Consider the following 56205-nt stretch of genomic DNA (forward strand, 5'->3'; position numbering starts at 1 on the left):
CCGCCTTCATGCCGCCGTTGGCGCTCCAGACCGAGAGCAGGATGCCGGTGAAGAACGTGACGCCGAGGGTCGTGTCGCCCTTGGCCGCGATGCGCTTGACCTGCTCGCCGACGATGTCGATCGCGCCGGAGGGCATCACCCCCTGGAGGCTGGCGAGGTGGTCGTTGATCGTGGCGACGTCGGCGAAGAGGCCGTAGCAGGACACCAGCGCCGCCACGGCCGGGAAGATCGCGAGCAGCACGTAGAAGGTGACGCCGGCCGCGACCGAGACCAGGCGATTCTCCTTCAGGTCGCGGAACACGCGCAGCCCGACATCCTTCCAGCCGCTTTTGGGTATCTCGGAGGGGGTGCTCGCCTGCCGGCCGCGGTCCGACTCGGTTTGCGCCACCGCCCGGGCGTCGCCGCCGGAATGCGAGGGCGAGGGCGCGCGAGGACCGTCCGGGGCCGGCGCGGGCCGGTCTCCGCCGCGCCGATACGGTAGCGCGGCGATGCCGACGAGGGTGGCGGCGAGCGCCAGCGTCCACACGGCGGAATGGCGCTCGTCCAGTCCGTCTGCGCTATGGTTTCGGTCGGTCATCAATGGTCCCGTCGCGATGGCCGTCTACGAGACGGCGCGTCGCGACGACAACCGGTGGTCGCAAGGAGTGGTTTCCTCGGACGACGGGCGAATTCTCAGGCTGCCCCGTGCTATTTCACCTGAACACTGTCCACGACCTCGCGAAATTTGGCGAGCGTGCCCTCGCGCTGGTCCTCGCGCACCACCCCGAGGGCGCGGAGATAGCCGTCCGGAGCGAAGCGGATCGTCTGGGAGACGACGACCGGCGTGTTCGTCGGCATGTCGGTGGCGCGCGCCACGATCTCGTGCCAATCGGTTCCGTTCGAGCGGTAGCTCTGCGAGCGCTCGATCACGAAATCCTTCATGGTCTGGTTGGAGTACAGCGCGGCCTTGGCGAAGCCGTCGCGCTGCTCGGCCGTCGGCGGCTGCTGCACCGCCTGAGCCAGAACCAGGATCGGCTGCTCAAGGTTGCTCATCTGGTCCTTCGGCCCCTGCGTCAGCAGCACCGAGTTGCCGGCGAGCACGCGCAGCGGGCGGAACCCCGCCGGATCGGCGATGCGGAAGGGCAGCGCGTCGACCTGCTGCGCCAGCGTCAGCGCCGGCCGGATCGTCACGCCGGTGACGAGGCTGCGCATGGTCTTCTCGGTCTCGGCATCGGGCAGCGCCTGCCCGATGATCAGGCCGGTGACGGTCGGATCGCCGACGAGCAGCAGCCACTTGCGGACCGTCGGCGTGGCGCTGCCCGGTTCGCCCGGCTGCGAGCCGGTGAACAGCATGCCGTCGGCCTCGCCGATCTTCACCGGCTCGCGGGTCTCGACGGCGAAGCCCTGGTTCTTCAGGTTGGCGTCGGTGAAGGTCTGCACGAGGTCGGCGAAGGCAGTCGCCGGCAGCTCGACCACCGAGAGCGTCGCCCCGCCCTCCTTGCGCTCGAAGCCGGAGAAGCGGCGCGAGGGCGACATGTCGGAGGGCGGCTCGAACCCGAAGCGCGAGCCCGCGGGATAGACCGGCTCGGCGGCCGACGCCGGCCCCGCATCGAAGCCGAGCACCAGGGCAAGCAGCGCGAGGGCGGACAGACGGGGGCGCAGGCGCATCGAACCAGGATCTCCACAATCCGGAATGGCGCCGGACCGGATGCGATGCGTCGGCCCGCGGCCGGGTCCTGTCAAGCGGACGCGTTCACGCGTCTGCCCGGATGCCGGACCTGCGGGCCTTGGAGCGAACTTCGAACCAGGCGCCTGTCTCCATGAGTCCGCATCAACCAGGGCCCTTCGCGTTCAAGGCGCCCTCGTCACCCGCCGCAGGGTCAGGTTGCAGCGGCCGCCCGGGGGCAGGAAGGGCGGGTCCGGGTCTTCCGCCACCGACAGCAGGTCGCCGCCCGCGACGATGCGCTCGACGCCGTGGTGGATGAGGCGGGAGGGGCCGCCGATCACCAGGGCGTCGCCGGCCGTCAGGCGGATCGAGCGGGTCAAGTCGGAGCGCTTCGGGCCGCCGTAGCGGAACACCGCCGCCGCGCCCAGCGACAGGGACACGACCGGGGCCGTCAGGTCTTCCTCGTCGCGGTCCTGGTGCAGGCCCATGCGGGCGCCCGGTGCGTAGAGGTTGATCAGGCAGGCCTCGGGCGGGCGGGGATGATCGGCGAGCGCGTCCCAGGCGGCGCGTGCGGTCGCGGGCATCGCCGGCCAGGGGTCGCCGGTCTCGGGATGATCCGGCTGGTAGCGGGATCCGGCGACGTCCGAGACCCAGCCGAGCGGGCCGGCATTCGACATCCGCACCGAGAACGGTTTTCCCGTGCGCGGCATCCGCGGCGTGAACGGCGGCGCGGCCGCCAGCACGGTCGCGATCTCGTCGGCGAGGCGCCGCCGGGCGGCCGCATCGAGCCAGCCGGGATGGTGGATCAGGCCCGGCGCGAGTTCGACCGCCACGCGCTGCGCGTCACGCGTCGTCGATGTCGCGTTCCAGCACCGTCTTCGAGGCGACGGTGGTGTCGGCCTTGAGGCGGTAGACGAGCGGCACGCCGGTGGCGATCTCCAGGCCGGCGATGGTCGTGGTGTTGAGCCGGTCGAGCACCATCACCAGGGCGCGGAGCGAGTTGCCGTGGGCGGCCACGAGCACCCGGTCGCCGGCCATCACGCGGGGCAGGATCGTCTCGATGTAGTAGGGCAGCACCCGGGCCGCGGTGTCCTTCAGGCTCTCGCCGCCGGGCGGCGGGATATCGTAGGAGCGGCGCCACTGGTGCACCTGCTCGGCCCCCCAACGCGCCTTGGCGTCTTCCTTGTTGAGGCCGGACAGGTCGCCGTAATCGCGCTCGTTCAACGCCTCCGAGCGAATCGTCTCGATCTCGGACAGGCCCATCTCGCCGAGCATCAGCTTGCAGGTCCGCTGCGCCCGCCCGAGGTTCGAGGTGAACGCCACGTCGAAGCCGTAGCCCTCGCTCTTCAGCCAGCGCCCGGCCTTGTGCGCCTCGTCGACGCCGCGCTCGGTGAGGTCCGGGTTGCGCCAGCCGGTGAAGAGGTTCTTGAGGTTCCACTCGCTCTGGCCGTGGCGAGCGAGGACGAGCAAGCGGTCCATCGGGGTCCGGTCTTTCTGGGGAGGCGCCCGATCGGGCAGGTCGCTGCGGCTCCTACCAGAGCCGGGCCGAGGCCCCAAGCGCGGGCCGACCACCCGCGCCCGTCCGTGGTCGAGCGTAGCCTTACAGGCCGAGCACGTCTGTCATGCTGTAGAGGCCCGGCGGCTTCGGATGCGCCCAGAGCGCCGCCTTCACCGCTCCGGCCGCGAACAGGCTGCGATCTTCGGCGTGGTGCGAGAGGGTGATGCGCTCGCCGGCGCCGGCGAAGATCACCGAATGATCGCCGACGACGCTGCCGCCGCGCAGCGTCGCGAAGCCGATGTCGCCGGCCCGGCGCGCGCCGGTATGGCCGTCCCGGGTCGAGACGCGGACGTCGGCGAGGTCGACGCCGCGGCCTGCCGCGGCGGCCTCCCCGAGCAGCAGGGCGGTGCCGGAGGGCGCGTCCACCTTCATGCGATGGTGCATCTCGGCGATCTCGATGTCGAATTCCGGCCCCAGGGCGGCGGCGACCCGCTGCACCAGGGCGGCGAGCAGGTTGACCCCGAGCGACATGTTGCCGGAGCGCACGATGCGGGCGTGGTAGGCGGCGGCCCAGAGCTTGGCGAGGTCGTCCTCCGACAGGCCGGTGGTGCCGACCACGTGGACGATGCGGGCCTGCGCCGCGAGCTCGGCGAACTGCACCGTCGCCGCCGGGACGGTGAAATCGAGAACGCCGTCGCTGGCCGCGAACGCCGTCAGCGGGTCGTCGGTGACGGGCACGCCGAGCGGGTGGAGGCCGGCGAGCGTCCCGGCATCGTGGCCGATCGCGTCCGAGCCTTCGCGCTCGATCGCGGCCGAGAGCGTGCAGCCCTCGGCTTCCGCCACCGCGCGGATCAGCATCCGCCCCATGCGCCCGTCGGCGCCCACCACCACCAGCCGCATCGTCTTCGCCGTCCTTCGATCCGAGTATCACGGGTATAGGCTCGGTGCCGGCCTGCCAACCCGCACCTGCCGACCCGAACGTACCTGTGCGCCGGAACACCCCCGGGTGCCATCGCGTACGGAATTCGATGCGCGATTCCGCTACGGCGTTCAGGAACGCCCATCCCGACGCCGACGCCAGGAGACCATCGCCCCGTGCCGCATGCGACCGAGCTGATCGCCATCATCGCCCTGGGCCTCGTGATCGCCTTCGTGTTCGGCATGCTGGCGCAACGCCTGCGGCTGCCGCCGCTGGTCGGCTACCTCGTGGCCGGCATCGCCATCGGGCCGTTCACGCCGGGCTTCGTCGGCGACCAGAAGCTCGCCGGCCAGCTCGCCGAGATCGGCGTCATCCTGCTGATGTTCGGCGTCGGCCTGCACTTCTCGATCAAGGACCTCATGGCGGTGCGCACGATCGCGCTGCCCGGCGCCGTGGTGCAGATCGCGGTGGCGACCGCGATGGGCGGCGGCCTGGCGCTCGCCTGGGGCTGGGGCCTCGGCGCCGGCTTGGTGTTCGGCCTCGCCCTGTCGGTGGCGAGCACGGTGGTGCTGCTGCGGGCGCTGGAGGAGCGCAACCTGCTCGACAGCGACAAGGGCCGCATCGCGGTCGGCTGGCTCATCGTCGAGGATCTCGCGATGGTCCTCGCCTTGGTGCTGCTGCCGGCGCTGGCGCCCTCGCTCGGCGGGAGCGCCGGTACGGGCGACCATGCCACGGGCAACACCCTCGCGCAGGCGCTCTCCGGCTATCTCGGCGACAGCATCTGGCTCACCCTCGGGCTGACGCTCGCCAAGGTGGGCGTCTTCACCACCCTGATGCTGGTCGCAGGCCGCCGCATGGTGCCGTGGCTGCTCGACCAGGCGGCCCGCACGGGATCGCGCGAGCTGTTCACCCTCGCCGTGCTCGCGCTCGCGCTCGGCATCGCCTTCGGCTCGGCGGAGCTGTTCGGCGTGTCCTTCGCCCTCGGCGCCTTCTTCGCCGGCATGGTGCTCGCCGAGTCCGACCTGAGCCACCAGGCCGCGGCCGATTCCCTGCCGCTGCAGGACGCGTTCGCGGTGCTGTTCTTCGTCTCGGTCGGCATGCTGTTCGACCCCGGCATCCTCGTGCGCGAGCCGCTCTCGGTGCTGGCGGTGCTCGGCGTGATCCTGCTCGGCAAGTCGATCGCCGCGGTGGCGATCGTGCTGGCGTTCAAGCATCCGGTCGGCACCGCGCTCACCATCGCCGCGAGCCTGGCGCAGATCGGCGAGTTCTCCTTCATCCTCGTCGGGCTCGGCCTGTCGCTGAAGCTGCTGCCGGAGGAGGGGCGCGACCTCATCCTCGGCGGGGCGCTGCTGTCGATCACGCTGAACCCGTTGTTCTTCGTGCTCGCCGCGCGGGTGGAGCGCTACCTCGCCGACAGGCCCGACCTCGCGCGCCGGTTCGAGCGTCGCGGCGCCGATGCGATCGCCGTCGCCGAGCCCGCCAAGCCCCATCGCGGCCACGCGATCATCGTCGGCTACGGCCGGGTCGGCAGCGGGATCGGCAAGGCGCTCGACGCCTGGGACCTGCCCTTCGTCGTGGTCGATCGCGACCGCCGGCGGGTGCTCGACCTGCGCGCCTCGGGCCTGGAGGTGGTGTTCGGCGATGCGCTGGCGCCGGGCATCCTCGCCGCCGCCGACATCGCGCAGGCCCGCCTCCTGGTGATCGCGACGCCGGATTCGCACCATGCGCGCCGGCTGGTCGAGATCGCCCGGGAGGCGAACCCGCGGATCGACACCCTGATCCGCACCCACAGCGACGCCGAGCGCCGCCGGATGGAGGAGGAGAAGGTCGGGCTGGTGCTGATGGCCGAGCGCGAGCTCGCCTTCGGCATGACCTTCTATGCCCTGCGCAGCCTCGGCCTGACCGAGGGCGAGGCCCGCCTCTTCGTCGATGCGAGCCGCGCCGACAGCCGCGCCGAGGCGCCGACGGAGGCCGAGATCGACCCATCGCCGGAACTCCGGCCGCACAAGGAGGAGCCGGCGGCGGGGTGAGCGCCGGCCGCGTCGTCCTAGGCCGTCAGCGCGCGCCCCAATTCCGCGACCCGACGCAGGTCGTCGACGAAGGTCGCGTAGGCCTCCTCCTTCGCCTCGTCCGGCAGGCGCAGCAGGTAGGAGGGGTGGACGGTGATGAAGCCCTGGAAGCGGTCGTCGAGGCGCTCGAACCGGAACGGGCCGCGGGCACGGGTGATCGGGATCTGCTTGCCCGTCAGCGCCAGCACGGCGGTCGCGCCGAGCGCGACGACGAGCTTCGGGGCGACGAAGTCCAGCTCGCGATCGAGCCACCAGCGGTAGTGGCTGACCTCGCCCGCGGTCGGCTTCTGGTGGATGCGGCGCTTGCCGCGCTCCTCGAACTTGAAGTGCTTGACGGCGTTCGTGAGGTAGCTCGCCGCGCGGTCGAGACCCGCTTCCGCCATCGCCCGCGACAGCAGCTGGCCGGCGGGCCCGACGAAGGGGCGGCCCTGCCGGTCCTCCTGGTCGCCCGGCTGCTCGCCGACGAAGGCGATGGTCGAGCCGATGCGGCCCTCGCCGAGCACGGCCTGCGTCGCGCCCGGCACCAGCGGCTCGGAACGCTTGATGATCGCGTTCAGCGCCTCGAGGGTCTTCGGCGCCTGGTCGGACATCGCCGCCACCGCCTTGGCCGGATCGCGCTTGATCGTCATCTGGGGGGGCCTTTCGATCATCTGCGTGGTTCGGGTCGCGGCCGCGCGGACGAGGCCAGGGATGGCGGCGGTCTCCGGCATGTTGTGCCAGTACTTCTTCGGCATCTCCGCCCGCATCGCCTTGAGGTTGGTACGGGCCGGGTTGAACGTGCTCTCGTAATAGTCCCGCCAGCCGGCCTCGAAGCCATCGCCCTCCGGCAGCTGCGCCTTGTCGCCCGGCGGTCCGAAGGTCAGCGCCGTGCGGTCCCAATGCGCCGAGCCGTCCGGCGTCAGGATCGTCCAGTCCATGGCGCGGAACCGGTCGACGAAGAACGGAGCCGCGGCCTCAAGGATGTGGTTGTCCGGCTCGAACCACGCGACGAAGCGTTCGCCCGTATCGGTTTCGATACGGCGAAAGCGCAGGAACGCGTGCATCTTGTGCAGGTCGCGGGCGATCGCCTTGCGCATCCCGTTGAGGCGGTGGACCAGCGGGTCGCTCGCCACCTCCGGCAGGTGGCGCTCGCCGCGAAGCACGCGCCAGACCAGGGTGTGGAGCAGCGCGTAGCGCTCGGGATCGCGGTGGGGCACCACCATCGGGATCAGCCCGGCCACGGGCTTCGGCAGCGCGACCGGCGGCGCGTCGGGCTCGTCGCTGGCGGACGTGCCGAACAAGCCGGGCGCATCGCCCGCCGACCACGTGACGCGATCGGGCGGAACCCCGTCGGCGACCAGCCGGCGCAGGGTGGCGCGGAAGCCATCGAAATCGGCACCGGGGCGCAGGTGGATCGTGCGATGCGCGCTGTCTGTCCCTCCCCCCTCTGCGGGGGAGGGTGGCCCGCGCAGCGGGTCGGGAGTGGGGAGCGGCATTTCCGGATACGGCGCTCCCCTCTCCCGACCCTCGCTGACGCGAGGCCTACCCTCCCCCGCACAGGGGAGAGGGACGAGGTCGCGCGCATCCATTAGAACAGGCTCAGCTGCTGCGCCGGCTCCACCAGACGGCTGCGCAGATCGAGCCGATCGGTGAGCCCACCCGGCGTGTAGTCGGCCGCGATCAGGAACGGGCGGGCGCGCTTCAGAGCCGAGGACAGCCGCGCCACGTCGTCGAGGCGCAGGCGCGTGTGGCGGCGCGCGCGGATGATCTTGTCGACCGCCCGCGCCCCGAGGCCGGGGACGCGCAGCAGCATCTCGCGGTCGCCGGTGTTCACGTCCACGGGGAAACGATGCCGGTTCTTCAGTGCCCAGGCGAGCTTTGGGTCGATGTCGAGGGAGAACATCCCGTCGTCGGCCGCATCGGCGACGTCGTCGGCGGAGAAGTCGTAGTACCGGATCAGCCAGTCGGCCTGGTAGAGCCGATGCTCGCGCTGGAGCGGCGGCGCCTTCAGCGGAAGGATGCCGGAGCCTTCCGGGATCGGGCTGAAGGCCGAGTAGTACACCCGCTTGAGCCCGACGCTGCCGTAGAGATGCGCGCTCTTGCGGATCAGCGCCTCGTCGGTGGTCGCGTCGGCCCCGACGATCACCTGCGTCGACTGCCCGGCCGGCGAGAAGCGCCGCCGCTCGGCCTTGGCCTCGACGATGCGCTCGGCCACCTGCGCCATCGCCCCGAGGATCGTCGCGCCGTCCTTCTCGGGGGCGAGCTTCTGCAGGCTCGCCTCGGTCGGCAGCTCGACGTTGATCGAAAGGCGGTCGGCGTAGAGGCCGGCTTCCTCGATCAGCCATGGGCTCGCCTCGGGAATCGACTTGAGGTGGATGTAGCCGCGGAACCCGTGGTCGCGCCGCAGCGACTTGGCCACCCGCGTCAGCAGCTCCATCGTGTAGTCGGGCGACTTGATGATGCCGGAGGAGAGGAACAACCCTTCGATATAGTTGCGCTTGTAGAACTCGACCGTCAGCGTCACGACATCCTGCACCGAGAAGCGCGCCCGCTCGACGTTCGAGGAGCGGCGATTGATGCAGTAGGCGCAATCGAACAGGCAGTAGTTCGTCAGCAGAATCTTCAGCAGCGAGATGCAGCGCCCGTCCGGAGTGTAGGCGTGGCAGATCCCCGATCCGGTGGTCGAGCCGAGCTCGTCCTTGCCGGCCTTGCGCTTCGGCGCGCCGGACGACGAGCACGAGGCGTCGTACTTGGCGGCATCGGCGAGGATGCGCAGTTTCTTGGCGAGCGTTTCATCCATCGAACAAACAATGAACCCGGGGAGCGTGAATACAAGGCGTCGGCCGGCGTTGCCCCCGGGCGGCGATGCCGCACCCCGCCTGCCTTTCGCGGGGCGCGGCTCCGAAGACCGATCAGCCCTGCTTGAGGGTGGCCTTCAGGGTGATCTCGCATTCCAGAACCTTCGAGATTGGGCAGCCGATCTTGGCGGCATGCGCCAGCGCGTCGAACTTGGCCTGGTCGATGCCCGGGATCGCCGCGGTCAGCGTCAGCGCGGACTTCGTCACCTTGAAGCCGGCACCGTCCTTCTCGAGCGTCACGACCGCCTCGGTGGTCATCTCGGTCGCGGCCAGCCCGGCTTCCTGCAGCTGGAACGCCAGCGCCATGGTGAAGCAGCCGGAATGCGCCGCCGCGATCAGCTCTTCCGGATTGGTCCCGGGCTTGTCCTCGAAGCGCGTGTTGAAGCCGTAGGGCTGCTGCGAGAGCACGCCGGACTGGGTCGTGATCGTGCCCTTGCCGTCCTTGCCATTGCCCTGCCAGACAGCGTGCGCCTTGCGGTTGATCATCGAAGCTCTCCAGGGTTCGCGGTGGCGCGCACGACCGTGCGCGACGTCACCGTCGATGACCGGCCAAGTGGCGCAGGCTCCGGCGAGTTCCAGGCTCAGGTCCCGTCGGGCACCTCCTCGGCGTCGACGGTGCGGCGCGCGAGATCGTAGCCGAAGCCGGCCCGCGCCAGCGCCGCCAGATCCCGGTCGCGGTGGAGAGCGCGGATGTCCGGGCGGCGGAACGGCCCGAGCCGCCGCCGCTTGGCGTAGGCGAAGGCGGCCTTCTCCTCGATCGCCGCCGAATCCGCCTCGGGCACGGCCTCGCGCTCGGCCTCCATCGCAGTCTCGACCGTATCGCGCGACAGGCCCTTGGCCGACAGCTTGGCCGAGGCGCCGCGGGAAGAGGTGCCGCGCCGGCGCAACGTCGCGAGCCGCGCGGTCGCGAAGCGCGCGTCGTCGACCAGCCCGGCGGAGACCGCCCGCGCCACCGTCGCCTCGATCATCTCGAAGAAGGCGCTCGCCTCCTCGCCGCGGGCCCGGGCGCGCTTCTCGACCCGCCGCCGCAGCGTCCGGCGCAGCATCTCCACCGAGGCGCTGTAGCGCTCGAGGTAGTGCAACGCCGCCCGCTCGAGATAGGCGGCCGTGACGGGCGGCGCGGGCCTTGCAGCGCGGGCCGCACCGGAGTCTGCAACGGTTGCGCGTTTCACGGGTTCTTCACGATCCGGACAGGTTTCGGTTTCATGGATCAGCCATGGAACCCAGGCAACGCGGCAGGATCGGTCATGGTCTCCTCCCCGCAGCATCGGCCATCCTGTTGAGACGCGAGTGGCTCCTCGTGCTGCTCGCTCTCGGGCTCGCCGCCACCGCGGCGGCGGTGGTCTACCTGTCCCGTCCGACCACGCTGACCGTAGCGGTCGGGCCACAGGACGGCCCCGAGGCCGCGCTGATGGAGGCCTACGCCAACGCCCTGTCCCGCGCCCGCGAGGACGTACGCCTGAAGGTGGTGCGCTACGCCGACGTGCGCGACAGCGCGGCCGCGCTCCAGGCCAACAAGGCCGACCTCGCGGTGGTGCGGCCGGACGTGCTGCTGCCCGAGAACGGCCTGACGCTCGCCATCCTGCACGACGAGGCCCTGATCGTCGCCGCCTCGGAGGCCGGCGAGATCGATGATTTTCCCGACCTTGCACGCCGGCGCCTCGGCATCGTCGTGCGCCACAGCGCCGACATCCCGTTCATCACCAACCTGCTGACCTTCTACGACTTCGTCCCCGCCGCCGCCGACATCCCGGACGGCGAGGAAGCCCCGCCGGGGCAGGTCGTGCTGGTTCCGCTCAAGCCGTCCGAGGTTACCGCCGCGATCGCCGAGAAGCGGGTCGAGGCGGTGGCGATCATCGCCAGCCCGACCTCGAAGGCCGCGGGCGCCATGGTCCACGCCGTCGAGATCGGCCTTCCCGACAAGAAGGTCGGCCTCGTCTCGGTGCCCGACGGCGACGCGATCCTCCAGCGCTATCCCGAGCTGCAATGCGTCACGATCCCGGCCGGAACCTTCGGCGGGCGCCCGAAGCGTCCGGCCGAGGAGGTCAAGACCGTCGGCGCCTCGTATCGCCTGATGGCGCGGGGCACCGTGAGCCGGGTTGCCGTCGCCTCCGCGACGCAGCACCTGTTCGAGTGGCGCTCGCGCCTCGCGGCGGCCGCGCCGATCGTCAGGCTGATGAAGGCGCCCGACTTCGACACCACGGTCGCCGCCACCTCGGCGCGCCTGCCCAACCACCCCGGTGCGGTGGACTACTTCGAGCGCGAGCAGCAGACGTTCCTCGACCGCTACGAGGACTACATCTACCTGCTCGCCTTCTTCGGCGGCACGATCGGCTCCGCCGTCGCCTGGCTCGGCCAGCGCCTCGCCCGCAAGCGGCGCGAGCGGGTCGACATCGTGCTCGACCGCCTGCTCGACGTGATGCGCGAGGTCCGCGCCGCGCCGACGATGGCCGAGCTCGACGCCCTGGCGATCGAGGTGGACGATCTCGTCGCCGACGTGGTGCGCTACGCCCGCGAGCGCTCGATCGACGCGCGCACGGTCAGCGCCCTGATCCTGGCGGTGGACGGGGTTCACGCGGCGATCAACGACGGCCGACGCGGGCTTTCCGCCGGGGCCGAGCATCGCCCCGGCGGCCGCACGCGGGCCGCCCGGTCGCTCGCCCTCAACCTCTCGGCCGCCGAATAGGCGAGCCCGGGACGCGGCGTCGCCCTATCCCTCGATGATCTCGCGGATGCGGCTGGCCAGCACCTCGACCGGGAACGGCTTGGTGATCATCTGCATGCCCGGGTCGAGGCCGCCGTTGCCGAAGATCGCGTTCTCGGCATAACCGGTGATGAAGAGGATCTTCAGCCCGGGCCGCACCAGCCGGGCGCGGTCGGCGAGCTGGCGCCCGTTGAGGCCGGGCAGGCCGACGTCGCTGACCATCAGGTCGATCCGCGCGCGCGATTCCGCGATGCGCAGGCCGGCCGGCCCGTCGGCGGCCTCGAGGGCGTGGTAGCCGAGCTCGCCCAGCACCTCGACGATGAGGTCGCGCACCACCGGGTCGTCCTCGACGACGAGCACCGTCTCGCCGCGCTCGGCGCGCAGGGCCGTGGCGATCCCAGGACCGGTGCCCTCGGCCGCCGCCTCGCCGCGGTAGCGCGGCAGGTAGATCTTGATCGTCGTGCCCGATCCCAGCTCCGAGTAGATCTTGGCGTGCCCCTCCGACTGCTTGGCGAAGCCGTAGATCATCGACAGGCCGAGGCCGGTGCCCTGGCCCAGCGGCTTCGTGGTGAAGAACGGGTCGAAGGCCTTGGCGGCCACGTCCGCGCTCATGCCGGTGCCGGTATCGGTTACGCAGACGCAGATGTACTGGCCCGGTTCCACCTCCGGATGCAGCCGCGCGTAGGCCCGATCGAGGTGGGTGTTGCAGGTCTCGATCACGAGGCGGCCGCCGTCCGGCATCGCGTCGCGGGCGTTGATCGCGAGGTTGAGCAGCGCGTTCTCGAGCTGGTGCGGGTCGCAGAGCGTGAGCCACAGGCCGCCGGCGGTGACGATCTCCAGGTTGACCTGCTCCGTCAGCGTCCGGCGCAGCATGTCCTCCATGCCGGCGATCAGGCCGTTGGCGTCGGTGGGCTTCGGCTCCAGCGGCTGGCGGCGGGCGAAGGCCAGCAGGCGGTGGGTCAACGCGGCGGCGCGGTTGGCCGAGGACAAAGCCGCGGTGGCGTACTTCTCGATCTGCTCGGTCCGGCCCTGCTTGATCCGGGTCTGCATCAGGTCGAGCGAGCCGACGATGCCGGTGAGCAGGTTGTTGAAGTCGTGGGCGATGCCGCCGGTGAGCTGGCCGACCGCCTCCATCTTCTGCGCCTGGCGCAGCAGCTCCTCGACCGCACGCTGCTCGGTGATGTCGCGGCCGACGATGTAGAACAGGTCGCCTTCCGGCACCGCGTTCCAGGAGATGGTGAGGCGTTCGCCGTCCTTCCGGATGACGTGGTCGACGAAGCCGTCGACGGTCTCGCCGCGGGCGAGCTGCGCGACGACCTCGGCGGTCTCGGCATGGTCGGCGGTGTCGATGATCGTGGCGAACGGCTCGCCGAGGAGTTCCTCGCGGCTCCAGCCGAGCACCCGCGTCCAGGCCGGGTTGACCGCCTTGAGGTAGCCGTCGAGCCCGGCCGTGCCCATCAGGTCGGTCGTGGTCTCCCAGAGCCGGTTGCGCTCGCGGGTGCGGGATTCGACCTCCCGCGTCAGCGCGGCCTCGATCCGCGTCCGGTCGGTGATGTCCTGCACGAAGGCGTAGAAGCCGTCGACGGCGCCGTCGCCATCCCGCCGCGGGATGTAGCGGATGTCCGCGACGCGCTCGCGCCCGTCGGGATGCGGCCACTCCATCTCGAAGCGGACATCCTCCCCGCCGAGCGCCGCGGCGAAGGCCGGCTCACGCCGCGCGAAGCCGTCCTCGTCCACGAGGTCGCGGACGGTACGGCCGATCACTTCGGAAAGCGGGCGCGAGAACCACGTCTCGTAGGCGGCGTTCGCGAAGCGGTAGGTCAGCGTCGGATCGATGAAGGCGATCAGGCTCGGGAGCGCGTCGGCCACCAGGCGAAGCTCGCGCGCAGCCGCGCGGACCGCGTCCTCGGCGTCGCGACGCTCGGTGATGTCGAAGGTCACGCCCGGGAACTGAACGGAGCGGCCGTCCGCATCGAGCACGCACTGCCCTTGCGCCGCGACCCAGCGCACGCCGTCCGGCTGGACGAGCCGGTACTCGGCCGCGAAGTCGCCGCCCGTCCGCATCGCCGCCGCGATCCGCTCCTGCACGGCGGGCAGGTCGTCGGGATGGATGCCGCCGAAGAACTCGGCGATCGGCGCGCCGGCAACGGCCCGGTCGGGATCGACGCCGTAGAGGCGGGCGAAGCGGGCATCCGCGGTGACGCGGTCGGCCGCGACGTCCCAGTCCCAGGTGCCGATGCCGTCGCCGGCCGAGAGCGCGAGGTCGAGCCGGCTGCGGCTGTCCTCGCGGTCCTTTTCCGCCAGGATCTGCGCCGTGGTCTCCCGCGTGATGCAGATCATGCCTGCGACCGCGCCGTCGTCGTCGTGGACCGGCGAGTACGAGAAGGTCCACCAGGTCCGCTCGGGCTGCCCGCGGCGGTGCATCGTCAGCGGCAGGTCGCGCACCGACACGCCTTCGCCCGCGAGCGCCCGGGCGCAGAGCGGCCCGATCTCCGGCCACAGGTCCGCCCACAGCTCCGGAAACCGCACGCCGAGCGCACGGGAGACGCGATCGCCCAGCACCTCGCGATAGGCGTCGTTGAAGAAGCTGACGAGGTCCGGCCCCCAGGCCAGGAACATCGGCACCGGGCAGGCGAGCATCGTTGCGAGCGTGGTGCGGAGCGCCACCGGCCATTCCGCCAGCGGGCCGAGCACCGAGCCGGACCAATCCTTCATCAGGATCTCGCGGCCGGTCTCGCCGCCCTCGGCGAGGAAGCGGAACTTCGGGTCCTCGATGCCGATCGTCACCGGGTCGGTCTCGGCACGGTCCGGTCGCGATCCGGACGTCGGCCGAGGCGGCGTTCCTGGCGGGCGGTGGCTGTCGAAACGTCGGTCCGGAACATCGCAGGAGGGATGTCGGCAAGTCCGATGGGTGTCAACGCGGGTCCGGCGGGTCCTGCTCTCAGGCGGCGACCCGCCCTTCGAGCGGGAAGACCTTCGCCGGGTTCATCAGCCAGTGCGGGTCGAAGACGTTGCGCACCCGCATCTGCTGCTCCAGGTCGGCCTGCGTGTACTGAAAGCGCATCAGCTCGCGCTTCTCGATGCCGACGCCGTGCTCGCCGGTCAGGCATCCGCCGACCTCGACGCAGAGCTTGAGGATCTCGTCGCCCGCGGTCTCGGCCTTCTGCAGCTCGCCGGGCTTGTTGATGTCGAACAGGATCAGCGGGTGCAGGTTGCCGTCGCCGGCATGGAACACGTTGGCGACGCGAAGCCCCTGCGCCTTGCAGATCGCGCCAATGCGCTCCAGCACCACGGAGAGCTGCCCGGTCGGGATCGTGCCGTCCATGCAGATGTAGTCGGAGATGCGCCCCGTGGCGCCGAAGGCCGACTTGCGGCCCTTCCAGATCGCGGCGGATTCGGCCTCCGACTTCGAGACCCGGATGCTCGTCGGGCGGAAATCCTGCGCGATCGCCGCGATGCGGGCGAGCATCGCCTCGCACTCGGTGTCCGAGCCCTCGACCTCGATGATCAGCATCGCCTCGGCGTCGCGCGGGTAGCCGGCCTGCGCGAAATCCTCGGTGATCAGGATCGCCTCGCGGTCCATGTACTCGATCGCAACCGGGATGATGCCGGCGGCGATGATCGCCGCGGTGCAGGCGCCGGCATCCTCGACCGACGAGAAGCCGACGAGCGCCGGGCGCGCGCCCTCGGCCGCGCGCAGGATCCGGACGGTCGCCTCGGTGACGATGCCGAGCTGCCCCTCCGAGCCGCAGATCAGCCCGAGCAGGTCGTAGCCGCCGGCATCGAGATGGTCGCCGCCGATCTCGACCACGGTGCCGTCGTTCATCACCAGCGTCACGCCCATCAGGTTGTTGGTGGTGACGCCGTACTTGAGGCAGTGCGCCCCGCCGGAATTCATCGCGATGTTGCCGGCGATGGTGCAGGCAAGCTGGCTCGACGGGTCGGGCGCGTAGAAGAAGCCCTCGTGGCCGACCGCGCCCGAGATCGCCAGGTTGGTGATCCCGCTCTGGACGCGGGCGATGCGGTTCTCGAAATCGAGGGCGAGCACCTGGGTCATCTTCCCCACGCCGAGGATGATCGCATCCTCCTGCGCGATGGCGCCGCCGGCCAGCGACGTGCCGGCGCCGCGCGGCACCACGCGGACGCCGTGGGCGTGGCAATAGGCCATCACCGCGGAGACCTCGGCGGTGGTCGAAGGCAGGACCACCGCCAGCGGCATCTTGCGGTAGGCGGTGAGCCCGTCGGTCTCGAAGGCGCGGCGCTCGTCCTCCGTGGTCACCAGGGCCTCGGGGCCGACCAGCGGCCGCAGGCCGGCGACGATCGCGTCGCGGCGGGCGACGACGCCGGCATCGGGCTCGGGGAAGCGGATGGACATGGCGAAACCTCCGGATTTCGTCGATCCGATCGTCACCGCGTCAGGCCCTTCAGCCGCCGCTCAGGAGCGTGGGCCTAGACGGGTTCCGCGGCGGTGCGGGGACCGTTTGGAGATCAGTCTATCGCACTCCCGGCGGGTCCGCACCGTCGGGCGAAGGGGCGGCTCAAAGGCGACTGAGAGGCTACTGCAACGTTTGGTCGCACCGGCACATCGGCGTGAACGGCGTTTGCACCTTCGACCTGTTCCAATCGACCAAGCTCTGCCATAAGCCTGACGGCCATAGCCGTCATAATGGAGGAAATCCCGATGCGTCATGTCATCCTCGGCGCCGCCCTTGCCCTGCTCTTGCCGATCGCCGCCCAGGCGGAAGGCGATGCGGCCGCCGGCGAGAAGGCGTTCGCACCCTGCAAGTCCTGCCACAACTTCGAGAAGAACGGCGTCGGCCCGAACCTCAAGGGCATCGTCGGCGAGAAGGCCGGCGAGGGCCGCGACGGCTACGCCTTCTCCGCGGCGCTGAAGAACTCGGGCATCACCTGGGACGAGGCGAATCTCAAGGAGTGGCTGGTCGACCCGAAGAAGAAGGTCCCCGGCACCAAGATGGTCTTCCCGGGCATCAAGGACGAGAAGAAGGTCGAGGACATCATCGCCTACCTCAAGTCCAAGACCTGAGCGATCGACGACCCGGCCATTCAGGTCAGGCCGAGGGCCGTTCCCGCTCGCGCGGGGACGGCTTTTTTTCTTTGCGGTCGCCGAGTTTCGCAGGAGTCGACATTGCCGGCCCGATCAGGCGTCGGTGCCGTCGTGCAGGCCGGTGCGGAGGGTGACGAGATGGTCGAGCAGGGCGCGGCGCCCCTCGACGTCGAGGCCGGTCATGCCGCCGGCCTGATTGGGAATGCAGGCCAGCGGCTTGCGCAGGGCCCGGCCGGAGTCGGTCAGGAAGATGCTGACCTGGCGCTCGTCCGCACGGTCGCGGGCGCGCCGGACCCGGCCCGACGCCTCGAGCCGCTTCAGCAACGGCGTGAGCGTCCCGGAATCGAGGAACAGCCGCGTCCCGATCTCCTTCACCGACAACCCTTCCTCCTCCCACAGGACGAGAAGCACGAGGTATTGCGGGTAGGTGAGGTCGTGCTGGCCCAGCAGCGTGCGATAGGCGCGGCCGAAGGCATGCGCCGCGGCGTAGACGGCGAAGCAAAGCTGGTTGTCGAGGCGCTGCGAGTCCGCGGACGCCTCCGGGACGATTGCGGGCTTCCTCGGCGCTCGCCGCTGCGAGCCTTGCCGAACGGACATGGGCTTTTCGACTCCGGTTGACGACGCTGGTCAAATCCCAGCACGAATTCGGTCAGGCGTAGGCACAGATCTGACGCAGTATCTCGGTCGGGCAATATCTTAGCCAGCACGGAGCGATTGCACAATCTATGCGATCATCCTGCGGCTTTTCGAGACGGACTACCCTTTCCAATCCTTCAGCGCGGCGAAGGGGCTGCCCGAGCGATCCGGCGGCGGCGGATTGAGAATCGGCTCGACCTGGGCGATCGCGTCGGCGAGCGAGAAGGCCGAGCCGGCGGGCAGCTTGCCGCCGGCGGCGTCCTTGTGGCCGCCGCCGCGGAACTTGCGTGCGGCATCCAGGGCGGTCTCGTCGTTCGAGCGGAACGACAGGGAGCCCGTGCGCTGGACGTTGCACACCCGCTTGGCGCCGCCGCGATCCATGATCAGGTCCGAGACGCGCTGGAAGGTGCCCGAATCGAGGCCGAACGAGAGCAGGGTCCCGTCCGAGAGGGGGCGGAACAGCACGTCCGAGCGCGCGAGCACGCGGGCGATCCGCATCCGCGTGGTCAGGTTGCGGTCGTCGTCGGCCTCCCCATCGAGGAGCCGATCGAGGACCTGCCGGCGCAGCGCGGCGACCCGGGTCTCGATCTCGGCGGGCGCCAGGCCTTCGTCGATCAGCCCCGAGACCGCGCGGAGCAGCGCCACGACGAAGCGGTCGTGCCAGGGGTGGCCGACCGGCACGAGGTTGCCGACGTTGTCCCAGAACACCTCGTCGAGCAATAGCCCGCCGGCGAAGGTCGGGCGCTCCTTCTTCCACAGGTCGAGGGCGTCCACGGCCTCGACCAGGGCGGTGAGATCCTCGCCGTCGCGCGTCGCGTAGAGGCTGCGGTTGGCGTGCGCCATCCGCGTGGCGCAGCAGGTCTCGTCGATCAGGACGACGACGTCCGGGTCGTCCAGCTCGAAGCGCTTCGGCGAGGCCGCCTCGTCCACCGGCTCGACCCCGTGCTGGCGCAGCTGGTCGATCGACGAGGCGTGATGGTCGAGGACGATCAGGCGGTGGCGGGCATCCTCGCCCCGCTTGCGGTTCATCGCGACGAAGCTCTTGAGGAACTTCACCGCCACCGGCTCGAGCCCGAGATCGGTCATGATCAGCGTCTCGGAGGCTTCCGCCTTCGACAGGCGCTTCAGCTCCTCCTCGACCACCGGGCCGACATCGGAGTAGCGGGGCACGTGGACGATCCGCGCGACGTCGACGTGGTTGCCGACGATCGCCACGGCGCCGTAGCCGTCGAGGTCGTGATGGGTGATCTGGGTGACGGTCACGGGGCGGTCCTCGGGAGCGATCTCGCCGCCTTATGCGGCACGGCGCGGCCCGGGGCGAGCCCTGCCGAGGCGTGCCTCAATGATACGGGTCGGCGGCGTCCCGAAGCCCGTCGCCCAGGAAGTTGAACGCCAGCACCGTCACCAGCACGGGCACCACCGGCAGCAGCAGCCAGGGGTAGAGCTGCACCGCCGAGAGGTTCTGGGCGTCGTTGAGCAGCACGCCCCAGCTCGTCACCGGCGGCCGAAGGCCGAGGCCGAGGAACGACAAGGCGGTCTCGCCCAGGATCATCGTCGGGATCGAGAGCGTCGCCGAGGCGATCAAGTGGCTCATGAAGTTCGGGATCAGGTGCCGGCCGATGACGCGGGCGGGCGAGGCGCCCATCAGCTCCGCCGCCTGCACGAAATCCTCCTCGCGCAGCGCCAGCAGCTTGCCGCGCACGGCGCGCGCGAGGCCCGGCCAATCGAGCAGCCCGAGGATGATGGTGATGCCGAAGAACACCCAGAGCGGGCTCCAGCTCGGCGGCAGCGCCGCCGACAGGGCGAGCCAGAGCGGGAGCTCGGGCAGCGAGCGCACCACCTCGATCAGCCGCTGCACCGCCGCGTCGACGAAGCCGCCGAAGTAGCCGGCGATGCCGCCGAGCAGGAGCCCGAGCGCGAACGAGATCGCGACGCCGACGAGGCCGATCACCAGCGAGACCCGCGCGCCGTAGATCATGCGCGAGAGCAGGTCGCGGCCGAGCCGGTCGGTGCCCAGCAGATAGAGCGTCCCGCCCTCGGACGGGCAGACGAGGTGCCGGTCGCCCCGGCTGAGCCCGAGATGGGTGTAGGCGTCGCCGCGGCAGAAGAAGCGCAGCGGCTGCGGCGTGGCGGCGTCGGTGACGTAGCCGCGGCGGAAGGTCTCCATGTCGAGCTCGGCCCGGTACGGATAGACGAACGGCCCGACGAACCGCCCCTCGTGGAACAGGTGCACCGCTTGCGGCGGCGCGAACAGGTAGTCGCCGTTGCGCCTCGCCTGCTCGTAGGGGGCCAGGAACTCGACGAAGGGCACGGCGGCGTAGAGCGCCAGGAGCACGAGCGCCGAGGCGACGGCGATGCGGTGGCCGAGGAACTTCCGGAAGATCAGCCGCCAAGCCGAGGCGTAGGCCGTGCCGGAATCACGTCCGCCGCCGGCCTCCGGATCGAACGGCGCCGGGTCGACGAAGTGAGGTGCCACGGGTGCCGTCTCGGGCACCATCAGCGTGCCCCCATGCGGATGCGCGGATCGAGCCAGACCAGGATGAGGTCCGAGATCAGCATGCCGACGAGCGTCAGCAGCGCGACGAACATCAGGATGAAGCCGGCCATGAACTGGTCCTGGCTCTTCAGCGCGTCGAGCAGCAGCGGGCCGACGGTCGGCAGGCTCAGCACCAGCGAGACGAGCACCGATCCGGAGACGAGGTGCGGCAGCAGGTTGCCGATGTCGGCGACGAACGGGTTCAGCGACATCCGGAACGGATACTTGAGCAGCGCCCGCAGCGGCGGCAGGCCCTTGGCCCGCGCGGTCACGGTGTAGGGCTTCGCGAGCTCGTCGAGCAGGTTCGCCCGCATCCGCCGGATCATCGCCGCCGTGCCGCCGAGCCCGATCACGAGCGTCGGCACCGCGAGGTGGGCCAGCAGCGACTGGACCTTCGGCCAGTCCCAGGGCTTGCCGGTGAAGGATGCGTCGTAGAGGCCGCCGATCGACAGGCCGAACCAGATGTTGGCGTAGAACAGCAGGATCAGTGCCAGCAGGAACCCGGGCACGGCGAGGCCGACATAGCCAAGCACGGTGACGACCGCGTCGCCCGCGGTATGGCGATGCGTCGCCGAGTAGATCGCGATCGGGATCGCGACCAAATGGACGAAGACCAGGGCCGCGAGGTTGACCACCAGCGTCAGCCAGAGCGCATCGCCCACCACCTCGGAAACGGGGCGATCGTACTCGAACGACCAGCCCCAATCGCCCTGCAGCAGCCCGGAGAAGCCCGCCGGGCCGGGCATCAGCCCGATCCAGATCAGGTACTGCTCGTAGACCGGCCGGTCGAGGCCGTATTGCCGGATCAGCAGCTCGGCCTTGGCGACGGACACCGCCTCGCCCATGGAGCGCAGCTCCATGATCCGGTTCGTCAGGAAGTCGCCCGGCGGCAGCTTGATGATCGCGAAGACGAGGGCGGAGATCACCAGCAGCGTCACCGCCATGGTGAGGACGCGGCGCAGCACGGCGATCGTCATAGCTGGGCCTGGCGTTCGGCCGGGCGGTCCCAGAACACCTCGTCGAGGCGCTGGACGCCGATCATCGCCGTCGGCTCGAAGGCGTACAGCGCCTTGGCCGGCAGGTTTGCGAGGTGGCTCGATGCGACCACCGGCTGCAGCGCGCCCCCGACCGTGCCGATGACCCAGGTGTTCTCGGCGTGGTTCATCAGCATCTCGCGCCAGATCGCCGCCTGCCTGCCTGCGTCGTCGGTGTCGCGCCACTGGCGGTCGAGGTCGATTAGGCGGTGGACGGCCTCGACGTCGCACGCCTCGCCACTCGCCCCGTGCGTCTCGACGTGAAGGCTCCAGCGCGGCCAGGAATAATGGTCGCTCTGCGCCGGGCTCAGCTCGGTCGGCGGCATGATCGCCGTCGGCACTGCGAGGTCGAGCCCCTGCGCCGCCACCATCACCGTCATCCCGGCCACCGAGCGACGGCGCAGGTTCGTGCGTTCCTGCGGCTTGACCACGAGCTTGATCCCGACCTCGCGCCAGAACTCGCCGATCAGCAGCAGCCCGTCGAGCACCATGGAGACCTCGCCGTCGCTCTCGACGACGAGCTCGAGCAGCCGGCCGTCCGGCATCAGGCGGATGCCGGAGGGGTCGCGCCTGTCGAGGCCGGCGGCGTCGAGCAGTCTTTCGGCCGCCGCCGGTTCGTAGCCCGCATGCAGCGTGCGCATCTCGGGCGCGTAGAGCGGGCTCTCGGGGATCAGCGTGTCGTTGCCCTCGGTGCCGAGGCCGAACAGCAGGGTGTTGTTGAGGGTGCGGCGATCGATGGCGAGCGACAGCGCGTGGCGCCAGCGCACGTCGCGGTTGAGGGCGCGCCAGCCGGGATCGAGGGTCGTCAGGTTCGGGTAGAGCGCGATCTCGGAGCCGCGCGCGAGCGGCCACAGGTTGGTGCGGTAGCCGTGCGCGCGCTCGCCCTCCTTGAGGCTCGGGATGTCGGCCATCGTCAGGCCGCGGAACATCAAGTCGGCCTCGCCGGCATTGGTCTTGGCGACGAGCAGCCCGCTCGAGGCGACGTCCATGACGATGCGGTCGAGATAGGGGAGCTGCGTGCCGGCCGTGTCGACGCGGTGGTAGTAGGGGTTGCGCTCGAACACGAAGCGCGTCGCCGGCGCGCGGGTGCGGGGCCGCCACCCCTGCAGGGTCGGGGCGTCGGGATTGTTCAGCTCGTAGTTGTCGTCCATCCGGTTGTGCAGCGCCGCCCAGCCGCGGAGCTTCTGCGCCTTGGCCGCGGCCTCAGCCTTCTCGCGCCCGACGTATCGCGGATGGACCGGCTTCAGGTAATGCGCCGGGCGGTAGATCAGCGGGTCGCGCGGCGCGGCGAGGGCCGGCAGGAAGCGCGGGTTCGGCCGATCCCAGGTGAAGCGCACGGTGACCGGATCGACGATCTCGACGGTCGGCGGCTTGCCGTCGACCAGCAGGAAATCGGGCGGGCCGCCGGGGCTCAGATCCCTGTCGTTGGCGACGTCTTCCCAGTAGTAGCGGAAATCCTCCGTGGTGAAGGGCTCGCCGTCGGACCAGCGATGGCCCTTGCGCAGGGTGAAGGTGAAGCGCCCGCCCTCGACCGCGACGGCCGCCAGCACGTCGGGCTTCAACACGAGGTCCGCATCGTAGCCGACGAGGCGTGTGTAGCCGTAGACCGAGAGGTAGCGCACGTCCCGCGCCTTGGCGATCAGGGTGCGGATCGTCCCGCCGCTGGTGCCGAGCTTGCGCGCGGCGGCGGCGGGATCGACGACGAGCGGGGTTTCGGGCGGCCCTGTCCGAGGGGTATCCGCGCGGGCGAAACGCGGAGCGGCGAAAACCGTCGAGGCAGTCGCGACGCCGATCAACAATGCACGGCGCGAAATCCCGGCATCCGATGTGCGCGCCGCCTCGGCGCGCGTCTCCCTCCCCCCCTTGCGGGAAAGGGTACCTTGCGCAGCAGGGGGGGAGGGGGAGCCCGCGCTTTCGTCGTTCCGAAGCCCGATCAAGCGGCTATTCCTCGCTTCGGCGGATGCAGCGCCACGTAGGTCAGCCGGGCCGGCGAGTAGCCGGTGGCGCGGTGCAGGTCGTCGAAGGCGTGCGCGCGGGCGATGCCGGCTGCGGCCTCGCGGGCGAGCGGGTCGTCGGCCGGCTGCTCGAAGCTGCGGCCGTTGCGCTGCCAGCGGATCGGCTCGGCCCGGTCGCGCCGAGCCTCGTCGCGCCCAGCCTCGTCACGCAAGGTCTCGATCATCGCGATGGTGGGATGCGCCGGGCCGCCATGGGCATGGATGCGATGGCCGGCGGCGTCGTCGTCGAACAGAAGGCGGGTGAGGCCCAGGCGCCTCGCCTCGATCACCCGCCGCCCCTGCGAGACGTGGTCGTCGAAGAACGCGACCGTCGTCGCCGCATCGAGCTGCGACCAGTCGGCCGTCGACCAGTCGGCGGTGCTGTAATGCGCTCTCGGGTCGCAATAATGCAGGTTCGACAGGTCCGGGTCGTGGCAATGGATCGTCGCGTCCGGGCAGGCCTGCCGGATCACCCAGGTGGTGAGCCCGCGGAAGACCCCGGACTCGATGACCGTGGCCGGCGCCAGCGCGCGCATCGCCACGTAGAGCTGGAGCGCCCCGTTGAATCCGCTGCCGCCGCGGCGCTGGCGCACCGGCGCCGTCGGGATCAGCGTCCAGAACCGCCGCACCGCCGCGGGCACGTCGAGGCCGGTCGCGATGCCCGACGCGGCGAGGTCGCGCTGCAGGCTGTCGGCCGCGGAGCCGAGCAACTGGTTGACCTCGCGCGGCGAGGTCGGGCGGTGCGACCAGTCGGGGGCGGCGGGCACGAGGTCGTAGCCGAGCCGGTCGAAGAACGGCGCCAGCACGCGGCGGCGGAGCCGTTCCAGCGTGCGGGAGGGGCGGGGCGTGCTCATGCGGCCCGCCGCGCATCGGCTGCGCCGTGGCGGACGTGGTAGCCCGGCTCGATCTCGACCATATGGCCGGCCTCGTCGGGCGCCAGCCGGTAGGGCTCCGGCCAGCACCCCGGGTCGGAATGGTCGCCGGTGACCGCCGAGAAATCGAGCGGGTGGTCGAGGCTCGGGTCGGGCACCGCGGCGAGCAGCGCGCGGGTATAGGGATGGACCGGGTTGCGGAACAGGGCGGCCTTCGGGGCCTGCCCCACGATTCGCCCCCGGCACATCACCGCGATGGTATCCGCCATGTAGTCGATCACCGCGAGGTTGTGAGAGACGATGAGGTAGGTCAGGCCGAGCGCGGCCTGCAAGTCCTTCAGCAGGTTCAGGATCTGGGCCTGCACCGAGACGTCGAGCGCCGAGACGGGCTCGTCGAGCACCAGCACCTTCGGATCGAGGGCGAGCGCCCGGGCGATGCCGATGCGCTGGCGCTGGCCGCCGGAGAAGGCGTGCGGATAGCGCCCGAGCGCGCCGGCTTCGAGGCCGACCATCGCCATCAGCGCCTCGGCCCGCGCCCGGCGCTCGCGCCCGCCGATCCCGTGGATCTCCATCGGCTCGGTGAGGATCTGGCGCACGGTCATCCGCGGATCGAGCGAGGCGTAGGGGTCCTGGAACACGAACTGCACGGCGCGGCGGTAGGCGAACAGGTCGGCGCCGGCGAGGGCGTGGACGTCGCGCGGGCCGGTGCCGTCGTCGAACAGCACGCGGCCGGCATCGGGGGCGAGCGCGCGCATCACCATCTTCGAAACGGTGGTCTTGCCCGATCCGGATTCGCCGACGAGCCCGAGCGTCCTGCCGGGCACGAGGTCGAGCGACACGTCGGAGACCGCCCGCACGACCCGCGGCGGCCCGCCGAACCGCCCCGAGCGCAGGGTGAAGACCTTCGAGACCCCTTCGATGCGCAGGATCGGCCCGTCGATCGCCGCCGGCCTGCGTGCCGGCGGGATCACCGCCTTGGCCGGGCGGATCGGCGTCAAGCGCTCGCCCGGCGCCATGTCGAAGCGCGGCACGGCGTGGAGCAGCGCCTTGAGGTAGGGGTGGCCGGGGTCGCGCATGACCGCGCCGCGCGGGCCGGACTCGACGAGGCGGCCGCGATAGAGCACCGCCACGTCGTGGGCGACGTTGGCGACGACGCCGAGGTCGTGGGTGATCAGCAGGATCGCCATGCCGGTCTCGTCCTGCAGCCGGGTCAGCAGCGCGAGGATCTGGGCCTGGGTCGTCACGTCGAGGGCCGTCGTCGGCTCGTCGGCGACGAGCAGGGCGGGCTTGAGGATCAGCGCCATCGCGATCATCGCCCGCTGGCGCAGGCCACCGGAGAGCTCGAACGGATAGGTGTGCAGCGCCCGCGCCGGATCGGGGAAGCCGACGCGGGCGAAGGCGTCCCTGGCCTGCGCGTCGGCCTCGGCCCGGGTGGCGTTGCCGTGGATGCGCAGCGCCTCGCCGACCTGGTCGCCGATGGTGTGGAGCGGCGACAGGCAGGTCATCGGCTCCTGGAAGATCATCGCGATGCCGGCGCCGCGGATCGCGCGCATCGCCGGGCCGTCGGGGGGCAGCGCGGCGATGTCGGTTGCCCCGCGGCCGGTGTCGAACAGGATGCGGCCGGCGCTGATCGTGGCCACCCGGGGCAGGATGCGCAGGATCGCCTGCGCGGTCACCGACTTGCCCGAACCGGATTCGCCGACGAGCGCCAGGGTCCGCCCGCGCATCACGTCGAGCGACAGGCCGTGCAGGGCGCGGAACGGCGCACCGTGTCCGCCAAAATCGACCTGCAGGTTCTGGATGGACAGGAGCGGGCTCAAGCGATCCTCGCAGGCGCGTCGGCCGGGCAAGTCCACCACGCCGGCACCGCCCCGTCCACCGCCGGCGGCCGGAACAGATGCCGCGGGTCGCAGAGCGTCACCGCCGGATGCCGGAACAGGATCGCGAACAGGGCGCCGAGGAAGTCCCAGATCGCTTCGTCGTGGGCGAGGTGGTGAGTAAGCAGCCCGACCGGCCGATCGTTTCTCTCCGCGATGGTCCGGCACAGGGTGTCGATCAGCCGTGCGGGATCGACGAGCGAGCGCGTGCCGCGCCAGTCGATCGGGTCGATTGCGACGTCGGCCCGCATCAGGCCGGGCACCGCCGCTCCGGGCACCGACGACAGCCCGCGATAGCCCAGCGCCGGAAGGGCGGCGGCGATTTCGGGGGCGAGGCGGTTCCACGGCGGCACGAACACCGGCAGGAGCCGGTCCGCCGGAAGCCGCCCGCGGGCGACGCGCAGGCCCTCCGCGGCGTCCGCGATCGCGAGCGGCAGGGGCCGGTCGGCGCCGAACTCCGACGGTTTGCTGCCGGGTGCGGCGTGATCGGTGTGGGCCAGTCCGTGTACGGCGAGGCTGGCGCGTGGCGCGTCGGCGAGACGCTCGCTGAGGGACGGCTCGATGCCTGCCGGGATCGCCGCGACGAGCAGCGGGGACGCGAAGGTGTCCGAGAGGTCGAGCAGGCGGTCCAGGGCGGGCGTCGCGGCGACGGCATCGTCGTCCCGCCACCAGATCGGCACGCGGCGGCCGCGCGCGCCGGACTCGTCGAGGACGGCGCGCAGGCGGTCGAGCGGGGTCTTCTCCGCACGGGCGCTCCGTTTCTTCGCGGCGAGGAGCGTTTCGACGATGGCGACCGTGCGCCGTGCGCCGTCGAGCGCGATGCCGTGGTCTGCCGGGATCGGCGCTCCGGCTGCAGACGCGATGGCGTCGAGCAGCGTCGCCGCGGAAAGTGCGTCCTCGGGCACGATCCGGGCCAGGCCGCGGGCGGCGAGGTGCTGGGCACGCAGGCTCTGCTCGGTCTCGGCGCCTGCCGCGAACGGCACCAGCACGGCGGGCGTCCGGGTGGCGAGGAGATCCACCGCGGTGTTGTAGCCGCAGGTGCTCACCGACACCGCAGCCCGCGCCAGAAGCGCGCGATAATTCGGCTGCGCCCGCGTCAGGACGCCGTCGGCCAGCCTCGCGCGCATGGCATCGATCTCGGCCTGCGCGATGCCGTGGCCGGCAAGGATGCGCCAGCCGAGGTCCGGCCTCCGCCGTGCCGCGTCCGCGGCGGCGCGGCAGAGGCCGAGCCCGGCCGCGCTCGACCCGGCCGAGACCAGGACGCCCGCGCGGGCATCCGCATCCTCGATCGGCGCCGCGTCCTCGTCGACGTAGCCGGTGTATCGCAGCTTGGCGCGCAGATCCTCGTCCACCGGCCAGGAGGCGTCGAGGGCGACGAGATCGGGGTCGCCGTGCACCAGCACCGCGTCGTAGATCCCGGCCACGCGCGCATGCGCGATGCGGATCTTCCGCGGCTTCTCCGGCGCGACGAGCACGTCGCGGATCGAGGCGAGGATCAGGGGTCGCGGGCGCCGCTCGGATGCCGCCTCGACGAGGTCGAGGAATTCGGCTTCGAGCGCTCGGCGGCCGAACGGGAACAGCTCGGTGATCACCACGTCCGGAGCCGTCTCGGCCAGCGCCTGCCGAAGCAGCGCCCGGCGTGCCGCGAGCAGGTCGGCGCCGGCCGCATGCCCGTCCACGCCAAGAAGCCGCGCGAAGGCGGTGCCGACGATGTGCAGCGGCGGCAGTTGCACGAGGCGCAGGCCGTCGAGCCGCACCATCGGCGCAGGGCCGCCGCCCGAGACCAGGGTCACCGCATGGCCCGAGGCGGCGAAGGCGCGGCCGATCGCGGCGGCGCGGGCCAAGTGACCGGCGCCGAGGAGATGCGTGACGGCGATCAGCGCCCGCATGCGCAGGCCTCCGCTCGCTCGGGCACCGATGCGGGACGCGGCGGCGCGATGCCCGCCGAGGCGGCGAGCCGCCCGCCGATCAGGTCGATGCCGGCATCGAGCGAGAAATCCCGCATCAGGCGCGCGCGGGCGGCGTCCGCGAAGCTCCGGCGCCGCACCGGATCGCCGGCGAGCCGCAGGATCGCCGCGGACAACGCCGCGGGATCGCTCTGCGCGACCAGGCATCCCTCGACGCCGTCGGTGACGAATTCCGGCGTGCCCGCGAAGGCGGTCGCGAGGATCGACAGCCCCTGCGAGGCGGCCTCCATCAGCACGTTGGGCAGGCCGTCGCGGTCGCCGGACGGCGCAGGCTTGGTCGGCAGCACGAAAAGGTCGGCCGCCCGCATCGCCGCGATCACCGCCGGTTGGGCCAGGGCGCCCCGGAAGGCGACGCGGCCGCCGAGCCCGCGCTCCGCGACGCGGGCTTTCAGGTCCTCCCGAAGCTCGCCGCCGCCGATCAGGTCGAGGCGCCAATGCAGGTCCGGCGGAAGGGCCGCGAGCGCGTCGATCAGGTCGTCGTGCCCCTTCTTGGCGACGAGCCGGCCGACGCTGAGGATCCGAATCGGATCCTGCGCATCCGTGCCGTCGCGCGGCGGCCGGAGGGGCGGCGCCGGAAAGCGGGCGAGATCGAGGCCGTGATAGGCCAGCGCGACGGAGCCGGCTTCCGCTGCCGCCCGACCCGCCGACACCGCCCGCAGGCGGCCGAGGCCGTCGCGGGTGCAGGTCACCCCCCAGGCCGCGTCGGAGAGCTTGTCGGACAGCTCGCGGTCCGGCGTCGTCCAGATGTCCTTGGCGTGCGCGGAAAAGCTCCAGCTTCGCTCCGTCAGGAGCGCGGCGTAGCGCGCGACGCTGGCCGGCGTGTGGAGGAAATGCGCGTGCAGGTGGCGGACCGCCTCGGGCAGCTCCCGCGCCAGCACCAGAGCCTGCCCGAGGCGGCGGATGCGCGAGGCCGTTGGGTCGTGCAGGAAATCCGTGGCGAATTGGAGCGCCAGCGCGACGAAGCGCCGGCGGCGGAGGCCCCAGGCCAGCCCGCGCAGGACCCGCAGGGGCGCCTCGTGCAGGTATTCGGGGAGGTAGGCCACCGGCGCCGCGATCGCGTCGTGCATCGGATGGCGGCTCGCGTCGGTCGGGCGGCGCAGCGACCAGATCGCCAGCGCGAGGCCGCGGCCCTCGAGCGCCAGGATCTCCTGCGCGATGAAGGTCTCCGACAATCGCGGATAGCCCTTCAGCACGATCGCGATGCGCGCCTCGCTCACGGCCTGTCACCGAGGGCGAGGACGGGTGCGCCAGCGTTCAGCACGCGGACGCGCTCGGCGATCCGGTCGAGGCCGCCGAGCAGGTCGGGGATCCGCGCGCGCGACGGAGGCGCCTGGTCCGGCAGGGCCCGGAGCGCCGCCGCCATGCGCATGGGGTCGCGCCCGTCCGCCTCCAGCACGGTGCGGGCGAGGCCGAGGCCTTCGGCGGCCACCGCGCGGATCTCCTGCTCGCGCCGCGGCGTGGTGCGCGGCACCAGAAGCGCTCGCTTGTCGAAGGACAGGATCTCGCAGAACGTGTTGTAGCCGCCCATCGCTACGACGCCCGACGCCTTCTCCATCAGGAGCTCGATCTCGCTGTCGAAGGTGATCGCGGAGAGCCGGCCCGGCAGCCGCGCGATCCGGCCCAGGAACGCCGCCCGGCTCTTCGAGGCGAGGAAGGGTCCGAAGGCGATCAGCGCGGGAAGCGGGATCGCGGGATCGGCCTCGTAGGCCGAGATCACCCAGTCGATCAGCCCGTCGCCGTCGCCACCGCCGCCGGGGGTGACCAGGATGAACGGCTCGGCTGCGACGCCGGGCTCGGCCCGGTCCGGTCGGGGGCGCGGCGCGGCGCGGTGGAGATAGCCGGTATAGGTCGTCCGATCCGAGAATTCCGCACCCACGGGAAGCGCCGCCAGCGGCCGGTGGATGCGCGCGAGGCCGTAGATCCAGATCTCGTCGTAGAACCGGCGGATCGCCTCCGAGGCGCCCTTGCGCTCCCATTCCGGCACGAGGCGGTCGGAATCGTCGAGGACGTCGCGCAGGCCCAGCACCACGCGGCAGCCGCGGGCGCGCAGGTGCTCCAGGGTCGGAAGCATCTCGCCGTGGAAGCCCGTCGGCTCCTTATCGACGATCACCAGGTTCGGCCGGAAGTCGCGGGCGGTGCGCAGGACGATGTCGGCGCGCCGGGCGACCGTCTCCTGCAGCGACGCCTGCGGGTCGAGCCCGGCATAGCTGCCGTCGGCGCGCTTGGTGACGCCGGGCACGCGCACGGAGGAGACGCCGCGGGCGAAGGCGAAGCGGGCGACCACCGTCGAGCCGGAGACGATCATCGCCTCGACCTCGCCGGTGCCGGCCAGCGCGTTCGCGATGGTGCGCGAGCGGCGCAGGTGCCCGAGCCCGAACGTGTCGTGGCTGTAGATCAGGACGCGGCTCGGGCGCATCACGGTCTCATCCTCGAACGCCCCCTCGCGCCGCCGCCATCCGCGCCCCGGCACGCGCAGCGCATGCAGGCGCAGCGTCGCAGCCGGTCTGCGGTCGCACAAGCCGGGCCGCCGTGACAATGCCTCGCGTGGGACGACACCGCATTCCGGAGTGACGGAGGCCCGAGGCTGTGAGTCCGCGCACGCTCGGGCTTCGCCTTTTCGTTGCACGATGACATGCGTGTGACGCGCGGGCTCGCGAGAGGGTATGGGAGCCGGAACGGGGGCCGGGGACGGGCGATGCGGGATCTGGAGCCGACGCTGTTCGGCTATATCTGGCGACATTCGAAGCGCGACCAGTTCGCGATCTGCGCCGTCGTGCTCGCATCGCTGCCGTTCTACTTCGCCTCGCTCGACCTGCCCAAGCGCATCGTCAACGACGCCATCTCCGGCAAGGCGTTCAAGGGCGGGCGCGAGACCGTCGACTTCCTCGACCTCATCATCCACTGGCCCGGCTGGCTCGGCGGCGAGCAGGAGGTGCTGTTCTCCGGCTTCGAGGTCGACCGCACCGGGCTGCTGTTCGGGCTCTCCGGGCTGTTCCTGACCCTCGTGCTGATCAACGGCGCGTTCAAGTTCTGGATCAACCTCAGCAAGGGCGTGCTCGGCGAGCGCATGCTGCGGCGCCTGCGCTTCGAGCTGTTCTCGCTGATGCTCCGCTTCACCCCGGACACGACGCGCGAGGTGAAATCGTCGGAGACGGCGACCATCATCCGCGACGAGGTCGAGCCGATCGGCGCCTTCATCGGCGACGCGATCGTGGTGCCGTGCTTCCTCGGCACGCAGGCGGCGACCGCGCTGATCTTCATCCTGATGCAGAACCTGTGGCTCGGGCTCGTCGCCGGCTCGATCGTCCTCGTGCAGATCGTGGTGATCCCGCGCCTGCGCCGCGAGATCATCCGCTTGAGCCGGAAGCGCCAGATCGCGTCGCGGAGCTTCGCCGGCCGGGTCGGCGAGGTGCTGGACGGGCTCGAGGCGGTCACGGTCAACGACACCGGGCGCTGGGAGCGTGCCGAGATCGGCGGCCGGCTGTTCAGCCTCTACGACCTGCGCCTGCGGATCTACCGGCGCAAGTTCCTGGTGAAGTACCTGAACAACCTGCTCGCGCAGGTGACGCCCTTCCTCTTCTACGCGATCGGCGGCCTGTTCGCGCTGCGCGGCGAGCTCGACATCGGCCAGCTCGTGGCCGTGCTGGCCGCCTATCGCGATCTGCCGCCGCCGCTCAAGGAGCTGATCGACTGGGACCAGCAGCGCCTTGACGTCGAGGTGAAGTACGAGACCGTCGCCGCCCACTTCGCGCCGCACCGGCTGCGGCCGTCCGAGCCGGAGGGCCAGGGTTTGGTACGGCCCCTCGGCGGCCCGCTCGAGCTGGACGGCGTCAGCCTCAAGGATCCCCTCGGCGGCCCGGCGCTCGAGCTCGGGGCCGTCAGCCTGCCGATGCCGGTGCAGGCCGCGATCCTCGCTCCCGCGGGCGGCCTCGGCCACGTGGTCGCGCGGCTCGTCGCCGGCCTGCAGGCGCCGCAGGGCGGAACGGTGCGGATCGGCGGCGCGGACGTCGCCACGCTGCCGCAGGCCCGCCGGGCCCGCGCGCTCGCCTATGCCGGGCCGGAGCCGGTTCTGTTTCCCGGCACGATCCGCGACAACCTCGCCTACGGCCTGCGCCGGCGCCCGGTGATCCGCGACGACGCCGGCAGCCCGGAGCGTGCGCGGCGCCGGCGCGCGGAGGCGCGGCGGACCGGAAACCCGGTCGAGGATGCGAGCGATCCCTGGATCGACTACGCCGCCCTGGGCCTCGCGGACGCCGCCGCCCTCGACGCGCGGATGCTCGACCTGCTGCAGCGCCTCGGGATGGGCGACGACCTCTACCGCTTCGGCCTCAGCGCCTACAGCCTGGTGCACCACGATTCCGAGCCCGGGCGTCGGGTCGTCGCCGCGCGCCGGCACCTGCAGCAGCACTTCGCGGCCGCGGGCATGGCCGACCTCGTGATCCCGTTCGATCCGCGTCGCTACAACGAGCAGGCGACGATCGCGGAGAACCTCCTGTTCGGCGTGCCGACCGTTCCGGAACTGACCGGGCGCAACCTCGCGTCCGAACCGCGCTTCCGCGCTGCCCTCGACAGGCTGTTCCTGCTCGACGACCTCGCCCGGATGGGCGTGGCGATCGCCCGGAACCTGGTCGACATCTTCCGCGACGTGCCACCGGGCCATCCGCTGTTCCGCAGGTTTTCGCTGATCGCGCCGGACGAGCTGCCGGTCTTCGAGCAGCGGCTCTCGGCCCTCGGTGCCGACGAGGCGCCGCCGGCGGCCGACAACGAGGCGTTCCTCGCCCTCGCCCTGGCCTACGTCGAGCCGCGCCAGCGGCTCGGCCTCCTCGATGCGCCTTATCGGGCGCGGCTGGTGGCGGCGCGCTACACGGTCCGCGAGGCGCTTCGACGGGAGGACGGCACCGAGGACGTCGAGCCCTACGATCCCGAGCGAATCAACCGGCACAGCTCGATCCTCGATGCGCTGCTCTTCGGGCGGATCAACACCGCGCGGATGCACGGCGAAGCCGAGATCCAACGCCAGGTCCGCCTCGTCGTGCAGGAGTTCGACCTGGAACGCCGCATCCGCCTGCGCGGGCTGGATTTCCCCGTCGGCAACCGCGGCCGCCTGCTCACCCCGCGCCAGCAGGCGCTCGTCGACCTCGCCCGCGCGATCCTGCGGCGGCCGGAGATCCTGGTGGTCGACGGAACGATCCCGCATCTCGACGGCGGCGCATCGGCCCTGATCGCGGCCGTCACCAGCGGCGGGCCGCAGATCAGCCTCGTCGCGGTCGCGGCGACGGAAGCCGAGGCGGCGCCGTTCCCGGTTCGTCTGCGCTTCGACACGACCGGTTCGGTCCGCGTCGAGACCGCGCCGGAGCCGGAGGTCTCGGTGCCGACCGCGCGTTCGGCCTGAGGCGGCGCGTGAAACGCCGGCTTTCTGCCTGGAATTTCCGTGTTGGAAACCGATTCTGCACTGTCGTCTCGACAAAATGCCGAAGAAGCGTCATGGAATACGGTACGCGTCCGCGCGTTCCTGTCCAAATCCAAGAGAATCATACGCCGCATGTTGCGCAGCCGTGTGCGACGGTCCTTTACCGTCGAGGTCAAGTCGAAGAACCGCCACTCCCTGTCCTGGCCAGATGATCCTACCCCGGCGCCCCTGAACTGGGCCGCGCTCGATCCGGCGCCCGAGACGCCGTCGCCGTTCGATACGGTCTGGCCCGACCAGGCCGCCGCCCCCGCGCCGCCGGTGCCGGCGGAGAAGCCTCGGCGAATCCTGCAGAGCCTGATCGTGGCGGAGCCCGAGCCCGAGGTGGCTGAACCCGTGATCGAGCGCGCGCTTCGGCTTCCGCGCGTGAAGCGGGTGAAGCGGGTGAAGCCTCCGCAGATGCGGTCCGAAAGCCCGCGCGCCGAAGCCGGCCGTTCGGATCAGGCACGATCCGAAATGGTGCGCCCCGATGCGATCTGGTCGTTCGCCGACATCGCGGACGCGTCCTCGGAGCCGGCCGTCGCTGCCCCGGCGATCCCGGCTCCGCCGGTGACCGCCGTCGCTCCGGTCGCCGCAGCGCCTGTCGTGATGCGCAGGCCGACGAAGTCGCGATCGACCGAACCCGCCCTCGCGCCGGGCCAGCGCTGGAAGCGGCGCCTGCCGCGCTCCTGCCGCTAGCCGACGTTCGTGCGAGCCGGGCGCCGGCTCGCTCCATGCGACGGCACCCGTCGCACGAACGTCCTGTGATCCGGGGATCCTGGTTGCGGCCAGGCGCGGGGCGTCAAGCCGCCCGGCGCACGGCGTAGCGATAGCGGCGCCCCTCCGCGTCGAGCAGCTCGCTGTCGGAGGTCTCGCGCCAGACCACGTCGTCCTCGGGCCGCGCCGCATCGGTCAGCTCGGTGCCGCGCACGATGCTGAGCGCGATGCCGAAACCGTAATTGGTCGCCGTCGCCTCGGTGATGGCCGAGCCGATGTCGGCCTCGTCCGGCAGGCAGGCGAACAGGACGCCGTCGGCGATGGCGAGCGTGTAGGTTCCCATGGCGCGCTCCGCGGTTTTCGAAGCGCCGGACCGTATGAGCTGTTTCCGGCCGTGGAAGGGCGAGGGGTGGGATGCTGCAATGCCGCGGTCGGCGGTTGCCCGCGGGAGCCGCATCGATCCCCCGAACGCAGGTGCGGAATGTCACGCCGCCGGCTTCGACCGCGCACGCGATCGTGTAGACCGTCCTCGCCCGACCCCATGATCGCCGAACGCCGCGCACGCCCATGACGGACCCGCTTCTCGACCGGCTCACCGACATCCTCGGACCCGACGGCCTCGTCGTCGGCAACGAGCTCGCGAGCCGACCCGCGAGCTGGACCCGTGCCGACGAGCCTTGCGCCGCGGCCGCGCTCGTCCGCCCCCGCAGCACCGAGCACGTCTCGGCGGTGCTCGCCGCCTGCCACGCGGCGGGGCGCGCCGTCGTCCCGCGCGGCGGCGCCACCGGCCTCGTCGACGGCATCCTCTGCGCGCCCGGGGACATCGCCCTGTCGCTCGAGCGCATGACCGGGATCGAGGCGCTCGATCCCTTGGCGATGACGATGGTGGTCCGCACCGGCACCACGCTCGAGGCGGTGCAGGCGGCAGCGGAAGTGGCGGACCTGTTCTTTCCCCTCGATCTCGGAGCCCGCGGCTCGGCGACGATCGGCGGCACGATCAGCACCAATGCCGGCGGCCTGCGGGTGCTGCGCTACGGGATGATGCGCGAGATGGTGCTCGGCCTCGAAGCGGTGCTCGCCGACGGCACGATCGTCTCGTCGATGCGGCCGCTGATCAAGAACAACACCGGGCTCGACTTGAAGCAGCTCTTCGTCGGCACGGAGGGGACGCTCGGCGTCGTCACCCGCGCGGTGCTGCGCCTGCGCCCGGCGCCGGCCGGCTACGCCACCGCGCTCGTCGCCTGCGCCGACGTGAACGCCGCCGCCGCCATTCTCGCCCGCGCGCAGCGGGCGTTCCAGGGCCGGGTGTCGTCCTTCGAGGGCATGTGGCCCGACTTCTACCGGACGATGACCGCGCCCGGCCGCTTCACCCCGCCGCTCCCCCGGGAGCACCCGTACTACGCGCTGATCGAGGTCGAGTGCGTGCCCGAGGAGGAACCGCGCTTCTTGAGCCTGCTCGAGACCCTGATGGCCGAGGCGGTCGTGCACGATGCCGTGGTCTCGGCGTCTGAGGAGCAGCGCCGCGCGCTGTGGCGCATCCGCGACCGCGTCGAGATGCTGGTCGAGGCCGGGCTCGGCCGCCCGTTCGACGTCAGCGTGCCGCTCTCGGCCATGGCCGGCTACGTCGCCGAGGCGCGCGCGCGGATCGCCGCGATCCACCTGGACGCGGCCAGCGTCGCCTACGGGCATGTCGGCGACAACAACATCCACTGGAACACCGCGCGCCTGCCGGACCCCGCCCTCGAAGCAGAGGTCGAGGCGGCGATCTACGAGCCGCTCGCCGCGCTTCAAGGCTCGGTCTCGGCCGAGCACGGCATCGGGCTGGAGAAGCGCGGCAAGCTCGGGCTCTCGCGCTCGACCGCCGAGATCGCGACGATGCGCGCGGTCAAGCGCGCGCTCGACCCGAGGAACATCCTCAATCCCGGCAAGATTCTCGCGAACCCCGCCGGGTGACGGGCCTCAGAACCCGACGCGGTCGCCGCCCTTCAGCGACAGCATCTCGCGGGCATCGTCCGGCGTCGCGATCTCGAGCCCGAGCCCTTCAATGATCCGGCGGACCTGGGCGACCTGCTCGGCGTTCGACTGCGCGAGCCGGCCCGGGCCTGCCCAGAGGCTGTCCTCGAGCCCGACGCGGACGTTGCCGCCCATCGCCGCCGCCATCGCCGCGATGTTCATCTGATTGCGCCCGGCGCCCAGCACCGACCAGCGGTACTGGTCACCGAACAGCCGATCGGCGGTACGCTTCATGTGCATCACGTCGTCCGGGTGCGAGCCGATGCCGCCCTGCAACCCGAACACGGTCTGGATGAACAGCGGCGCCTTCACCAGGCCGCGGTCGAAGAAGTATTTGAGATTGTAGAGGTGGGCGGTGTCGTAGCACTCGAACTCGAATCGTGTGTCGTTGCCGGCGCAGGTGGTGAGGATGTGCTCGATCTGCCCGAACGAGTTGCGGAAGATGATGTCCTTGTTGGCCAGATACGTCCGCTCCCATTCGTGCTCGAGATCCTTGAAGCGGTCGAGCATCCCGAACAGGCCGAAGTTCATCGAGCCGAGGTTGAGCGAGGCGATCTCCGGCTTGAAGGTCGCGGCCGGGCGCACGCGCTCCTCGATGGTCATCGTCGGCGCGCCGCCGGTGGTGATGTTCACCACGCAGCTCGAGCGCTGCTTGATGACGGGCAGGAACTTGGCGAAGGCCTCCGGCGTCTGGTCGGGCTCGCCGGTTTGCGGGTTGCGGGCGTGCAGGTGGACGATGGCCGCGCCCGCCTCCGCCGCGCCGATTGCGGCGTCGGCGATCTCCTCCGGCGTCACCGGCAGGTAGGGCGACATGCTCGGCGTATGGATCGCGCCGGTTACGGCGCAGGTGATGATGACTTTTCGCGCGCGCGCCATGGCAGCGTCCGTCCCTGTCTGTTCGCGAACCGCTCCGGGCCCTTCGCTGCGATGGTAGCGCTGCCGCCCCGTGCGGGCCAAGCCTCGCTGAGCAAGCCTCGCTGAGCAAGCCTCGCTGAGCAAGCCTCGCCGAGCCGAGCGAGGGGATCGGCCCGCACTCAAGCCGGGCGCGATCCGGCCGCCGGCCGTCTCAGCCGGCGCCAGCCCATCGCCACGCCCGAGCCCGCGATCACCGATCCGGCCGCGAGCAGCAGCAGCATGACCCCGTCCCAGGCGGGCCGGTGGCGCAGGAGGATGCCGAGATCGAGGGTGTGCAGCAGGTCGAAGCCCCAGCGCTCGACGCGGCCCGACCGGTCGAGCCGGTTCAGGATCTCGCCGGTCTCGAGATCGATGTGGAACCACGTCGCCGCCGGGTCGTCGAACACCACCCGGAGCACCGGCAGGCGCCGGGCGCGGTGGTGCGACGTCCAGTAGAAGTCCTCGTGCTCGAGCCGAGAGGTCGTCATCGATCGAGCCTCCGGGACCAGGCGGCGCGCGGCGGCGTCCAGCCGGTCGGGCGCGACCGGCGCCGTTCCGCAGCAGGCGATCTCCCGCCCGTCGCGGCAGGCGATCACCGCGAGCGGCGCACCGCCGAGCCAGGTGAACCGCACCTCCGCCGCGTCCGTGCAGGCGCGCTGGCGGATCGCGGCGCGGTCGAGCCCGGTGCGGGCGCCGGGTGCGTCGGCGTAGCGTTCGAGCATCGCCTGCGACGGGCTGGAGGAGGAGAACCAGCGGTTCGAGTTCATCGAGAGCCAGCCGCTGACGATGAAGCTCAACAGCGCGAGCCCGCCGATCAGGCCGCCGAGATGATGCCAGCGCGCGAGGCCGCGATAGGGCGTCACCGCGCCGGAGCGATAGCGTCGGGCGATCCGCATCCGCAGGAGCCCGAGCACGAACCCGGTAACGGCCCCGACCATCGCGATCCCCGAGACCCACACGATCACCGTGCGCCACAGCGCGGCCTGCGCCCGCAGCGGCGCGACGTAGAGCCAGTGCGGGACGGCGCCGAACCAGTTCCAGAACCGCTCGTGCGCCGTGGTGTCGAGCACCACGGCACCGGTCGGCTGCGAGACGTAGAGCTCGGTGCCGTCCGCATCGCCGAGCGCGATGCGGTGAAGCGGGCGCACCGCATCGTAGCGCTGGTGCACCGTCCAGATGTCGTAGGCGAGCGTGTCGCGGTAGGCCGGGCGCAGGCTGCGCGGATCGTGGCCGGCGATGGCGAGGGCCTCGTCCGGCGACGCGGGGCCGATCGCCCGGCCGTCGACCGCGGAGACGGTGCGGCGGGACCCGTCCCAACGCGCGACCCGGTAGACCGGCTCGGCCCCCCGCATCGACAGGCTCAGCGCCCGGGGAAAGCCGGGCTCGTCGGCCAATGCCGCGTCCGGCGAGACCCGCACCGCGTCCCAGGCGATCGCGGGCAGCCCGGCCCGGCGCTCGGGCTCGGTCAGCGACGGGTAGGCGACGTACATCATCACCACGCCGCTCACGAACCACGTCGCGAAGAACAGCCCCGTGACGATGCCGAGCCAGCGATGGCCGAGATGCAGCCACCGCTTCCCCGTCTTGCCGAGCTTAGCGAGCTTGGCGAGCATGCGCGCCGTGGAGGCCATCTCAGAACGCCGTCGTGAAGGCGACCTCGAACGAGCGCGGTCGCCCGAGGAGCCAGTTTGTGCCGACCCCGTCCACCGCGTTTCCGCTGATCGCGTAGACCTTGTCGAACAGGTTGAAGACGCGGAAGGACAGGCGCGAGGCCGGCGTGACCTGATGGTCGAGGCCGAGGTTGACCAGCCCGTAGGCCGGGCGTCGCGCGGTGTTGCCGAAATCGCTGAACACCTCGCCGACGTACTGGAACCCGACCCGTGCTTCCCAGGTCGGCGCGAAGGCGTAATTGAGCCAGAGGTTGGCGACCCGCTCGGGCACGTCGATCGGCCGGTTGCCGGCGTACGAAATCGTCGCGCCGTTCACGGCCTGGTCGAAGGAATCGTACTGCGCGTGCAGCAGGGCGAGGTTCGCGTCGACCCGCCAGAGCGGCGTGACCTGCAGCGAGAGCGCCGCCTCGACCCCGTAGGAGGATTGCCGGCCGACCTGCGTCGAGACGTTCGGCTGGCCCGGCACCGCCGAGATCAGGTTGTCCTTGACGATGCGGTAGCCGGCGAGCGTCCACTCGCCTCGGCCGTCCCAGAACACGCCCTTGGCGCCGAGCTCGACCTGCTCGCCGGTGGAGAGCTTGAAGCCGGCCAGCGATTGCGACAGCGTGATCAGGCTGTTCACCGGGTCCGTGGCGGTGGCGACCTGCGCATAGAGCGCGGTGTCCGGCGTCGGGTTGAACACCAGCCCGAAGCGGTAGCCGAGGCCCTGGAAGGACTTCTCGAACTGCGCGTTGCTCATCAGGTTCTCGCGCTGCAGGGTCGAGGCGTCGAACCGGACGCCGGACAGGAACGAGAGCTGGTCGGTGAGGATCAGCCGGTCCTCGGCGAAGACCGAGGCCTGGTCGGTGCTCGTCGCGTAGGCCGGGCTGGCGCGGCCGTTCAGCGGGAACGAGCCCGGGTCGTAATCCGTCAGCGGGACGCTGGTGACGAGGCCCGATCCGACGGTCGAGAAGTTGTTGATGTGCCGGAAGTCGATGTGGTTCACGTCGAAGCCGGCCAGGAACTCGTTGCGGAAGCCGAACAGCGTGCCCTTGAACGCGGCGTCGAACCGGTTCCCCAGCTGTTCCTGCTGGTGGTAGATTTCGGTGTAGTCGCTCCGGTCTACCAATCGCGTCGATCGGTTGAAGCTGTAGGTCTCGACGTCGAGCCAGTGGCGCCTGCTCTGCAGCCGGTAGGCGGTGTTGCGCACCGTGATGTCGGCGGTGGGCGTCCATTCCGTCTTGAGCTGGGTCCAGTTGTCCGCCCAGGTGATCTTGGCGTCGCGGACGTTGTAGTTCTTGAACCGGATGAAATCCGGGATGCGCCCGTGGACCAGCGGCGTGCCCCAGTAGCGCGCCGGCTCCTGATAGCCGAGGTCGTGGCTCAGGGTGAAGGCGAGGTCGGGCGTGGCCTGGAGCAGGATCGCGCCCGAGACCGCGAGGTTGCGGAAGTCGCCGTCCGGGCTGATCCAGCCGCCGGCGCGGTTGCCGCTGACGTTGAGGCGATAGGCCACCGCGTCGCCGATCGGGCCGCCGGAATCGAGGGCGAGCCGCGCGATGCCGTCCGATCCGACGCCGGCCCGCACCAGGTTGATGGACGTGAAGGTCGGCTTCTTCGTCACCACGTTGATGACGCCGCCGATCGCCCCGTCGCCGTAGAGCACGGAGGCCGGCCCGCGCAGCACCTCGATGCGCTCGACGTTCCAGGTGTCGAACGGGAAGGTCACCGTGTTGGCGCCGACGAACAGCCGCGTGCCGTCGTAGAGCTGCTGGATCGAGTTCGGCCCCGAGAACCCGCGGCTGGTGAAGGCGCCGTTGCCGTTGCCCGGCGAGGCGATGGTGGTGATGCCGGTGGCGTTCTGCGTCACGGCGTCCGCGATCGTGTCCTGGCCGCGCAGCCGCGCGGTCTCGCCGGAGATGACGTCGACGCTGCCGGGGGTCTCCAGCGGCGTGAGGCCGAGGCGGCTCGCGCCGCGGTCGGGCGTGCGCAGGTTGAGGCCGACCGGCGCGGCGCGGCTCAAGCCGACGCCGTCGCCCGCGACCGTGAGGGTGTCGAGCACGACGCTCGCCGATTCGCCGGCGACCGGCTGGGCGCCGGCATCTCGCGGCGGAGCGAGGATGACGAGCGCCGTGCCGGCGAGGAGCGGGCAGCGCATCGCGCGCCCGAGGGAACGAGCGGTTTGCAGAAGAACGAGCATGGATCGGATTCGGCTCTATCGGCGCGACGCGACGGCCTGCCCGACCCTCCATCTACATCGAATGTAACAATGTTACAATTAGGCGATCGGCCGAACGCGGCTCGGCCGCCGGCGCACGGATGCCGGGCGGCTTCCTGTGCGTCGTTCGGCGCGGGTCTCGCGGTGGGCAAGGGCATGGGAGGGACGTGCGGACGCGTGTGGTGGCACGTCACCGCGAACGAGGCCGCCCCGCATGCGCCGCGCGGGCCCATGCGTCTCGACACCCGTCGAGGCACCCCGCCCGACGCGTTTCGCGTGTGACCACGACTGACGGCAGGTCTCCTGGCTCGCGGGTCGCTGCCCCTCATCGTCTTCCCAGGCGCCGTGACCCAGTGACGTGTTGATGGAGGCTCGCCGCTTACAGTTGCGGGGGCAGCCGCGGCATTGGAAAGGCTCCTCGGAGCCTCGTCCTCACCGCGTTCCCTTTTGATCCCCGAGGGGAACCGTCCCCGCCAAGTGGCTTCCGCGGTCCCGAAGAGTCAACGGCCGGAATCACGCTCCTGTGAAGTGTGACCCGGCGGCGACAGCGACGGCGCGCACGGTGACGCTAGGTCGAGATATGCGATCCGTCCTGCGCCGACGCCTCGACGACGACGCTCGGCGGCAAGGTTCCTCCGGCGCCGCCGAGGACGGAGCCGAGGTCGCCCGGCAGGGCGGTCTCCGCGGTCAGCTCCGCCGGCTCGCCGCCGGCCGCGTGCTCGTCCGCCACCAGGGCGACCGCGCCCGGTGCGATCAGGCCGAGGCTCGCCGCGTGCCGGGCGATGGCGGTGCTGTCGGCGGCGATGACGAGGTGGCTGCCGGCGGCCGCGACGACCTGCGCCAGCGCCTCGATCTCGCGAATGCGGTCGGCGTCGCGCGACACGTTGCGGATGTAGACCGCCTTCACCCGGCCCGGATGGTCGGCGACGATCCGGCCGTAGACCTCCGGATCGTGCTGCCCGCTGTCGCCGATCAGCACGAACGGCAGGTCGCGATACAGCGACAGCATGTGGACGATCAGGGCGCGCTTGTGATCCTCCGCCCGGCGGGGGAGGGGGTGCTTCCACGACAGGCCCCATTCGCGCAGGAACAGGATCGGGCCCACCGGGATGCCGTGGATCGTGAAGAACTCCGACAGCATCTCGTACAGGCCCCACGGCGCGCGCGAGACGTAGAGCATCGGGTTGGCCTCGATGCCGTCCGGGCCGACGTAGAGGGCCCGGTAGAGCGCGGCGACGCCGGGGAAGGCGACGCGGTTCTCGGCATCCTCCACGAACAGCCGCCACAGCATCTTGGCCTTGTTGGCGACGCCCGTGCGCATCACCGTGTCGTCGATGTCGCTGACGACGACGCAGCCGGTGGCGCCCGGCGGCACGAACACCTGCCCCCGCGCCCGCACCGGCGGCTCCGCCTCGAGCGTGAGGTCGACGTCGTGCCAGCCATGGTCGCCCGCGGGCAACGCCTCCGGGCGGAGATGGACGCGGAAGTAGCCGTCGCGGTCGGTCTCGACCCGCGTCTGCGCGCCGCCGAAGCGGGCGGTGACGGCGGCATCCTTCAGCGCCCGCCGCGCGATCCGCCGGGCGATGTCCCGCAGCTGCGCGCGCAGGCTCTCGTCGCCCGGTGCCGTATCGGGGTGGGACTGGCGGAAGATGCGGCCGATCAGGAAGATCTCGTCGGCGGAGCCGTAGCCGCGATAGGGCTCGATGACGATGCCGCCGCGCCCCTGCGCCCGGCGGACCGGGCGGGCGACGAGCTTCAGCGCCCGGACCGCGCCCCTCCTCCAACGCCGCAAACGCACTCCCATCGCCGATCGCCCGCTTCCGTCGCCTGAGCCGGTCAACGCCGCACGCGGCGGATCGGAGCCCTCACGGCTGCACCTCCGGTGCGCCGTCGGGGCCGGAGGGCTCGTCCATCAGCGGATGCAGGTCGCGGACCATGCTCTTCAGGCGGTCGTCGAGGACGTGCGTGTAGATCTGCGTCGTCGAGATGTCGGCGTGGCCGAGCAGCTCCTGCACGATCCGCAGGTCGGCGCCGTTGTGCAGCAGGTGGCTGGCGAAGGCGTGGCGCAGCACGTGCGGGCTGACCTTGTCGGCGCGCAGGCCCGCGGCCTCCGCCGCCGCCTTCAGGTCGCGGGCGAAGGCCTGCCGGGTGAGATGGCCGCTCTCGCTGTCGGCGGGAAACAGCCACGGCGCGTCGCTCGGCGAGGCGGCGAGGTGCCGGCGCATCGCGTCGCGCGCCAGCTCGGTGAGCGGCACCAGCCGTTCGCGGCCGCCCTTTCCCCGCACCACGAGGTAGCGCTCGCGGGTCGAGGCGGCCGAGCGCGGAAGCGCGATCAGCTCGGAGACGCGCAGGCCCGTGGCGTAGAGCAGCTCGAGCAGGCACAGCATCCGCTGCGCCCGCCGCGCCTGGCCCGGCGCCTCGGCCTCGACCGCCGCATCGATCTGTGCGCGCGCCGTCGCGAGCAGCCGGTCGACTTCGGCGACCGACAGTACCTTCGGCAGCGCGCGGCCGCGGCGCGGGCCGGTGAGCGGCGCGCTCGGATCGGATTCGGCCAGCCCTTCTGCGTAGAGGAACTTGTGGAAGCCGCGGATGCAGGAGAGCCGCCGGGCGGCGGAGGCCGGCTTCAGGCCACGCGGCTCGAGGGAGGCGACGTAGGCGCGGAGGTCCGCCGCCTCGATCTCGGCGAGGTCGAGGCCCTCGTCGGCGAGGTGACCGAAGTAGTCGTCGAGATCGCGCCGGTAGGCTTCGAGGGTGTTCTTCGCCGCTCCGCGCTCGGCGGCCAGCATGTCGAGGTAGGCCGCGATCTCGGGCGGCGTCCGCCGCTCGGCCTCGGGCGGACGCTCCTCCCTCACCGGCCGCCCGGCTGGAGCTTCGAGGCGGGGATGGTCACGCTCATTTCCCGCGGCGTCGGCGTCACGAAGGTCGCTAGCGCGAACATGCCGGCGAAGACGAGGCCGGCCAGGATCGCGAGGGTGGCGAAGAAACGGAATAGGGTCGGCACAGCGGTCGAACCTCGGGGCACGCGGACGCGATGGAGCAGGGCGCAGCGGGGACTTAAGTTTTGCGCCGCGGCGACCCGGGTTGCACCATGCCGCCGCCGCGCTGGCAAGGCCCGGAAGGCCACATCCTGCGCCCGTCTCGCCGCGACGATGGGCCGGCGCATCGGGCCGGCTCCACGCCGTCTCCGGGCCCTTTCCGAGATTTCAGGGGGCGGCGGCCGCGGGCCCGACCGCATGGGTGATAACCCCGCAGACTTGGTATAAGACCCGGGACACCGCCGCACCCGCTCCCAGCCCCGTCGCCGACCCGCCCTTTGCCGTCCATGCCGAGCCCCGCCCGATGACCACGCCCGAGCCGATGGGCGATCCGATCGAAGCGCGCCTGCGCCGGGCCCTCGGCTCGCGCTCGATCGTGCTCGTGGGCCTGATGGGAGCGGGCAAGAGCACCGTCGGCCGCCGCCTCGCGAGCCGGCTCGGCCTGATCTTCAAGGACGCCGACATCGAGATCGAGGCGGCCGCCGGCCTGACCATCCCCGACATCTTCGCGATCTACGGCGAGCCGAGCTTTCGCGACGGCGAGGAGCGCGTGATCTCGCGCCTGCTGCGGGCGGGGCCTCTGGTCCTGGCCACCGGCGGCGGCGCGTTCATGCGCGAGTCGACCCGCGCGCGGATCGCGGAATCGGGCGTGTCGGTCTGGCTCAAGGCCGAGCTCGACGTGCTGATGCGGCGGGTGCGCAAGCGCGGCAACCGCCCGCTGCTCCAGACCGAGGATCCCGAGCGGACCATGCGCGACCTGATGGACCTGCGCCATCCGGTCTATGCCGCCTCCGACGTGACCGCGCTGTCCCGCGACGTCGCCCACGACCGCGTCGTGCAGGACGTGCTCGAAGCCCTCGACGCCTACCTCAACCCGCCGGACGAGAGCCGCGCGGTCGCCGCGCAGTGAAGCTGTCATGACCGAGCCCCTCGCCGTCCACGTCCCCCTCGACCAGGGCCGCGACTACGACATCCTGATCGGGCGCGGCCTCATCGCTAGCGCCGGCGCGCGCGTGGCGGCGCTGGGCGGCAAGGCGGCGGTGATCGTCAGCGACGAGACCGTCGCGGCGCTCTACGGCGACGCCCTGCGGAGGAGCCTGGAGGAAGCGGGCCTGCGCTCCGCACTCGTCGCGGTGGCGCCGGGCGAGGCCTCGAAATCCTACGCGACCTACGCGTCGGTCTGCGACGGCCTGCTCGCCCACAAGGTCGAGCGCGGCGACCTCGTGGTCGCCCTCGGCGGCGGCGTCGTCGGCGATCTCGCGGGCTTCGCCGCGGCGACCCTGCGGCGCGGCGTGCGCTTCGTGCAGGTGCCGACGAGCCTGCTCGCCCAGGTCGATTCCTCGGTCGGCGGCAAGACCGGGATCAATTCGCCGCTCGGCAAGAACCTGATCGGCGCCTTCCACCAGCCTCGCCTCGTGCTCGCCGACACCGCGACCCTCGACACGCTTTCGGAGCGCGAGATGCGGGCGGGCTACGCCGAGGTCGCCAAGTACGGGCTGATCGGCGATGCCGGCTTCTTCGACTGGTGCGAGGCCCATTGGCGCGGGATCTTCTCCGGCGGGCCGGAGCGCGACGAGGCGGTGGCGATCTGCTGCCGCGCCAAGGCCGGGGTCGTCGTCCGCGACGAGCGCGAGGACGGCGAGCGCGCCCTCTTGAATCTCGGCCACACCTTCGGCCACGCGCTGGAACGCCTCACCGGCTACGAGTCGGCCCGCCTCGTCCACGGCGAGGGCGTCGCGATCGGGCTGGCGCTGGCGTTCCGCTTCTCGGCCCGTCTCGGCCTGTGCGCGGGCCAGGATGCGGGCCGCGTCGCCAACCACCTCGCGCTCGCCGGCCTGCCGACCACCCTCCAGGCCGTGCCCGGCGGCTGCGGCGACGCCGACGCGCTGCTCGACGCGATGGCGCAGGACAAGAAGGTGAAGGATGGCGCGCTGACCTTCATCCTCGCTCGCGGCATCGGCCGGAGCTTCATCGCGCCGGGAATCGAGCGGGACGCGGTGCGCGCCTTCCTGCAGGACGAGCTGCGGGCCGGCTGAGCCCGACCCGCATTAACCGCGGCGGAACCTCGCGGCCCTATCGTCGCCGCGCTGGCGCTCGGCCAGGATTCGGGTCGGACCATGGGCGCGTCGCAGGGTGTCAGCGCGTCGGAGCGCTTCGCGGCCAGCCTGCGGGAACGTCTCGCCCACGATGCCGGCCTGCTCCGCTTCGCGCGCCTGGCCGCCGCATTCCTGGTTCCGACGATCCTAGCGCTGGCCTACCTCGCCTTCGGCACCGGACCCGATCCGCGCCACAACTGGCTCGGCGACGTGATGGGCAGCGATCTTGCCCAGGTCTGGGTAGTCGGCCGGACGGCGCTGGGCGGACGCGCGACGGAGGCCTACGACCTGCCGGTGCACCTTCAGAACCTCGCTGCGGCCTTCGGGCCGGAATGCCGGTTCGCGTGGCATTACCCGCCGGTGTTCCTTCTGGCGGCGTCCCCCCTTGCGTTGCTGAGCCCGCAAGGGGCCTTCCTCGTCTGGATCACCCTCTCGCTCGCGATCTTCGCCGCTGCGCTCCACCGTGCGACCGGGCGGCGCGACGCGGTGCTGATCGGGCTCGCGCACCCGCTGGTGCTCTGCAATCTCGCGTACGGCCAGAACGGCCTCGTCACCGCTGGATTGCTGACGCTCGGAGCGATGCTGGTCGACCGGCGGCCCTGGCTCGCCGGGCTCTGCTTCGGGCTCGTCGCCTACAAGCCGCAACTCGCAGCGCTGGCGCCGTTCCTGCTGCTCATGACGGGCCGCCGACAGGCGCTCGCCGCCTGCCTCGCCACGGCGCTGGCCCTGTGCCTCGCCTCGGTCGTCCTGTTCGGGCTCGCGCCCTGGCAGGCCTTCGTCGCGAGCCTGTCGGAGACCAACCGGATCATCCTGCAGGAGGCCGGCGCCGGCCTCGATCTCAACGCCAGCGCCTTCGGCGCGGTCCGGCTGGCCGGCGGCTCGTTCGCGGCGGCCTGGACGCTGCAGATCGGCGCGAGCCTCGCGGCGCTCGCGGTCGCCTGGCGGGTCTGGGCCGGCAACGGCGACCTCGGCCTGCGCGCCGCGACGCTGCTCGCCGCGGCTCCGATGGTCTCGCCCTACGTGCCGGTCTACGACCTCGTCCCTCTGGTTCCGGCGACGATCCTCCTCGCGATCGCCGCCCACCGCGCCGGCGGCCTGCACGACCGTGAGCGGGCGTTGATGCTCGCCGCCCCCTTCGTCGCGCTGCTGCGCCTGGCGATGGCGGCGACGAGCCTCCCCTTCGGCTTCCTCCTCGGCCTCACGACGCTCGCCTGCATCGCCGCGCGGGCGCTGCCGCGCCCCGTGCCGCGCCTGGGACCGGCGGTGCCGGCCAAATCCTGACCCTGCGCGCCCGGCGATAGGGCAATCCGGCGCCGAATCCCCTATGAGGGATGTCGCCGTCGCGCCTCGATCCCGAGCCTGCCGCGACGGCATGAGCTCGAAAACCCGGCGCGATGGAAACCCACACCGACCTCTGGCTGGCCGCGAGCATCGTCGTGATCTCGCTGCTGCTCTCGGCCTTCTTCGCGGGCGCGGAGACAGCCTTCACCGCCGCGTCCCGCGCGCGGATGCATTCCCTGGAGGAGGCGGGGGATGCGCGGGCGGGCATCGTCAACCGCATCCTGGCGATCCGCGAGCGCTTCATCGGCGCAATGCTGATCGGCTACAACATCGTCGCGATCGGCGCCTCCGCCTTCATGACGAGCGTGCTGACCGCGGTCTTCGGCAAGAGCGGCGTCATCTACGCCACCATCGGCATGTCGGTGCTGGTGATCGTCTTCGCTGAGGTGCTGCCAAAGACGCTCGCGATCTCGAAGCCCGACAAGGCGGCCCTGATGATGGCCCGCCCCGTCGCCTTCGCGGTCGCGGTGATGGGCCCGGCGGCGCTCGCGATCGAGAGCCTGGTGCGGCTGATGCTGCGCCCGTTCGGCGTCACGATCGGCGACCACCAGTCGATCCTGTCGCCGACCGAGGAGATCCGCGGGCAGGTCGCGCTGCTGCACCGCGAGGGCGGGGTGGCCAAGGCCGAGCGCGACATGCTCGGCGGCCTGCTCGACCTCAACGACCTCTCGGTCTCCGAGGTGATGGTCCACCGCACCAAGATGCGGATCATCAACGCCGACCTGCCCTCCGAGGAGATCGTGCGCGAGGTGCTGGCCTCGCCCTACACACGGATGCCGCTGTGGCGCGGCACCACGGAGAACGTCGTCGGCGTGCTGCATGCCAAGGACCTGCTCCGGGCCCTCGACGCGGCCGGCGGCGACGCGTCCGGCCTCAAGGTCGAGGCGCTGGCGCTCGAGACCTGGTTCGTGCCGGACACCACCAGCCTGCGCGACCAGCTCAAGGCCTTCCTCTCGAAGAAGACCCACTTCGCCCTCGTCGTCGACGAGTACGGCGAGGTGATGGGCCTCATCACCCTGGAGGACATCCTCGAGGAGATCGTCGGCGACATCGCCGACGAGCACGACGTCACCGTCTCGGGCGTGCGGCCGCAGGGCGACGGCTCGGTCAACGCCGACGGCGGCGTGCCGATCCGCGACCTCAACCGGGCGATGGACTGGAACCTGCCGGACGAGGAGGCGACGACCATCGCCGGGCTCGTCATCCACGAGGCGCGCGCCATCCCCGACCAGGGAACCGCCTTCAACTTCCACGGCTTCCGCTTCCAGGTCCTGCGCAAGGCGAAGAATCGCATCACGACCCTGCGGATCACGCCGCTGGAGCCGACGGGGAGCAAGCGTGGCGACGGATGAAGGATTTGGCCCGTCATCCCGATAACCTATGTTATGGAGTTTTGATATCAGTCAGGTCTGATACGGGCGTTTAGATGTTGTTTATGCTCTAGTTTGATGTTGTGCTCAGTCTCGGGTGCCGTATCACAGGTGTGGTCTCGGCCATCGGAGTGATCGTCGGGAGACGTCAAGCGGACCATGCGTCTCGACATCGCGACCCTCTTGCTGGTGACCTTCGTCCTCACGTTCCTCGTGGGCGTGCTCTTCGTGCTGTCGTGGGTCCAGGCACGTCGGACGCACGCTCTGGCGATCTGGGGCGTCGCGCACCTCGTCGGCGCGATCGCCTCCGGCGGGCTGGCCCTGCGCGGCACGATCCCCGACTGGCTCTCCATCGGCGTCGCCAACGCGATGATGATCGCCGCCTACGGTCTGATCTGGAGCGGCGTGCGGGCTTTCGAGGGGCGGAGCCTGCGCCTGTCGATCGCGATCCTGAGCGGCGGCGCCTTCGCGGCGGCCTGCCTCGTCCCGGCGTTCTACGGCTCGATCGCGGCGCGGGTCGTCCTCGCCTCGTCGATCGCAACCCTCTTCTGCGCGGCGAGCGCCTACGAGATCTGGCGCGGCCGGGCGGAACGGCTGGTCTCGCGCTACCCCGCGATGATCCTGCTGTGCATCTACGGGCTCTGCTACGCGGTTCGGATCCCCGCAGCCTTCCTCGCCCCCCTGCCGACCAGCCCAGACGCCCTGCAATCGCGCTGGGTCGCGATCCTGTGCTTTGCCGCGATGCTGTTCACGATCGCCATCGCTTTCACCTTCATGGCGCTGACCAAGGAGCGGGCCGAGCGGGCACAGCGGCTCGCCGCATCGGTCGATCCGCTGACCGGCATCGCCAACCGCCGCGCCTTCGTGCTGGAGGCCGAGGCGATGCTGGCGCGGCCCTCGCCGAGCGCGCTGCTGCTGTTCGATCTCGATCATTTCAAGCGTGTGAACGACACCTACGGTCACGCGGTCGGCGACGGGGTGCTGGTCGGTTTCTGCGCCCTGGGGCGGGCCTTGCTGCCGGGCGATCGCGCGTTCGGCCGGCTCGGTGGCGAGGAGTTCGCGTGCCTGATCCCGGCCCAGACCCCGGAGGCCGCCCGGCGCGAGGCGGTCCGCTTCGGCCGCGCCTTCGCCGCCCTGCGCCTGCCGACGCTGCCGCACCTCGAGGTCAGCTGCAGCATCGGCGTGGCGGTGAGCACGCCGGGACATGAGCGTTTCGACGACCTGATGCGCCGGGCCGACCTCGCGCTCTACCGCGCCAAGCGCAACGGCCGCAGCCGAACGGAACTGGCCGAGGCGGACGGTCCGGATGTGCAGGCCGCCCGAAATCGGCGACTGCCTTGGCCTCAGGCAGCCGAGTAGGCTGCGGCCCCCAGGCGTGCGCGGGCAGCCGCGTATTCGCGCGCGAGCCGTGCGACTACGTCCGCCACGGGCGGCGCGTCCGCGATCGTCCCGACGCCCTGGCCGGCACCCCACACGTCGCGCCACGGCTTCGCCCGGCTGCTGCCGAAGTCCATCGCGCTCTTACCGACATCCGGCAGGCTCTCGGGATCGAGCCCGGCGGCGCGGATGCTGGGGCTCAGGTAGTTTCCGGGCACGCCGGTGAAGAACGGGGTGTAGAGGATGTCGGCGGCCGCGCTTTCCGCGATCATCGCCTTGTAGCCGTCGGCGGCGTTGGCCTCCGCCGTCGCGATGAAGCGCGTGCCCATGTAGGCGAGGTCGGCGCCCATCGCCTGTGCGGCGAGGATCGCGCTGCCGGTGGTGATCGCCCCCGACAGGATGATCGGCCCGTCGTAGAAGCGCCGCACCTCGCCGAGCAGGGCGAACGGGCTCAGCGTGCCGGCATGCCCGCCCGCGCCGGCGCAGACCAGGATCAGCCCGTCGACGCCGGCCTCCAGCGCCTTCTCCGCGTGCCGGACGGTGGTGACGTCGTGGAACACCACGCCGCCGTAACCGTGGATCGGCCGCACCACGGCGTCGGGCGCCCTGAGCGAGGTGATGACGATCGGGACCGCGTGGGCGACGCAGGCGGCGACGTCCCGGGCCAGACGGTCGTTCGAAGCGTGGACGATCTGGTTGACCGCGAACGGCGCGATCCGCCGCGTCGGCTCGGCCGCCCGCGCCGCGGCGAGCGTGCCGGTGATGAGCGACAGCCAAGTGTCGAGGCGTTCAGCCGGCCGGGCATTCAGCGCGGGAAACGACCCGACGATGCCCGACAGGCACTGGGCGATCACGAGGTCGGGCCCTGACACGATGAACAGCGGCGCGGCGATCACCGGCAGGGCCAGCGTGCCACGCAACGCCGGGGGCAGGCGTTCGTTCGATGCGGATTCGGTCATGCGCCCTGCCTCTCGATCGTCGCGGCGAGGATCAAGGGCCGGGCGGTCGCGCCGTCAAGGCTCCGATGCAGGTTTGCCGACGACATCGACGGACACCGGCGTCGGCCGTCGCCAGGCCGCGGCGCGGGTTGTGCAGCCCGGGGCCGAGGTGCAGGCTCGGTCGGAGCCGGTCCGGTCTCGCGCGGCGATCGCGCGTGCCGGCCGGCTCGAGGCCATGTCAGAGGGCCGCGACGGCCCGAACCCGGAGGATGCCGCTTGAGCGGGACGATCGACGACACGATTCTCGGCGTTCCCGAGGCGTTGCGCACGCATGTCGGCGCGATCAGGCCGATGGCCGAGCACAAGGTGCTCCCGCGGCTCGATCACTTCGCGCGCGATTTCATCGCGCTCTCGCCCTTCCTGGTGCTCGCCTCGATGGACGCGGAAGGCCGGGCCGACGCGAGCCCGCGCGGCGACGCTCCCGGCTTCGTCCGGATCCTCGACGACGCGACGTTGCTGATCCCGGACCGCCGCGGCAACAACCGCGTCGACAGCTTCGGCAACGTGCTCGGCAATCCCGGGGTCGGGCTGATCTTCTTCGTGCCGGGCATCGACGAGACGCTGCGGGTGAACGGGCGCGCGGCGCTGGTCACGTCGGCCGAGATGCTCGCGCCCCTGGTCGCCCAGGGCAAGGTCCCGGTGACGGGTCTGCGCGTCGCAGTGGAGGAGGTGTTCTTCCACTGCGCCAAGGCGCTGATGCGGGCCAAGCTGTGGTCGCCGGAGGCGCAGGTCGAGCGCAAGAGCTTCCCGAGCCTCGGGCGCATCCTCGCCGAGCAGACCGGCACCGTGAGCGTCGCCGATGCCGAGCGCTCGACCGAGGAGGCCTACCGCACCCGGCTCTACTGAGCATCGCGCGGGATCGCCGGAGGTCCCCGGCGATCCCGCCTCCCGTTCATTCGGCTTCGGGGGCGATCGGCTCCAGGCCGCCGACGTGGCGCTGGGCGTAGAGCGGCAGGCCGATCTGGCGGATCAGTTCCTGCTGGGTCTCGAGGAAGTCGATGTGGCCTTCCTCGTCCTCGGCCAGATCCTCGAACAGGCGCTTCGACACCCGGTCGTTGATCGAATCGCAGTACTTGGCGGCTTCGAGGTAGAGCGCGCGGGCCTCGCACTCGGCGGCGAGATCGCAGGCGATGATCTCCTCGACGTTCTGGCCGATCCGCAGGGGATCGAGCTCCTGGAGGTTGGGGAAGCCGTCGAGGAACAGGATCCGGTCGACGAACCGGTCCGCGTGGTTCATCTCCTCGATCGATTCCTTACGCCAGAACTTGGCGAGGTCGATGTAGCCCCAGTCGTTGAGCATCCGGAAGTGGAGCCAGTACTGGCTCACCGCGGTCAGCTCGCTGCGCAAGCCGCGGTTCAGATACTCGATGACCTTGATGTCGCCCTTCATGAAACCCGTTCTCCCCTTGGCCGTGCGAGGGAAAAGCCGGGCTACGCCTCAGGCGGCGATCCCCTCCTCTGCAGGCTGGACCTTTCCCAAACTGCAGCCGGTTGCGCAACCCGTCGCGCAGGCATGGGCGTCCTGTCCCGCCTCGAGCGCCGCGGCGCCGAGGGCGTTCTGCATGATCGAGCGGATCGTGCGGGCGCAACGCCCGCATTTCGGGCTGCAGCCGAGGCAGGCGTAGACCTGGGCCGGCGTGCGCGGGCAGCCAGGACCCGGGCCGAGACACCCGCGCACGGCGCCATCCGAGAGGACGTTGCAGGAACAGACGATCATACGATCCAAAACCCGATGGCTGGAGGCTCGTTTCCTTCGACGCCCTCGAATCGTTCGAGAGCGCTCACCGTGCGTCGTCCCGGTCCTCGACCGTCGCCAGTTTAGAACTCTTGAAAACTAAGCGTTTTCAACGTGTTAGCGAACGCCACATGCCATCCGGCACCGTATGGGTCAAGGCTCCGGCGATCACGAGTGCACGATCGGATCGCGTCGTCGCGTTTCGCGGCTCCCTATTGCGCCAGCTCCTTCAGCGCGAGCCGGATGAGAACCTTCGCCTCGGCGTCCTCGCCGCCAGCCTTCAAGGCAGCGGCGACCGCGGCCGAAGCCTGGAGCTGGGCGTAGCCGAGGTTGACCAGCGCCGAGATCGCGTCGGCGACGGGCTGGGGCGCGGAGCGGTTCTCGACCGCGCCCGACAAGGCGATGAGCGCCGGATCGATCGGCGCGAAGGCCGGCGCCTTGTCCTTGAGTTCGGCCACCAGCCGGGCGGCCAGCCGCGGGCCGACGCCGGGCGCACGCGCGACGGCGGTCTTGTCGCCCATGGCGATCGCCGAGGCGAGCTGAGGCGGCTCCAGCACCGAGAGCAGCCCGAGGGCGACCTTGGAGCCGACGCCCTGCACGGTCTGGAGCAGGCGGAACCACTCGCGCTCGGCATCCGAGCGGAAGCCGTAGAGGCGGATCATGTCCTCGCGGACATGCGTCTCGATCGAAAGGACGGCCGGCTCGCCGGGCTTCGGCAGGCGCTGGAGCGTGCGCGCCGAGCAATGCACCTCGTACCCGACTCCCTGGACGTCGAGGAGGACGAAATCCTCGCCGTAGGAATCGACCACGCCCTTGAGCTTCCCGATCATGAGATCCCGATCATTCGCGCTGCCGCGTCCAGCGTGCCGTCCGCTGCCTACAGAATGCCGCGCATCGCCGCCATCCGGCGAAGCGTGGCGAGTCTTTCGGAAGGCCAGTCTTGAGAGCGGCCGAGCTTCGTGGGATCAGGGCAGGGAAACGGTCGGTTACAACCCAGGCGATCCCGATGCGCGGACCCTTGCTTCTCCTCGCCCTGGCACTCGCCCAGACGCTCGCCCTCTCGCCGGCGCGGGCCGCCGACACCGCGACTGCCCCCAGCGCCGACCCGACGCAGGTCCGGCCGGGCGCCTACCGCCTCGATCCCGACCACGCCAAGATCACCTGGTCGCTGAGCCATCTCGGCTTCTCGACCTATTACGGGCAGATCACCGACGTCACCGGCGACGCGACCCTCGACCCCAAGGACGCGACCAAGATCCGGCTCAAGGTCACGATCGGCACCGACAGCATCACCGGCGTGAACCCGAAGCTCGACGCGCATCTCAAGGCGCCCGACTTCTTCGACACCGCGAAGTTCCCGAGCGCGACCTTCGCCGCCACCGCGGTGGAGGCGACGAGCCCGACCACGGCGCGCGTCACCGGCGACCTGACGCTGCGCGGCGTCACCAAGCCGGTCGCCTTCGACGCGACCTTCAACCAGGCCGGCATCCATCCCGTCGACAAGGCCTACACCGTCGGCTTCGACGGCCGCGCCGTGCTGAAGCGCTCGGACTTCGGCATCGACGCCTACCTGCCGATGCTCGGCGACGAGGTCGTCCTGCGCCTCGAAGGCGAGTTCAAGGCGGTGAACTGATCGGCCTCAGCCGAGCTTGGCCAACGCCGCCGCGATCCGCGCGGCGCCCGGCCCGGCCGCGCCGGGCGGCGGGTTGGCGCGCTTGAGCGCATGGGCGCCGCGATGGTTGACGTGGGTGATGGCGATGGCGAGCGCATCGGCCGCATCCGCCAGCTTGAACTCGGCCTTCGGGAGCAGGAAGCGCACCATCGCCTGGATCTGCGCCTTCTCGGCATGCCCCGAGCCGCAGACCGACTTCTTGATCAGGTTCGCCGCGTACTCGAACACCGGCACGCCGGCGAGCGCCGGCACCAGCAGGGCGATGGCGCGGGCGTGCCCGAGCTTGAGCGTCGCCTGCGCGTCCTTGTTGACGAAGGTCTCCTCGACGGAAACTTCGTCGGGCGAGAAGTCCCGCACGACCCGGGTGATGCCCTCGTGCAATTCGCGCAGGCGCAGCGCCAGCGGCAGGTCGCCGTCCGAGGTGACGACGCCGCAATCGACGTAGGCGAGCTTCGCCCCCGTCACCGTCACGACGCCCCAGCCGGTGCGGCGCAGGCCCGGATCGATGCCGAGGATGCGGATGGGCGTCATGAACCGGACCTTGGCCGCACGGCCGGAACGCCGTACCGGCTCTGTCTGAGCACATAGCGTGAACGAAGGGTTTCGCCAAACGGTCGCGGCTGGCCGACTTTCGAAACTGAGGCGATCGAACTACCGTCGGCTTCGCGGCGCGCCACGATGCGGGTCGAAACTGCGGGCGGGCTGGCGGATGAACACCCTCGATTGGCTGGTGCCGACCCTGGCCTTCCTCGCGCCGATGCCGCCGATGCGGCCGGAGCCGCCGAAACCGCTGCGCGGCAACGCCTGGGCGGCGGGCATGGTCATCGGCAGCGTCTGCCTGATGATGGTGCTGCCGATGTTCACGATCTGGAGCTTCTGGGGGCCGCACGATTCCTTCCAGGTCCGCTGCGAGGCCTCGGGCGGCCGCGTGCTGCAGGACCCGGCGATCGGGGTCGCGCCCTTCCGTTGCGACCGCAGCGGGGCGGCCTCGCCCCGCTGACGCCCGCGCCCCGCGTCTCGCGCCTTAGGCCTCGAGCTTGGCCACCAGCGCGTCGGACAGGGCGAAGTTGACGTAGACGTTCTGCACGTCGTCCTGGTCCTCGATCACCTCGACGAGGCGGATCAGCTTCTCGCCGGTCTCGTCGTCGACGTCGATCGTGTTCTGCGCCTTCCAGACGAGGCCGGTGCGGGTCGGCTCGCCGAAGCGCGCCTCCAGGGCCTTGGTGACCTCGCCGAAGGAGTCCTGCGCGCAGGTGATCTCGTGGCCGGATTCGTCGGAGCGCACGTCGTCGGCGCCGGCCTCGATCGCCGCTTCCAGCATCGTGTCGGCGTCGGCGACCGAGGCCGCGAAGCCGACCACCCCGACACGGTCGAACATGAACGCGACGGCGCCGGTCTCGGCGAGGCTCCCGCCGGACTTGGTGAAGGCCGAGCGCACGTCGGAGGCCGTGCGGTTGCGGTTGTCGGTTTGCGCCTCGACGATCAGCGCGGCACCGCCCGGGCCGTAGCCCTCGTAGCGGATCTCCTCGTAGGTCTCCCCGTCGGCACCGGCCGCCTTCTTGATCGCCCGCTCGATGTTGTCCTTGGGCACGTTCTCGGCGCGGGCCGCGATGATCGCCGCGCGCAGGCGTGCGTTCATCGCCGGATCGGGCAGGCCGAGCTTGGCCGCCACCGTGATCTCGCGGGCGAGCTTCCCGAAGAGCTTCGAGCGGACGGCGTCCACCCGGCCCTTGCGGTGCATGATGTTCTTGAACTGGGAATGGCCGGCCATGGCGTCGCGCGTTCTTTAGGTCTTGGCGGCGGAGGGCTCGCGCCCTCGACGCCGCCGGGCGGGGATGCCGCGGTTTATACGCGCGTGCGGCGCGGGGAGGCAACGCGGGCGGCACACGCGAACGCGATCGGCCGACGACGGAAAGATCGGCGGCGACGGGCGTTCCCGAACCGCGGCCGACCGGCGCGCCGACGAGGACAGAATGCGAAAACAGGTTGAGCGG

Annotated in this window: 49 protein-coding genes and 1 riboswitch (2 of these 50 cut by a window edge); of the genes, 15 read left to right on the forward strand and 34 right to left on the reverse strand. The window is 71.2% G+C overall.

Translation table 11 applies throughout. The features are described from left to right. The 5 genes from ACFZ8E_RS05395 to dapB all read right to left on the reverse strand — a co-directional run. On the reverse strand, nucleotides 1-577 hold the 5' portion of the coding sequence (locus tag ACFZ8E_RS05395) for a YihY/virulence factor BrkB family protein (protein ID WP_147725025.1). Its footprint begins 566 nt before the window's first position; only the first 577 of its 1143 coding nucleotides appear in the window; the start codon lies at nucleotides 575-577; its stop codon lies beyond the left edge, outside the window. A 110-nt stretch (nucleotides 578-687) separates the two neighbouring features. After that, on the reverse strand, nucleotides 688-1647 hold the full coding sequence (locus ACFZ8E_RS05400) for a hypothetical protein (RefSeq protein ID WP_147841219.1): 960 nt from the start codon (nucleotides 1645-1647) through the stop codon (nucleotides 688-690). Between the two features lie 183 nt (nucleotides 1648-1830). Continuing rightward, the gene (locus tag ACFZ8E_RS05405) at nucleotides 1831-2478 is read right to left on the reverse strand and encodes an alpha-ketoglutarate-dependent dioxygenase AlkB (RefSeq protein ID WP_405042241.1); all 648 of its coding nucleotides are present in this window, start codon (nucleotides 2476-2478) and stop codon (nucleotides 1831-1833) included. Between the two features lie 10 nt (nucleotides 2479-2488). Beyond that, complete coding sequence (locus ACFZ8E_RS05410) at nucleotides 2489-3124, reverse strand: 2,3-bisphosphoglycerate-dependent phosphoglycerate mutase (protein ID WP_147725019.1); 636 nt, start codon at nucleotides 3122-3124, stop codon at nucleotides 2489-2491. Nucleotides 3125-3245: 121 nt separating this feature from the next. Then, nucleotides 3246-4043, reverse strand: a complete 798-nt coding sequence (gene dapB / locus ACFZ8E_RS05415) for a 4-hydroxy-tetrahydrodipicolinate reductase (RefSeq protein ID WP_405042242.1) — start codon at nucleotides 4041-4043, stop codon at nucleotides 3246-3248. A gap of 195 nt (nucleotides 4044-4238) precedes the next feature. Here dapB and ybaL point away from each other — a divergent pair, with 195 nt between their 5' ends. Further along, on the forward strand, nucleotides 4239-6092 hold the full coding sequence (gene ybaL / locus ACFZ8E_RS05420) for a YbaL family putative K(+) efflux transporter (RefSeq protein WP_243935515.1): 1854 nt from the start codon (nucleotides 4239-4241) through the stop codon (nucleotides 6090-6092). 17 nt (nucleotides 6093-6109) lie between these two features. Here the strand turns inward: ybaL and ACFZ8E_RS05425 are convergent, their stop codons facing one another. The 4 genes from ACFZ8E_RS05425 to ACFZ8E_RS05440 form a co-directional block, all read right to left on the reverse strand. Continuing rightward, entirely contained in the window at nucleotides 6110-7606 is a 1497-nt protein-coding gene (locus tag ACFZ8E_RS05425) for a UdgX family uracil-DNA binding protein (protein WP_405042244.1), read from the reverse strand. Between the two features lie 92 nt (nucleotides 7607-7698). Next, nucleotides 7699-8910 (reverse strand): putative DNA modification/repair radical SAM protein, encoded by a 1212-nt coding sequence (locus ACFZ8E_RS05430; protein WP_147725011.1) that lies wholly within the window; start codon nucleotides 8908-8910, stop codon nucleotides 7699-7701. Between the two features lie 112 nt (nucleotides 8911-9022). Beyond that, nucleotides 9023-9454, reverse strand: a complete 432-nt coding sequence (locus ACFZ8E_RS05435; RefSeq protein ID WP_405042245.1) for an OsmC family protein — start codon at nucleotides 9452-9454, stop codon at nucleotides 9023-9025. Between the two features lie 95 nt (nucleotides 9455-9549). Beyond that, complete coding sequence (locus ACFZ8E_RS05440; protein ID WP_405042246.1) at nucleotides 9550-10140, reverse strand: regulatory protein RecX; 591 nt, start codon at nucleotides 10138-10140, stop codon at nucleotides 9550-9552. Nucleotides 10141-10247: 107 nt separating this feature from the next. Here ACFZ8E_RS05440 and ACFZ8E_RS05445 point away from each other — a divergent pair, with 107 nt between their 5' ends. Continuing rightward, nucleotides 10248-11654, forward strand: a complete 1407-nt coding sequence (locus ACFZ8E_RS05445; protein WP_405042247.1) for a TAXI family TRAP transporter solute-binding subunit — start codon at nucleotides 10248-10250, stop codon at nucleotides 11652-11654. 24 nt (nucleotides 11655-11678) lie between these two features. On the opposite strand, the gene ACFZ8E_RS05450 is transcribed toward ACFZ8E_RS05445, so the two are convergent. Together ACFZ8E_RS05450 and ACFZ8E_RS05455 are read right to left on the reverse strand one after the other, a co-directional pair. Continuing rightward, nucleotides 11679-14459 (reverse strand): PAS domain-containing protein, encoded by a 2781-nt coding sequence (locus tag ACFZ8E_RS05450; protein ID WP_405042248.1) that lies wholly within the window; start codon nucleotides 14457-14459, stop codon nucleotides 11679-11681. A gap of 154 nt (nucleotides 14460-14613) precedes the next feature. Next, nucleotides 14614-16047 (reverse strand): FAD-linked oxidase C-terminal domain-containing protein, encoded by a 1434-nt coding sequence (locus tag ACFZ8E_RS05455; protein ID WP_147841226.1) that lies wholly within the window; start codon nucleotides 16045-16047, stop codon nucleotides 14614-14616. A 306-nt stretch (nucleotides 16048-16353) separates the two neighbouring features. Here ACFZ8E_RS05455 and ACFZ8E_RS05460 point away from each other — a divergent pair, with 306 nt between their 5' ends. Then, nucleotides 16354-16716 carry a cytochrome c family protein gene (locus ACFZ8E_RS05460; protein ID WP_147725000.1) on the forward strand — a complete coding sequence of 121 codons (363 nt, stop codon included), beginning with the start codon at nucleotides 16354-16356 and terminating at the stop codon, nucleotides 16714-16716. 114 nt (nucleotides 16717-16830) lie between these two features. On the opposite strand, the gene ACFZ8E_RS05465 is transcribed toward ACFZ8E_RS05460, so the two are convergent. From ACFZ8E_RS05465 to ACFZ8E_RS05510, 10 genes are all read right to left on the reverse strand, one after another. Then, complete coding sequence (locus tag ACFZ8E_RS05465) at nucleotides 16831-17334, reverse strand: MarR family winged helix-turn-helix transcriptional regulator (protein WP_405042249.1); 504 nt, start codon at nucleotides 17332-17334, stop codon at nucleotides 16831-16833. A 159-nt stretch (nucleotides 17335-17493) separates the two neighbouring features. Next, the gene (locus ACFZ8E_RS05470; RefSeq protein WP_405042250.1) at nucleotides 17494-18636 is read right to left on the reverse strand and encodes a dimethylmenaquinone methyltransferase; all 1143 of its coding nucleotides are present in this window, start codon (nucleotides 18634-18636) and stop codon (nucleotides 17494-17496) included. A 76-nt stretch (nucleotides 18637-18712) separates the two neighbouring features. Then, the gene (locus ACFZ8E_RS05475) at nucleotides 18713-19870 is read right to left on the reverse strand and encodes an ABC transporter permease (RefSeq protein WP_405042251.1); all 1158 of its coding nucleotides are present in this window, start codon (nucleotides 19868-19870) and stop codon (nucleotides 18713-18715) included. After that, nucleotides 19870-20886 carry an ABC transporter permease gene (locus ACFZ8E_RS05480; RefSeq protein WP_243951146.1) on the reverse strand — a complete coding sequence of 339 codons (1017 nt, stop codon included), beginning with the start codon at nucleotides 20884-20886 and terminating at the stop codon, nucleotides 19870-19872. Before ACFZ8E_RS05480 ends, ACFZ8E_RS05475 begins: the two co-directional genes overlap by 1 nt. After that, on the reverse strand, nucleotides 20883-22739 hold the full coding sequence (locus tag ACFZ8E_RS05485) for an ABC transporter substrate-binding protein (protein WP_243951144.1): 1857 nt from the start codon (nucleotides 22737-22739) through the stop codon (nucleotides 20883-20885). The genes ACFZ8E_RS05480 and ACFZ8E_RS05485 overlap by 4 nt, the downstream gene beginning before the upstream one ends. Before the next feature lie 137 nt (nucleotides 22740-22876). Further along, nucleotides 22877-23791 (reverse strand): hypothetical protein, encoded by a 915-nt coding sequence (locus ACFZ8E_RS05490; protein WP_405042252.1) that lies wholly within the window; start codon nucleotides 23789-23791, stop codon nucleotides 22877-22879. Further along, a complete protein-coding gene (locus ACFZ8E_RS05495) occupies nucleotides 23788-25629 on the reverse strand; it encodes an ABC transporter ATP-binding protein (RefSeq protein ID WP_243935506.1) in 1842 nt (613 codons plus the stop codon). The genes ACFZ8E_RS05490 and ACFZ8E_RS05495 overlap by 4 nt, the downstream gene beginning before the upstream one ends. Further along, entirely contained in the window at nucleotides 25626-27575 is a 1950-nt protein-coding gene (locus ACFZ8E_RS05500) for a glycosyltransferase (protein WP_405042253.1), read from the reverse strand. The genes ACFZ8E_RS05495 and ACFZ8E_RS05500 overlap by 4 nt, the downstream gene beginning before the upstream one ends. Continuing rightward, nucleotides 27563-28870 (reverse strand): glycosyltransferase family 4 protein, encoded by a 1308-nt coding sequence (locus tag ACFZ8E_RS05505; RefSeq protein WP_405042254.1) that lies wholly within the window; start codon nucleotides 28868-28870, stop codon nucleotides 27563-27565. Before ACFZ8E_RS05505 ends, ACFZ8E_RS05500 begins: the two co-directional genes overlap by 13 nt. Next, on the reverse strand, nucleotides 28867-30171 hold the full coding sequence (locus tag ACFZ8E_RS05510; protein WP_405042255.1) for a glycosyltransferase family protein: 1305 nt from the start codon (nucleotides 30169-30171) through the stop codon (nucleotides 28867-28869). The genes ACFZ8E_RS05505 and ACFZ8E_RS05510 overlap by 4 nt, the downstream gene beginning before the upstream one ends. Nucleotides 30172-30348: 177 nt before the next feature. Here ACFZ8E_RS05510 and ACFZ8E_RS05515 point away from each other — a divergent pair, with 177 nt between their 5' ends. Continuing rightward, entirely contained in the window at nucleotides 30349-33045 is a 2697-nt protein-coding gene (locus ACFZ8E_RS05515) for an ABC transporter transmembrane domain-containing protein (RefSeq protein WP_405042256.1), read from the forward strand. Nucleotides 33046-33087: 42 nt separating this feature from the next. Next, nucleotides 33088-33798, forward strand: a complete 711-nt coding sequence (locus ACFZ8E_RS05520) for a hypothetical protein (protein WP_405042257.1) — start codon at nucleotides 33088-33090, stop codon at nucleotides 33796-33798. Nucleotides 33799-33901: 103 nt separating this feature from the next. Here the strand turns inward: ACFZ8E_RS05520 and ACFZ8E_RS05525 are convergent, their stop codons facing one another. After that, a complete protein-coding gene (locus ACFZ8E_RS05525) occupies nucleotides 33902-34159 on the reverse strand; it encodes a hypothetical protein (RefSeq protein WP_147729370.1) in 258 nt (85 codons plus the stop codon). A gap of 224 nt (nucleotides 34160-34383) precedes the next feature. On the opposite strand from ACFZ8E_RS05525, the gene ACFZ8E_RS05530 reads away from it, so the two are divergent. Next, nucleotides 34384-35769 carry an FAD-binding oxidoreductase gene (locus ACFZ8E_RS05530; RefSeq protein ID WP_405042258.1) on the forward strand — a complete coding sequence of 462 codons (1386 nt, stop codon included), beginning with the start codon at nucleotides 34384-34386 and terminating at the stop codon, nucleotides 35767-35769. Between the two features lie 6 nt (nucleotides 35770-35775). Here ACFZ8E_RS05530 and ACFZ8E_RS05535 read toward each other — a convergent pair whose 3' ends face one another. The 6 genes from ACFZ8E_RS05535 to ACFZ8E_RS05560 form a co-directional block, all read right to left on the reverse strand. Beyond that, nucleotides 35776-36705, reverse strand: coding sequence for a 3-keto-5-aminohexanoate cleavage protein (locus ACFZ8E_RS05535; protein ID WP_405042259.1), 930 nt, complete (start codon nucleotides 36703-36705; stop codon nucleotides 35776-35778). Between the two features lie 158 nt (nucleotides 36706-36863). Beyond that, nucleotides 36864-38354 (reverse strand): PepSY domain-containing protein, encoded by a 1491-nt coding sequence (locus ACFZ8E_RS05540; protein WP_405042260.1) that lies wholly within the window; start codon nucleotides 38352-38354, stop codon nucleotides 36864-36866. Nucleotide 38355: 1 nt separating this feature from the next. Continuing rightward, complete coding sequence (locus tag ACFZ8E_RS05545) at nucleotides 38356-40527, reverse strand: TonB-dependent receptor (protein ID WP_405044330.1); 2172 nt, start codon at nucleotides 40525-40527, stop codon at nucleotides 38356-38358. A gap of 335 nt (nucleotides 40528-40862) precedes the next feature. Continuing rightward, a riboswitch (cobalamin riboswitch) is annotated at nucleotides 40863-41071 on the reverse strand. A gap of 84 nt (nucleotides 41072-41155) precedes the next feature. Continuing rightward, the gene (locus ACFZ8E_RS05550; protein ID WP_405042261.1) at nucleotides 41156-42391 is read right to left on the reverse strand and encodes an App1 family protein; all 1236 of its coding nucleotides are present in this window, start codon (nucleotides 42389-42391) and stop codon (nucleotides 41156-41158) included. A 61-nt stretch (nucleotides 42392-42452) separates the two neighbouring features. After that, entirely contained in the window at nucleotides 42453-43439 is a 987-nt protein-coding gene (locus ACFZ8E_RS05555; RefSeq protein WP_313898914.1) for a site-specific tyrosine recombinase XerD, read from the reverse strand. Beyond that, nucleotides 43436-43588: a histidine kinase gene (locus ACFZ8E_RS05560; RefSeq protein ID WP_147730042.1), complete on the reverse strand. Its 153-nt coding sequence runs from the start codon at nucleotides 43586-43588 to the stop codon at nucleotides 43436-43438. Before ACFZ8E_RS05560 ends, ACFZ8E_RS05555 begins: the two co-directional genes overlap by 4 nt. A gap of 338 nt (nucleotides 43589-43926) precedes the next feature. Here ACFZ8E_RS05560 and ACFZ8E_RS05565 point away from each other — a divergent pair, with 338 nt between their 5' ends. The 5 genes from ACFZ8E_RS05565 to ACFZ8E_RS05585 all read left to right on the forward strand — a co-directional run bounded on the left by ACFZ8E_RS05565 (nucleotide 43927) and on the right by ACFZ8E_RS05585 (nucleotide 49788). Then, nucleotides 43927-44532, forward strand: a complete 606-nt coding sequence (locus tag ACFZ8E_RS05565) for a shikimate kinase (RefSeq protein ID WP_147727186.1) — start codon at nucleotides 43927-43929, stop codon at nucleotides 44530-44532. A gap of 7 nt (nucleotides 44533-44539) precedes the next feature. Continuing rightward, on the forward strand, nucleotides 44540-45658 hold the full coding sequence (gene aroB / locus ACFZ8E_RS05570) for a 3-dehydroquinate synthase (protein ID WP_243951125.1): 1119 nt from the start codon (nucleotides 44540-44542) through the stop codon (nucleotides 45656-45658). A gap of 81 nt (nucleotides 45659-45739) precedes the next feature. Continuing rightward, a complete protein-coding gene (locus ACFZ8E_RS05575) occupies nucleotides 45740-46999 on the forward strand; it encodes a glycosyltransferase family 87 protein (protein WP_243951123.1) in 1260 nt (419 codons plus the stop codon). 113 nt (nucleotides 47000-47112) lie between these two features. Beyond that, nucleotides 47113-48411 carry an HlyC/CorC family transporter gene (locus ACFZ8E_RS05580; protein WP_405042262.1) on the forward strand — a complete coding sequence of 433 codons (1299 nt, stop codon included), beginning with the start codon at nucleotides 47113-47115 and terminating at the stop codon, nucleotides 48409-48411. A gap of 177 nt (nucleotides 48412-48588) precedes the next feature. Further along, nucleotides 48589-49788, forward strand: coding sequence for a diguanylate cyclase (locus ACFZ8E_RS05585; protein WP_243951121.1), 1200 nt, complete (start codon nucleotides 48589-48591; stop codon nucleotides 49786-49788). Here the strand turns inward: ACFZ8E_RS05585 and ACFZ8E_RS05590 are convergent. Further along, entirely contained in the window at nucleotides 49773-50765 is a 993-nt protein-coding gene (locus ACFZ8E_RS05590) for a nitronate monooxygenase family protein (RefSeq protein WP_243935491.1), read from the reverse strand. The genes ACFZ8E_RS05585 and ACFZ8E_RS05590 overlap by 16 nt on opposite strands. 255 nt (nucleotides 50766-51020) lie before the next feature. Here ACFZ8E_RS05590 and ACFZ8E_RS05595 point away from each other — a divergent pair, with 255 nt between their 5' ends. Continuing rightward, nucleotides 51021-51650, forward strand: a complete 630-nt coding sequence (locus tag ACFZ8E_RS05595) for a pyridoxamine 5'-phosphate oxidase family protein (RefSeq protein ID WP_279604016.1) — start codon at nucleotides 51021-51023, stop codon at nucleotides 51648-51650. 46 nt (nucleotides 51651-51696) lie between these two features. Here ACFZ8E_RS05595 and bfr read toward each other — a convergent pair whose 3' ends face one another. The 3 genes from bfr to ruvA all read right to left on the reverse strand — a co-directional run bounded on the left by bfr (nucleotide 51697) and on the right by ruvA (nucleotide 53369). Continuing rightward, nucleotides 51697-52194: a bacterioferritin gene (gene bfr / locus ACFZ8E_RS05600; protein WP_147727192.1), complete on the reverse strand. Its 498-nt coding sequence runs from the start codon at nucleotides 52192-52194 to the stop codon at nucleotides 51697-51699. Nucleotides 52195-52242: 48 nt separating this feature from the next. Beyond that, nucleotides 52243-52521, reverse strand: coding sequence for a bacterioferritin-associated ferredoxin (locus ACFZ8E_RS05605; RefSeq protein ID WP_243951119.1), 279 nt, complete (start codon nucleotides 52519-52521; stop codon nucleotides 52243-52245). A gap of 230 nt (nucleotides 52522-52751) precedes the next feature. Continuing rightward, nucleotides 52752-53369 carry a Holliday junction branch migration protein RuvA gene (gene ruvA, locus ACFZ8E_RS05610; protein ID WP_243935490.1) on the reverse strand — a complete coding sequence of 206 codons (618 nt, stop codon included), beginning with the start codon at nucleotides 53367-53369 and terminating at the stop codon, nucleotides 52752-52754. A gap of 176 nt (nucleotides 53370-53545) precedes the next feature. Here ruvA and ACFZ8E_RS05615 point away from each other — a divergent pair, with 176 nt between their 5' ends. Beyond that, entirely contained in the window at nucleotides 53546-54172 is a 627-nt protein-coding gene (locus ACFZ8E_RS05615) for a YceI family protein (RefSeq protein WP_243951117.1), read from the forward strand. Between the two features lie 6 nt (nucleotides 54173-54178). On the opposite strand, the gene ruvC is transcribed toward ACFZ8E_RS05615, so the two are convergent. Beyond that, nucleotides 54179-54742, reverse strand: a complete 564-nt coding sequence (gene ruvC / locus ACFZ8E_RS05620) for a crossover junction endodeoxyribonuclease RuvC (RefSeq protein ID WP_147841608.1) — start codon at nucleotides 54740-54742, stop codon at nucleotides 54179-54181. 178 nt (nucleotides 54743-54920) lie between these two features. Here ruvC and ACFZ8E_RS05625 point away from each other — a divergent pair, with 178 nt between their 5' ends. Further along, complete coding sequence (locus ACFZ8E_RS05625) at nucleotides 54921-55211, forward strand: hypothetical protein (RefSeq protein WP_243951115.1); 291 nt, start codon at nucleotides 54921-54923, stop codon at nucleotides 55209-55211. 24 nt (nucleotides 55212-55235) lie between these two features. Here the strand turns inward: ACFZ8E_RS05625 and ACFZ8E_RS05630 are convergent, their stop codons facing one another. After that, entirely contained in the window at nucleotides 55236-55982 is a 747-nt protein-coding gene (locus tag ACFZ8E_RS05630; protein WP_147727021.1) for a YebC/PmpR family DNA-binding transcriptional regulator, read from the reverse strand. Nucleotides 55983-56184: 202 nt separating this feature from the next. On the opposite strand from ACFZ8E_RS05630, the gene ACFZ8E_RS05635 reads away from it, so the two are divergent. After that, nucleotides 56185-56205 carry the beginning of an SDR family oxidoreductase gene (locus ACFZ8E_RS05635; RefSeq protein ID WP_243951113.1) on the forward strand. 1035 nt of this gene lie beyond the right edge of the window, so the window shows 21 of its 1056 coding nt (coding positions 1-21); the start codon lies at nucleotides 56185-56187; its stop codon lies beyond the right edge, outside the window.

This window comes from Methylobacterium sp. HMF5984 (assembly GCF_045033435.1).
Taxonomy (GTDB): Bacteria; Pseudomonadota; Alphaproteobacteria; order Rhizobiales; family Beijerinckiaceae; genus Methylobacterium.

Excerpts from the sequence above, each read along its gene's own strand:
- ACFZ8E_RS05615 (WP_243951117.1), top strand. The coding sequence starts at position 53,546 with ATGCGCGGACCCTTGCTTCTCCTCGCCCTGGCACTCGCCCAGACGCTC.
- ACFZ8E_RS05425 (WP_405042244.1), bottom strand. The coding sequence starts at position 7,606 with ATGCCGCTCCCCACTCCCGACCCGCTGCGCGGGCCACCCTCCCCCGCA.
- aroB (WP_243951125.1), top strand. The coding sequence starts at position 44,540 with ATGACCGAGCCCCTCGCCGTCCACGTCCCCCTCGACCAGGGCCGCGAC.
- ACFZ8E_RS05515 (WP_405042256.1), top strand. The coding sequence starts at position 30,349 with ATGCGGGATCTGGAGCCGACGCTGTTCGGCTATATCTGGCGACATTCG.
- ACFZ8E_RS05410 (WP_147725019.1), bottom strand. The coding sequence starts at position 3,124 with ATGGACCGCTTGCTCGTCCTCGCTCGCCACGGCCAGAGCGAGTGGAAC.
- ACFZ8E_RS05545 (WP_405044330.1), bottom strand. The coding sequence starts at position 40,527 with ATGCGCTGCCCGCTCCTCGCCGGCACGGCGCTCGTCATCCTCGCTCCG.
- ACFZ8E_RS05535 (WP_405042259.1), bottom strand. The coding sequence starts at position 36,705 with ATGGCGCGCGCGCGAAAAGTCATCATCACCTGCGCCGTAACCGGCGCG.
- ACFZ8E_RS05625 (WP_243951115.1), top strand. The coding sequence starts at position 54,921 with ATGAACACCCTCGATTGGCTGGTGCCGACCCTGGCCTTCCTCGCGCCG.
- ACFZ8E_RS05475 (WP_405042251.1), bottom strand. The coding sequence starts at position 19,870 with ATGGTGCCCGAGACGGCACCCGTGGCACCTCACTTCGTCGACCCGGCG.
- ACFZ8E_RS05605 (WP_243951119.1), bottom strand. The coding sequence starts at position 52,521 with ATGATCGTCTGTTCCTGCAACGTCCTCTCGGATGGCGCCGTGCGCGGG.
- ACFZ8E_RS05465 (WP_405042249.1), bottom strand. The coding sequence starts at position 17,334 with ATGTCCGTTCGGCAAGGCTCGCAGCGGCGAGCGCCGAGGAAGCCCGCA.
- ACFZ8E_RS05590 (WP_243935491.1), bottom strand. The coding sequence starts at position 50,765 with ATGACCGAATCCGCATCGAACGAACGCCTGCCCCCGGCGTTGCGTGGC.
- ACFZ8E_RS05400 (WP_147841219.1), bottom strand. The coding sequence starts at position 1,647 with ATGCGCCTGCGCCCCCGTCTGTCCGCCCTCGCGCTGCTTGCCCTGGTG.
- ACFZ8E_RS05460 (WP_147725000.1), top strand. The coding sequence starts at position 16,354 with ATGCGTCATGTCATCCTCGGCGCCGCCCTTGCCCTGCTCTTGCCGATC.
- ACFZ8E_RS05480 (WP_243951146.1), bottom strand. The coding sequence starts at position 20,886 with ATGACGATCGCCGTGCTGCGCCGCGTCCTCACCATGGCGGTGACGCTG.
- ACFZ8E_RS05540 (WP_405042260.1), bottom strand. The coding sequence starts at position 38,354 with ATGGCCTCCACGGCGCGCATGCTCGCCAAGCTCGCTAAGCTCGGCAAG.
- ruvC (WP_147841608.1), bottom strand. The coding sequence starts at position 54,742 with ATGACGCCCATCCGCATCCTCGGCATCGATCCGGGCCTGCGCCGCACC.
- ACFZ8E_RS05575 (WP_243951123.1), top strand. The coding sequence starts at position 45,740 with ATGGGCGCGTCGCAGGGTGTCAGCGCGTCGGAGCGCTTCGCGGCCAGC.
- bfr (WP_147727192.1), bottom strand. The coding sequence starts at position 52,194 with ATGAAGGGCGACATCAAGGTCATCGAGTATCTGAACCGCGGCTTGCGC.
- ACFZ8E_RS05565 (WP_147727186.1), top strand. The coding sequence starts at position 43,927 with ATGACCACGCCCGAGCCGATGGGCGATCCGATCGAAGCGCGCCTGCGC.
- ACFZ8E_RS05550 (WP_405042261.1), bottom strand. The coding sequence starts at position 42,391 with ATGGGAGTGCGTTTGCGGCGTTGGAGGAGGGGCGCGGTCCGGGCGCTG.
- ACFZ8E_RS05435 (WP_405042245.1), bottom strand. The coding sequence starts at position 9,454 with ATGATCAACCGCAAGGCGCACGCTGTCTGGCAGGGCAATGGCAAGGAC.
- ACFZ8E_RS05630 (WP_147727021.1), bottom strand. The coding sequence starts at position 55,982 with ATGGCCGGCCATTCCCAGTTCAAGAACATCATGCACCGCAAGGGCCGG.
- dapB (WP_405042242.1), bottom strand. The coding sequence starts at position 4,043 with ATGCGGCTGGTGGTGGTGGGCGCCGACGGGCGCATGGGGCGGATGCTG.
- ACFZ8E_RS05500 (WP_405042253.1), bottom strand. The coding sequence starts at position 27,575 with ATGCGGGCGCTGATCGCCGTCACGCATCTCCTCGGCGCCGGTCACTTG.
- ACFZ8E_RS05455 (WP_147841226.1), bottom strand. The coding sequence starts at position 16,047 with ATGTCCATCCGCTTCCCCGAGCCCGATGCCGGCGTCGTCGCCCGCCGC.
- ACFZ8E_RS05530 (WP_405042258.1), top strand. The coding sequence starts at position 34,384 with ATGACGGACCCGCTTCTCGACCGGCTCACCGACATCCTCGGACCCGAC.
- ACFZ8E_RS05430 (WP_147725011.1), bottom strand. The coding sequence starts at position 8,910 with ATGGATGAAACGCTCGCCAAGAAACTGCGCATCCTCGCCGATGCCGCC.
- ACFZ8E_RS05490 (WP_405042252.1), bottom strand. The coding sequence starts at position 23,791 with ATGAGCACGCCCCGCCCCTCCCGCACGCTGGAACGGCTCCGCCGCCGC.
- ACFZ8E_RS05525 (WP_147729370.1), bottom strand. The coding sequence starts at position 34,159 with ATGGGAACCTACACGCTCGCCATCGCCGACGGCGTCCTGTTCGCCTGC.
- ACFZ8E_RS05580 (WP_405042262.1), top strand. The coding sequence starts at position 47,113 with ATGGAAACCCACACCGACCTCTGGCTGGCCGCGAGCATCGTCGTGATC.
- ruvA (WP_243935490.1), bottom strand. The coding sequence starts at position 53,369 with ATGATCGGGAAGCTCAAGGGCGTGGTCGATTCCTACGGCGAGGATTTC.
- ACFZ8E_RS05585 (WP_243951121.1), top strand. The coding sequence starts at position 48,589 with ATGCGTCTCGACATCGCGACCCTCTTGCTGGTGACCTTCGTCCTCACG.